Below are 57,671 nucleotides of genomic sequence, written 5' to 3' on the forward strand. Positions count from 1 at the left end.
TCCGGGCGCCGCGCCACCGGCGAGCGCGCCACCGGTGTCGCCCGCGCCGCCTCCGCCCGTGGCCTCGGCGCCCGGGCCGCTTCCCGCGCCTCCAGCCAACCCCACGGCCACCGTCACCGGCGGCCTCCCCTCGACGCAGCCGGCCGAATTGAACCGCTGGTCGCAAGACCTGATGGGCTGGCTGGGCATCCAAGGCCGCACCGACCTGGCCCAACGCGCCCAGTAGCGGAAGTAGGCGAGCGTGCCTTTGCCGGGACGCGCGCCTCTAGCGTCGCGAATCGCCGGCTTCGGCCGCATAGAGCTGCGGCAGAAACGCCTCGAAGTTTCCGACTTCTTCGATGTTGTGCTTGATCCACGCGTGGCCGCGCGCCTCGTCGAAGCCGTAGCGGCGGATCAAGGGATTGATCAGCCGGCCGAGCACGCCGCATACGCCGATCGTCAAGCTATTGCAGTAACGTGTGCCGTCCGGCTGCGGGGCGAACTGGTAGTCCATTTGCGCGAGCGGCAACCCATGAAACCGCGGTCGATGGGCGAACCCTGCTTCGTCGAGCTTGGTGATCAAGGTCTGCGTATCGACGAGATAGTCGGGGTTCGCGCCCAGCATCTCGGTGAGATGAATCACGCAGCCCACGCCGATCGAGCCATCCGGATTGCGGCGGGAATACTCGATGGCCAGGTGATCGCAAGGATGCCAAACGCGATAGCGCGGCAGCGAGCGCCCGTCGAAGATCATCTCGCCTTCCAGGTGCTTGAACCACCACACGAGCATCGCCGGTGTGACGCCGCGCAAAACTTCGTGCTCGATCCAGCAATGCAATCGGCCGTCCGCCAGCACCGCCAGGCCGCTGCGAGCGCTGGACACGGGTTTGCACGTCCAGCGAATGTCGAGCGGCTCCGGGGCTTGGCGCCTCATTGCGAGCCCCTTGTCATTGCTCGTTCAAACGCACGAACGAAAGCGGCTGCTCGGCCAGCGGGTCCTGAATGCGGATGGCCATCTTGCCGAACAGCAGTTCGTCCAATTGATGGCCCACGACCTCGGCGCGCCAGCCTTGAATGAGCGACGGCGTCGGCAGGCTGGGATCGCCTTCGAGCCGGTAAGTAATCAACTCACGGACGTCGTCGACGGTGCCCACCAGGCTCGGTGCAACCTCGGCCTGCCGGCAAATGCTCGTCAGGGCGGCGGTCAGGAATTGGCCCACCATGACCAGTTGCTGGCTCACCTCACGCCGCGGCAAACGCGGGATCTCGCCGTCGGGCAGGGCCAGGGCCAGCTCGATCGTGCGTGCCAGGTCGCCCAGCACCCTCTGCAGGTCGGGCCGCTCGAAGCCGCGTACGGCTCGGATCTGCTTCACGTCGGCCAGGCGGCGCTTGGCGAGTTCGACGATCAGGTCATCGCGCAGCACGGTGCGCGGCGGCCGATTGCGGCGCTGCGACTCGGCTTCGCGCCATTTCCACAGCTCGCGAACGATGGCCAGACTTCGTCCCGACAGGTTCGAGCTGCCGGCCACCTTGCGCCAGCGATCGTGATTGCGTGACGCCTCGACGTCGTTCTGCCAACGGATCATCTCGTCAGCCAGCCAGCTTGCGCGACTCAGCTTCTCCAAGCGCCGGCCGATCGTGTCGCGCAGTGCTGCCAGATAGCGCACGTCGTCGAGTGCGTACTCCAACTGCCGCTCGGTGAGGGGCCGCCGACGCCAGTCGGTCCGCGTCTCACCCTTCTGGGCCTGCTTGCCCAAGAGGCGATAGAGCAGATTGCCGTATCCGGCCGGGTACTCCAGCCCGATCAGCCCGGCGGCCAATTGCACGTCGAACAGATCGCGCGGCCGATGGCCCGACGACTCGAGACAGAACCACAGCTCCTCGCGGCCGGCGTGGACGACCGTCTCGTGCCCGGGCGCGGCGATGACCTGCCAGAACGGTCGCAGATCGTCGATGGCCAGCGGATCGATGACCGCCAGCATTTCGCCCGCGGCCACCTGCACCAGGCACAACTGCGGACGATAGGTGTGTTCCGAGACGAACTCGGTGTCGAAGCAGATCTGCGGCGCATGCGCCAAGCGGTCGCACAATTGCCGCAGGTGGGCATCGGTCGTAATCGTTTCGTAGCGCAAGCGTCGTTCGAGGGCACGAGTAACAGATCGGCTGGCCGGCTATCTTAGTGTTCGCCGCGAAGGCTTGCCAGGATTCGTCCGGCCGGCGCGACGGACGGCAATCGGGCCACAAGCGCGGTCACCACAAGAAGCGATCGGATATGAGCGACACCACGACCAGGACCGGCAACAGCACGACCAGGCTGTAGACGAGGTAGCCGAAAAACGTCGGCATCTTCACCCCGGCCGCTTCCGCGATGCTCTTGACCATGAAATTCGGCCCGTTGCCGATATAGGTCATCGCCCCCATGAATACCGATCCCAGACTGATGGCCGAGAGCAGCCCCATCTCCACGCCGGCCATCTTGGCGCCGTCGATCGTCAGCGACCGGGCCGTCTCGAAAAACACCAGATACGTCGGGGCGTTGTCCAGCACGCTCGACAACGTGCCCGAGGCCCAAAAGAACTTCTGCGGGCTGTCGACGCCCAATTGAGCGCCTCGCGCGTCAAGGATCTGCAGTGCCGGCTGCATACAGAGAAAGATCCCCAGGAACAGCACGGCGACCTCGACGATCGGTGCGAAGCTGAACTCGTTCCCGGCGCGCGCCTCTCGGGGCCCGAGAGCGAGGCTGGCCGCGATCAGCAGCAACATCACCACCTCGCGCAGGTACAGCCAGGGCTCCCAACTGGTGCCCGGCAGCGGCTTGCCGGGCGACAGCAACGCCGCCGCGAGCACGACGCCCACCAGGAGGCAAGCGTTCAACGCGAGCCCCTGCGCCCGGAAGGGAACCAGGACCCGCTCATCGCGGGCGATGTTCCCGAGTGTTTCGCGCGGATAGGCGAACCAGGTGTCCCACAGGTAATAGATGGCCAGCAGTGCCAGGTTCACCATCAACCATTGCGGCCAAAGGTGCCACAGCGTCCAGGTGAACTCGACCCCGCGCAGGTAGCCCAAAAACAGCGGCGGATCGCCGATCGGTAGCAGGCAGCCTCCGCAATTGCACACCACGAAAATAAAGAAGATCACGGTGTGGACGACGCGACTGCGCTCGGAGTTGGTCTGCAGCAACGGACGGATCAGCACCATGGCCGCGCCGGTGGTCCCGATAAAGCTGGCCAAGAAGCCACCCAGAGCCAGAAATCCGGTGTTGGTCAGCGGATGCGCCGGCACGTCGCCCACGACGCGGATGCCACCGGTGATGGTGAACAGCGCAAACAACACGACGATGAACGGCACGTACTCGACGAGCAGCGCGTTCTCAATCGTTGCCCAGGCCATACCCAGCGAGATGCCGCCGGCCGCCGGTTCGACCAGCCCGGTGCGCAGGAAATGCTGCCGCACCGGGTGTTCGTGCAACAGGGCGTAATACGCCAAGGTGACCAGCCCCAGCACGGCGGCGACGTAAAACCGGTGCAGATTGTGCTCCCACCAATGCGCCAATTTGCCGGTCAGCGGCAAGATGGCGATGGCGCCCAGCAGCAGCACAAACGGCACCACCGCGTAGAGCGCGGGGGGCTCGGGCAGGCCGTGGGCCGCTTCGACGCCCGGCTCTTCATGGGCAGGCGCGGTACCCGGGAACCAGCCCCGGCCGACCGCGACAAAATACAGCAGGGCCGTAAGTAGAATCAGCGCGGTAAGCGCGACATGCCGGTCGCCACGCTGCGCGGCGCCTGTGAGGTTGATCGTTGGTTCGTGCGACATCCAGAGCCGTACCCCACGCGTCAAATGCGGACAGTCGATTCGAGATTAGCGGTGATGCTCGAACCGCTCATTGAAGCAACTTGGCAGGACTTTGAGGAGGGCCGCCCACGGCGGAGCAATCCGCACGCGACGCTGACCTACCACTGGTCCCATCCGATCGTCTCTAGCCGAGCGAGCTCGCCATCGAGGTCGGTCCCCTCGTAGAACGAGAGCCAGCCGCGGACTTCTTGCGTGGCTCCGCTGGAGCAATCGGGAAACTTTGGATCGGCATGCAGGCAAGGGCAGGGGACGTTTCCCCACACGCGGTGGCTGGGCGTCCAAGCCGTGATCACCCAATGGTTTCCGGCCGCGTTGCGACAGACGCCGTAGGGCGCGCGAAACACTTTGTTGTCGTTGGTCTCCGCGGCAAACTCCGGCGCGCCCTTGAGCATCACGCAATTCTGCACTCGCAGGTCGTCGAGCGGAGCGTCGGTGCCGTTGGTCAACCGCAGGCGCATTTGTACGCCGTCGCGCCGCGGGCGGATCTCGGCGGCGAAGACGATTCCATTCGGCAAACGGCGCTCGATCGACAACCGCTCGGCGGTGACTTGCCACTCGAGCGGCGGCAGTTCGACGCCGGCCTTGCTCCAGATCGTCGGCACATGCGTGTGCGCGAGATACGTCAAACCCAGATTCGACCAGATGGCTTCGGGCACGTCGGCCACGACATAGGCCGAGTCGTCCCAGGGCAAAAACACGCTGACCTTGGTTTCACGCTGCGGATCGATCGCGCCGTCGCGAAAACCAATCCGCGGATGACGCCCGCCAGGGTAGGGCAGCACGGTCAGCGGCTCGGCGGGCGTGCGCCGCGGGTGCCGGCCCGGTTGCAAATCGAAACGCGCCAGCGCGTCGGTGACTTGTGCGGGGGACAGGCCGGTCGCCTGCGCCGCCTCGGCCGGAGTAAACCGATGCCAGGCGACCATGTTCTCAAGCCACCGGCGCAATTCCGCGTCGTTCGCCGCGGGCCGAGGCGTAACGCGATCGATATCCGGCTCGTCGGCGCCCGCGAGCGAAGCGCCGAAACACGCCAAGACCAACACGCACAGCCGAGTCAATCGTCTCACGCGCCGTACCCTGCGGACCAGTTTGGATTTGCCGGACAATCGTCAGGGCCAGTGTAAGCCGTGCGGCGTTTGGCCCGCCAGTGACCCTTTGGTAGACTCCGCACGGCTATTGCTCCCCGAACCCGCCGCGAATCCCGCCCGAGATGTCTCCGCGATCCTTGCGCATGGCCTACGCCCATCCGAGCCGCCTGCTGGTCAGCGTGCGCGACGAGCACGAAGCACGCCTCACGATCGAGGCCGGTGTCGGCTGGATTGACGTCAAGGAACCGCGGAACGGCTCGCTCGGTGCCGCGCCGGCAAAGATCGTCGCTCAGGTACTCGAGCTGGTGGGCAATCGAGCCGTCGTCAGCGCCGCGCGCGGAGAATTGCTCGACGGGGCTCGCTGCGCCCCGTGCGATGGCCGCCTGGCGCTGGCCAAGTTCGGGCTGGCCGGCTGCGCTCGCGTCGTCGATTGGCCGTCGCGGTTGATGCAATGCGTGTCGACCTTTTCTGCGACGACGGCCGCCGTCGCGGTGATCTATGCCGACTGGCGTTCTTGCCACGCCCCCGAGCCGGAGGCAGTGCTCGAACTTGCGCAACGCGATCGCTTTGCAGCCGTGCTGGTCGACACCTTCGACAAATCGGCCGGCGGGTTGTTTGAGCACCAGGCCGAACGGCAACTCGAGGCCTGGATCGGCGCGGCGCAACAATCGGGCCACCTCTGCGTGCTGGCCGGTTCGCTCGATCGGCAGAGCCTGCGGCGCGCCCTCGAACTCGGGCCCGACCTGGTGGCGGTCCGGGGTGCGGTGTGCGGCGAAGATCGAGCGGCAGGGATCGATCCGTGCAAGCTGGCCGCCGTCGTCGAGCAAGTGCGCAACAGCGAACGCTGTTCGCGACCCGTCGGCGAGCGGCTACTTTCCGGCCGCGCCTGAGGCCGCGTTCCCGCGCGGCTGCGCCTCGTCGAGGGGGTGCAACTCGAGCCGCCGGAAAAAGATCTCCGCCCCCTCGCTTTGCAACAGAATGTGTCCCGCTTGCGGGCTTGCCGCGCGACCTTCGCAGACCTTGCGGCCGTTCACGTAATGCTCGACGCGATCGCCGCGCGCGATGAGTTCGCAGTGCGTCCACTCACCGAAAGGGCTCTCCAGGTCTCGGTCCCCGCGAAAACCGAGCCGGTCTTCCCAATCGGGGTCCCGCCCGAACCAGTTGATCCTCCCCGATTCGAAGCGTTGGACTTCACCGCCCGGCTGCCACACGGCTTCGCCATCGCGATCGCGTGCGATCTCACAAGTGACCGAGACCGGGTAGGTCTGGCCCTCGAAAGTTGCCGGCACCGCCAGCAGGTCGCCCGTACCGCCTTCGATGATCTGGTATTCGAGCGAAGCCATCCACACGCCCGTGGCGCCGTCGGGCCCGAGAGCGTGATACATGATGCCCGAGTCGCGTGACGCCTTTTCGCGCGGCGCCCAGGTTCGCGGGCCCCAGCGATACTCGGCGACGAGACGATAGTCGCGATAGGTCGCCGCGGTGCGCACGTAGCCGTAGGCCTCGCCGGAGATGTGCAACAGGCCGTCCTGGACCGTAAACACGCCGCGCGGGTCGTCGTGGCCGCTGTCGCGCAGCCAGACCACCAGGCCGGACAGATCGCGGCCGTTGAACAGCACCAGCGGCTGATCGACCGGAGCGATCGCGTCGGCGCCCCGGCAGGGTTCGACGGCGGCCAGGCCAACGAGCAGGACCGCCGACCAGGTGCAGCGCCGCGAGAAAGCGGTGGAGTTCAACGGTCACCGCCCACGCCGATGCGATTCGACATATTCTGAACCAATTGGTACTGGGCCGCGGCGAGAAACTCACGAATTTGCACTTGCTGTTCCGGCGTGGACTGTTTCAACCAGTCGTTGGCGCGGGCAAACAGCGCCAGTAACAGCTCGCCGCGCCGGCCGCCTTCGGTTTGCGATCCCTCGACGGCGCTGCGAATGGCGGGCCAGCGCAACAGCGATTGCGTTTCGCGCGCAACGAACCGCTCGCGATGGCGTTCGTGCCGGATTTCGTGGTAGGCCGTCACTTTGTCGAGAAACCAGACGCGCATCAGCTCGAATAGGCTGTCGAGACAGCGTTGGCGCTGGCCGGTAGGCAGTTCGGCGATTCGAGCCGTCCAATCGAAATCGGTCGACATGCTCTCGTCGATCCGCGCGATCAGCCGCCGTTGCATTTCCGGCGAGGCTTTCGCCGCGTCGTTCGTGGCGAGCCAGGCGACGATCGCGCTATAGTCGCGCAAGCCCCGTTCGGGCAGGCCTTGCCGCGCGGCCAGCACGCCTGCCGCCACGCTCACGCCTGTCGAGGCAATCAGGACCAGGTAGGTCAAGGCAACTCGTACGTTGCGGATCACGCGATTTCTTGCCTGTGAGTATTCGAGATCGCCCCCGACCATTGCCGCCAAGCGCGGCCCTCGCAGAGAACACTTTCTTGCTCGGCGAATCGATTCTCTCTGCCCGTATTGTAAGTCCGCCGCGGCGACGGTCGAGCACGCACGATAGCATGCTCGGATAGCGCACAACTGCGGTTTCCTCTTGACGGACCCGGAATACGGGGCCACGCTGTTAGCTAGGCATTTGCCGCACCCTGGACGTGCGCGCACGCGCGAGTGCCTGCTTGGCGAATCGATTCTCATGCGGGAGTGCCACGGATGGGCACCTATACCTGGCTCGTGGGCCTGGGCCTGTTGGCTCAAGTCGGCAGTGCCCCCCTTGGCAGTGCCCCCCTCGGCAGTGCCCCCCTCGGCAGTGCCCCCCTCGGTAGTCCGCCCGCGCAGCCGGCTGCATCGGCGCAGCCGCCGCACGCGTCGAAGACGCCGCCTGCACTGCTCGGCGAAGCCCTGACACCTCCGGCACGCAGCCCTCTGGCCGGGCAGCCATTGCGGCTGGTTGACCTATTGGCTCGATCAAACGATCGGACACGCCAACTCCAGGCCGTGCGGATCTATTGGACGCTCTCGGCGGCGGTCGCCTCTTACTACTCGCGGCGCAGCGAGTTCGACTTCCTCGCCCGACTTGAAGGCTTCGAATCGGCCGCGGCCGAAACAGCGCAACCCGCTGGTGAAACGGTGCGGCTCGACGGCGCGTTGGCGCTGGTCGAAGCGCAAGCCCGCGAGGCCGAGCTGGCCGCCATTGATCGGCAATATGAGTTGGCGCCCTGGTTGGGCGCCGCAGTGGTGACGGCGCTGCCCTTGCCGGCCGATATGCCGCAAATCGGTCAATACCGCACAAATTTCGAGCAGATTTTTGCCGGTCGTGCCGCTCCCGAGCCGGCCCGGCGGGCCCACGACACGTTGCCGTTGCGGTTTCGAGAAATCGAATTGCGCGCCGCAGCGGTACAGACGTTGAACGACCTGTTGTCGGCCAGCGAAGAGGCCTACGTCTCGGGTCGCGCCCCGCGCGAGCAAGTCGTCGAGCGGCTCCAGGAACTGAGCCGCGAACGACAAGAGTTCATTCAGGCGGTGCTGGCCTACAATTTCGACATCACCGATTATGCCCTGGCCGTGGCCCGGCGCGGGGCGCCCGCCAACGAGCTGGCGGCCATGCTCGTGCCCGGCGGCTCAAACACCCCGCAAGCGCAGCCTGCCGCGACGGCTCCCCCGCCCGCACAGCCGGCGGCGGCAATGGCACCGCCCCCGGCCGCACCGCGATCCGGTCGCCGAGCGTTACCGGGCCGGCAAATGACCTACGAGGAGCCGCTGCTTGGTGCGCCGGGCATGGCGACTCAGCCGGGTCCGCTGACCGCGGGGCAGCCTACGCCGGGCGATCCAGCCTCGGGTTGGCAGCCGCGCGAGGAAGGCACACCACCCGCCGAAGAGCCCCCGGCGGAATTGCCGATCGATCCCGACGCCGATCCGATCGAGATTCCCGACGCCGCCGAACCGCCCGAGGCAGCAACCCCGGAAACCATGGAGGAAGCCCGCGCTGGCCGCAATTCGCAGGCCGCGCGGATCGTCCTCGTAGCCCAGCGCGCGGCCAGCGATCCGACACCGCCGGCCGGCGCCCCCTTGTATCAATCGCTGGTCGAGATCAATCCGATGCAGCGTGCGCAAGAATTGGCCACGCAGCTCGCACTGTCGGCCCCCTTGCCACCGGCCGCAGGCTCGCCCATTACGCTCGATGCCTGTGTGCAGGCCGTCAGCGCGCGTGACAGGTCGGCCGTCACCAGCACCTATTGGCAAGCTCGATCGACGATTACCGAGTACGGCATTCTTCAGCGCCAGCTCGAGCAATTCGCAGCCTTGGAATCCTCGGTGCTGGCCCTCCACGATCGCGTCGGAGGCGCTGAAGCGATGCTCGAGTTTCGTGCCATGCGCCTGGTCGCCGAGGCCGAGTTGACCCGGGCCCATGCCAGTTCGATCGTCGCCCAAGCCGCGCTGCCGCGAACTGCGGCCTTGGCCGGGGCCCGGCTGCTGCCCGTCACGGCCCCGCACGGTGGACGTTACGCCATGCGCCTCGAGCTGTTTCCGGCCAATATTCAATCTTCCGGACCCGTTGTGCGCCTGGCTGCAGCGATGCCGCGCTGGTTTGCCGCCGTCGCCGCCCGGGCCGAGGAAGTCGTCGCTGCCGATCTGGCCCGCGCGCGGTTGACCGATCAGTTGCTGCGCGAGCCGGCTTTGCCCGGACCGGCCATGCGAGCGATCCGTCAACAGGCTCGCGCTACGCTCGGCTTCAACGACACGGTCACTCGGTACAACATGGCCATCGGCGAATACGCCGCGGTTGTGTTGCCGCCGAATCTTCCGGCCGCTCAATACGTCGCGGCCCTCGTGCTGTCGCCGGCCGGCACCGTGGGCAGAATGTAGTCTCTGCCCAAGCGGGGTTTCCTGAGAGCGGACCGCCGAAGAGCGGCTCGACTGCGATGGGCTCCAAACGCGGAGGAGCCCAGGGGATGGGACCCCCTGGGCTCGCGATGCCTCCGCCGGAATACGTGTGTCGATCCGCGTGGATCAGCGGTTGACTTCGACGCCGATGTTGAAGCCGTGGAAGAAGACATCCTGGGTATTGCGGTCGTCGCGAATCCCCATGAATGGCACCTTGTACAGCACCATGTTTGACGGCCGCGCCAGGGCGTCCTGCCAGTTGGCCGTCCAACCACCGCGAATTGCGATCGCCTTGGTCAATTGATAGCTGGTCTGCAGCCGCACTTCGGCACCCGGCGAGAACTCCACCGCGGTGAAGTCGTGCTCGAACGTATTGGGCGAGAACTGCTGTGAGGTGTTCACCGGACGGAACAACGACGGGTTCGGCGGAATCGGCCGCGTCAGGCCATCCAAGGTGTTGGTATTCGAGAAGATCTCGAAGCCACCGGTCTGGTGCACGCTCTGAAAGTTCCAGCCGACGAAGCCACGCCCTTCGGCCGACAGCGTCCAGTGACCGTGGGTCTGCGACCACCGGGCCGACACTTGCGGTCCGACGATGCGGTTCCGGGCCCGGGTGTACCAATCGCTTTCCCCGAGAATGCCGCCCCAGCCCTGGACGTCGAAGTTCTCCTCCCAGTCGCTGTACCGCATACCGGTACCGACTTCCAACAGGCTCCCGTTGTGGAACGGATCGAGCCGGTAGAAGGGCATGACTTCGAGATTGTTGTACTTCGTTTGGTTGCGCACACGGAGCTCGTTGTAGACGACCGGCAGCCGGTACAGGTCGTCCAGGTCGTAGAGGACAGGATCGCTGAGGTTGTCTTCGATGTTGGTCGGATCGATCACCCCGTCGCCGTTGCCGTCGTAGTAGCGGCCCGCGGCAAAGTTGGCGACTGGGACGAAGCCTTCGATCGGCAACAAGATGTCAAGCGACGAGTCGTCCACGACATCCAGTTCGCTGCGGTTGACGAAGCCGTCGAGATAACCCACCTGGCGCGTCTTGAGTAGCCCGGTTTCCAGGTCCCAGAAGGTCATGGGCACATAGGTGTCCAGGAACACCACATCGACGTCGCCGCGCGTCACGCGCTCGGTCCAGGGATGAATGAACTGGCCGCCGAACATGATGCCCCAATGTCCGTCGCAATCGACGCACCCGAATTCGACGCGTTCACCCATGGCGCTGCCGGTGGTGAAGGCCGTCGTATTCAAGCCGTTGGTTGACAGGCGTCCCCATTCATCGAGCGGCAGCACCGGCTTGGCCACCGGGTCGGCCTCGCCGAAAAAGGTCTCAGGAATGCGGCCGCCGATTCCACCGTCGGCCACGATCACCTGGCCGCCGTCGACGCCGATGTCGGATTGCTTGGGAGTGCTCAACCACCAGTTCACTTCGTCCAGCGTGGCGAACCAGCCCGTCTTCGGATCAGGACCACCGCTATATGCGCTCACGTCCGGAGGAGCGAAGAACTGTAAGTCCTCCACGCCGACCCAGGAGCCGGGCACCAATTGCGCAGCGGCAGTACCCGAGCCGGCCAGCGCAATGACCGCGAACAGCAACCATGACTTGGTGCGGAAGATGTCCATGATTCCGAGCTACCCTGGTTCGAGGGCGAACAATGGCCGGCGCAGCAGCTCCCCCAATGGAGCCGCCGCGCATGGTCTCGTGCGGGTAGTATCGGACGCACCGGTCGTAACAATTGAACAAGAAAGGCAAAGAGTACGGAGAAGACCGGTTGTTCCGATCTTGCAGGCGCACCAGCGGCGTCGGCGTTGCTGGCAGCGAAATCAGCCTGCACCCCCCGAAACGCAATCGTTCGATCGCCAGCGGGGACAACACTCGCACCAGCATCCGCAGCAGTCGCTAACTGGCAGAATTGCCGCCCGTCCTGAGAAACCAGCCGGTTTCTTGCGAAAAGGCGCTCTTCGATGCTAATCAAACGCTCATCGAGCGCAAAAAAAAGTCCCCGCAGGCGGGGCAGGAACCTGCGGGGAACATTGGATTGAGGTACCCCCCAATCACGCCCGCATTATGTACAGGTGCATTTTTTATTGCAAGCATCGATTGCCAAAAAATAATCTGCTCAGTCGCCAAGGTTCCCCCGAGCGAAGGGGGCACATCGGCAAAGGGCCATCGCTTGCCGGCCCGGCCAACGTTGATAATGACGCTCCCCGGGGGCCAGCCCCCAAAAGCGAGGCGATTATGGGTCTCTACGCAAACTACGTGTTTCCGCATCTGCTCGACTGGGTCATGCAAAGCCCGGCCATGGCCGAGCAGCGGCCGCGCGTCGCCGGCGCTGCCGCCGGGCATGTGCTGGAAATCGGCTTCGGCACCGGTCTCAACCTGCCGCATTACACCGACGCCGTGAAGCGACTCGACGCGATCGATCCGGCCAGCGTCTTGCGCAAACGCGTGGCTCGACGCATCGAACAGTCCGTTGTGCCGGTCCACACGCATCAGCTCGACGCCGCGCGTTTGCCGTTTGACGACGCGATGTTCGATTGTGTCGTCAGCACCTGGACGCTCTGCTCGATCGACAACGTGCAAAAAGCTCTCGGCGAAATCCGCCGCGTCCTGCGGCCCGGCGGCCGGTTCCTGTTCGTCGAACATGGCCGCAGCGACGATCCGCGCGTGGCCCGTTGGCAAGACCGGCTGAACCCGTTGCAGCGCCGCGTGGGAGTCGGCTGTAATTTGAATCGCGCCATCGACCGGCTCGTTTGCGACGCGGGGTTCGAACTGAACCGCATGGAACGGTTTTGCCTCCGCGGCACCCCGCCGGTGTTCGGCGAACACTACCTGGGTGAAGCATCGCGCTAAACCCGCTCGAACCAAGTTCCCCTGGCCTAGACCACCGATGCCTAAAGTATTGATGCCGATCGGCGACGCTTCGGAAGTGCTGGATACGTTCTATCCCTACTTCCGCTTGCCCGAAGACGATTTCGAGGTCGTGGTCTGCGGGCCCGAAGCCCGGCTCTATCACCTCGTGCTGCACGAGGTCCCGCCGGGGGCGCTCGTGCCCTGGGACATTACCGAAGAACGGCCGGGCTATCATCTCCGTGCCAGTCTGGCCTTCCGCGACGTGGTGGCCAGGGACTATGCGGGGTTGTTCGTCTCGGGCGGACGAGCCCCGGAGTATTTGCGCTACGATCCTCACCTGCTGGAAATCACCCGGCATTTTTTCGCCGCCGGCAAACCCGTGGCCTCGGTGTGCCACGGCATCGAGATCCTGACCGCGGCCGGATGCCTGCAAGGCCGCACGGTGACGACCGTGGCCAAGTGCCGCCTCGACGCGGAGCAGGGGGGCGCCCAATATGTCGACCAACCCTGCGTCGTCGACGGACAGCTCGTCACTGCCCGCACCTGGCACGACAACACGCCGTTTCTCAAGGCCTTCGTGCGGCTGCTGCGCCAAGGCGTGCAAAGAGCCTGACCGCAGTCGTGCGCCGGCCCGCTCCCGGGCGGCGGCCCGGGCGTATACTTTGCAAAGCGTCCGACAGTGATCCTTGGCGATCGCCTCCTGCGGGAAAAGGAAATTGCAGATGCAAGTGCAGCTACGGTCCGGCACACAAGGGAGTTGGATTCAGTTAGGACGCCATGTGGCGCTGCTGCTGGCGGCGCTCTCGCTGAGTTCATCGCGAGCCCAGGAGGTGTCCGGCGCCGTCGACGCCCCGGAGAAGCTCGAATACCTGCGCGTGGCCCGCGACGAAGCGGGCAACCCCACGGCCCTGCAAACGGCGATCGTCAGCTTTCACACCCCCGCTGACGCCCAGCGCCCGGTCCAGGTCGACTTGATCGGGGCCATCCATATCGCCGAGACGGAGTATTTCCAGGCGCTCAACAAGCGGTTCGCGGACTACGACGTCGTCCTGTACGAATTGGTCGCGCCGAAGGACGACAATCGCCCGCAACCGGGCCGGCGGAGCGGCCACCCGATTGCGGCAATGCAATCCAACATGCAGCAGATGCTCGGTCTCGCGCATCAACTCGACGTGATCGACTATCAGGCCAAGAACCTGGTGCACGCGGACATGTCGCCCGAACAGTTCGAAACATCGATGAGCAACCGCAACGAGAGCTTTGTGAAGATGTTCATGAAGCTTTACTTTCGGGAAGTGGGTCGGATGCTGGCCGAACAGAGCAAACCGGCCGACCCTGAGAACCCCGGTCGCCGGACGAGCGATGCCGACTTGATCTCTGCATTCTTGAGTCCCAACCGCTCCGCGGCGCTCAAGCGCGTCCTGGCCGATCAATTCGGCGATATGGAAACGGCGCTCAACGCGCTCGACGGGCCCGAAGGTTCGACGATCATCACCGAGCGCAACAAGGTGGCCCTCGAAGGACTGCGCGAACAGCTCGACAAGGGGCACAAGAAAGTGGCCATCTTCTACGGGGCAGGGCACATGGCCGATCTGCACGAGCGCCTGCTCGAAGATTTTCACTTGCAGCCGGGCGAGCCGCAGTGGCTCGATGCCTGGAACCTCGGCGACGAAGGCAGCGAACGCTAGCGTCGCGCAGGGCATGACTGCGATCAGCGTATCTTCACGGCCGGGGCTTTCGCGCTCTGGGGTGTGCTAGCAACGTCAAGCGACCTTGACGCCTCCGCGGTCACGCGCGAGACTTCGGCCCCGCGATGCTCCGCCTTGGCGCCCTGATTACGCGCTCGCCGCGCCGGCGGGGCACCCGGCCGAATCGCGATCGGCATCACGGCCAAGGACGGCCCTCAGCATGCGCGCCCCAGCGGCAATCTCGAACAGTCGAAGCGATCGTGCTTGGCGCGATCCTGTGCTGTTGCTGCTCGTCGCGCTGGCTGCACTGGTGCACGGGGCTCGCCTGGGCACGCTGAGCATCCGCGGCGAAGAGCCGCGTCGCGCCCTCGTGGCCGGCGAGATGCTCGCCAGCGGCGATTTCGTCGTGCCGCGGCAGCAAGGACTGCTGTATCTCAGCCGCCCACCGCTGCAGAACTGGACCATTGCCCTCGCGGCCTGGCTCACCGGACGCTGCGACGCGGCCGTCGTCCGGCTGCCGGCATTGCTCGCCACCGTCGCGACGACCGGGCTGATCTATCTCTGCGCCCGCGCTTGCACGAGCCGCGCCGCAGCCTTCGTCGCCGGTGCGGCGTATGCGACCATGTTCCAGGTGCTCGAACTCGGACGGATGGCCGAAACCGAAGCGACGCTGACCTTGTTGATCGCGTCGTCGCTGCTGGTGTGGCAGGCCGGATACGTCGCCCGGTGGCGACCGGTGTTCACCTGGTCGACCGGCTATACCTTGGCCGCCTTGGCTGGGCTGGCCAAGGGGCCTCAAGGCCCGGTCTATTTCGTGGCCGTGACCACGGTGTACTTGCTGGCCGTGCGGCGCGATTGGCGCATGTGGCTGAGCGTCGCGCACCTCGCCGGGCTCGTGGCTTTCGCCGCAGTCATCGGTGCGTGGCAGATCCCATACTGGCGCGCCGCCGGTCCCGAGGCCGCGTGGGAAATCTGGGTCCACAACGCGAGCATCCGATTCCTGGGCTCGCAAACCAGCGCGCTCTCGATCCATGCCGCTTCGTTTCCGCTGCATGTGTTCGCATGCACGATGCCGTGGTCGGCGCTGCTGGTCGCCTATGCGTGGCCCAGCCTGCGGCGCAATCTCGGCGACTCTCGATCGCTGGTTGTGTTCGCGGCCGTCGCGCTGCTGGTGACGCTGCCCAGTTGCCTGCTGGCCATCGAGGCCCGGCCGCGCTATTTCATGCCACTTTATCCGTGCCTGGCGGTGCTGACCGCCCCGGTCGTCGAAGCGGCCCTGGGCCAGGGCGTCCGACGCGCAGCAAGCGTCTGGTTCCATTGGCAAGGTCTGCTCGCGCTCGGCTTTGCCGGGGTCGCGATCGTCATGCTGGGCGCGAGCCTCAGCGGCGGCGGCCGTTCGGTGTTGGTGCAGCCGCCGCTGTTCGCCTGCGGCTTTGCCGCCTATGTCGCCGTCACGGCCGTGGCCCTCTTCGTGATCCGCAGCCGCACCGAGCCGGCCCGCGTCGTTCTGGGCACGTCGCTGATCATGGGTCTGCTGGGATTGTCGTACGCCGGCGCGCGGATTAACGAACTCGCACGCAATAGCGAGGACCACCTGGCCGCGATGAACCAGTTGCGAACGCAGCTCCCCCGGGGCGCCGAGTTGGTCAGCTTTGGACTGGCTCACCACCTGTTCACCTATCACTACGGCAAACCGATTAGCACCGTGGCCTGGCCCACCGTGCCCGAGGCCGTTCCGCCCCAAGTCGAGTACTTCTGTTACGAAGATTTCGACGGGTACGAGGAACCGCCGCTGCCCTTTGCCTGGGAACCGCTCGCCGTGATTTCCTGCGAGCGCTACAAGACACCACACCCTGCCCAACGAATGATCGTTGGGCGGCGCATCACATCGGACACGGCCGCTGTGCATCGTTCAGAAACCTCGAACTCGCGATCGCATGTCTCCGCCAACTGATCCTTCGCACGACGATTTAAGCCCCTCGTTTCAACTCGCGGGCCCGAGCTGGGGGTTCGTGCTGCGTATCGCCGTCACCGGGGCGCTGGTGCTCTACCTGGCCGACCAGATCGATTGGGCCGAAATGGTCCATTCGCTCGGTCAGGTCGGCTGGAGCTACTGGTTCGCGGCGCTGGGCGTGTATCTCGTGGCCCAAACGATCAGCAGCGTGCGCTGGGGGGGCCTGGCCCGCGCGGTCGCGCTCGGCGCCAGTCACGGCCAGTTCCTGCAGCTCTACTTCGAGGGCATGTTCTTCAGCCTATGCTTGCCGACCTCGGTCGGGGGCGACGTCGTCAAGGCCTATCGCCTGGCGCCTACGCTGGCCACTCGGGTCTTGGCAGGCTGCACGGTGCTTGCGGATCGCCTGACCGGCCTGACGGCGCTCCTGTCGATCGCGACCGTGGCGATCATCGGGCAAAGCCTCGCCGCGGGCCTCGTGTCGTGGATCGCCGTCATCGTGCTCGTCGGCGCGGCGGTCGCGTTTCTGACCCGGGCCGGCCTGGTCTTGGCACAACAACATGCGGCGCGGCTCACGCTGTTACCGCGCGTCGGCCGGCTGATCGGCGCCTTGCAACCCTACTTCGATCGACCGCCAGTCATCGCCGCGGCACTCGCCTGGAGCCTGGCGATCCAGGCACTGAACATTGTCTGCGTGTGGACCCTGGGACAGGCCTTGGGGCTCGAGATTCCCGCCAGCGCGTACTGCGTGGCCGTGCCAATCGTCAGCCTGCTGACGGTGCTGCCGTTGTCGATCAACGGCGTCGGCATTCGCGAAGGCGGGCTCGCTTTGCTGCTGGCCGGATATGGCATGACGCACGAAGCGGGCATTGCGCTCGGTTTGCTCTGGTTCCTGGTCGTCATGGCGTCGGGCCTGATCGGCGGGGCGGTCTACCTGCTGGGTCCCGTCCGGCCGCGAATCCCAGGGCCGCCTGCGGCCGAGTCGCCGCCGGAACCGGTTGCCGCGACGCCCGCGCCCACGACGGTCGAACCGGCCCGCGCCGTCGCCGCGCAAGAACTTCTCCGTCTGCAAGTCCACGCGGCGCACCGTCGCGCGGAGCGTTTTGCCACCCACACACTTTTTCCCGGACGTGCCACCGCGCGCACTCCCCAATCAAGGAATGGCGTCATGGACCTGTCGGTCGTCGTGCCGATCTATAACGAACGCGAGAACATCCGCCGCCTCTACGACGCGCTGCAAGCCGTGCTCGTGCCGATGGGCTGCAATTATGAAATGGTCCTGGTCGACGACGGCTCGACCGACGGCTCGAGCGAGCAGCTCCAGGCGCTGGCCGAACACGATCCGACGGTGAAGATCGTGCTCTTCCGCCGGAACTACGGGCAAACGGCCGCCATGCACGCCGGCATCCAGATGGCCACCGGCGACGTGATCGTGACGATGGATGCCGACCTGCAAAACGATCCGTCCGACATCCCGATGCTGCTCGCACGGCTCAACGAAGGCTACGATCTGATTCACGGTTGGCGCCGCCATCGGCAAGACGGCCTGGTGCTGCGCAAGATCCCCTCGAAGATCGCCAATTGGCTGATCTCGAGAGTCACCCGGTTCCCGGTGCACGACCTGGGCTGCACCCTGAAGGCCATGCGCCGCGAAATTGCCCAGGAGCTGCAGCTCTACGGCGAGATGCACCGGTTCATTCCGATTCTCGCCGCCTGGCGCGGCGCGCGCTGCCTGGAGGTCGAGACCAAGCATCATCCTCGCCGCTACGGTCAATCGAAATACGGCATTTCGCGCACGCTGCGCGTCGTGCTCGACTTGATCACCGTCAAGTATCTGATTTCCTACTTGAGCAGCCCGATGCGCCTCTTCGGCGGGATCGGCATGGCGAGTACGGGCCTGGCCATCGCCTCGGGAGCCGCCACGATCGGCATGAAGATCGGCATGGGGCAAGACATGACCGATAACCCGTTGCTGCTGCTGTCGACGCTGTTGATCATGGTCAGCCTGCAATTCTTTGTGCTGGGCATGCTCGGCGAAGTCGGCGTGCGCACCTACTACGAAAGCCAGGGCGCGCAGCCTTATGCCATTCGCGAATTGATCAACTTCGAGCCCGAGGCCGGCCTCGGCGCCGACGCGCCGCCGGCCCGCGGCGGCCGCTATGCCCCGCCGCGCAGGACGCTGCGTTACGCCCGCCGTGCCGCTTAAGTTGTACCAGCCGCGCTCGCCAGAAAGCGATCGAGCACGTTGGCGGTGATCCGCGCTACGTGCCGATCGCAGAGCAGGGCAGTGGGGTAGGTGATCGACCCTGCTGAGAACACGGCGCCGCCGCACGGAGTGTCGAAATAGACCATGTGTGCCCCGCCGTCGTCGGGGTTCAATCCCCGCGCCAACAGCACGGCGTCGCGCGGCGAACTGGCGCTCAGCTTGTCGGTTTCGTGACCGCTGGCGCCGTCGCCATACCGCTCGTGCAGCGTCCGCTCGCCGAACCGATCGCCGCGGCGCAGGCCCGTGCCGGCGAACACCCAATGGTTCGAGGCGACCGATTCATAGGGCGCCACGGTCATCGCCCCCGGATCGGTGTACACGACCCCCAACAGGCGCGCCTCGGATTCGTGCTGGCACGCCATGCGGCTTTCGGTGCCTGGGTCCCAGCGGTTCAGGCAAGTCATCGCCGCACCGGCGTCCAGCTCCACCGCGCAATTCAACCCGTTGCCGGCCAGGTACAGGAGCCTGCCGCCGCGCTCGAACACCCACCGCTTGACGGCTTCGTACATCCGAATCGTCCAATACTCGGGATGCACGTTGAGCAGCAGCGCCCGATAGTCGTCGAGCCGCAAGGTGCCGTCGTCCAATTGGGCGTCGGCGTACAGGTCGTAGGAGTAGCCGGCCTGTTCGAGCCAGGCCAGCGTGCGCCACTCGGCGGGGGCCAGCGCACATTCCATCCGGCCTTCGATCGGATCCGTGGCCTGCTCGCCCTCGCGGATCTGGTTGTCCGGCTCCGGCCGATCGAACGAGAGCGGCGCATAGGTGTCGCCTTGCCATTCGCCGTAATCGGCCAGCTTGTACCGGGGCAAGTCGCTCTTGGCGTTCACGATCGGCCGGTCGAGCATCCGCGCGGCCAAAATATAGTTGCTGCGACCGCCGAAACGGTTGTACGCGTTCCAGGTGTTGGTCGACGCCAGCACGGCCAAGGGCGCCGTCGGCCGCGCGGGCGCCACCACCAACGGAAACGAGCAATATTCGCCCCGGCGATTTCGCGCTTCGAAGTAGTGCAGCCCGCCTCGCTGGGGTGCGACGATCGACTGGTGATGCACGGCGCCGAAACCAGCGTCCCACCGCACGCCGGTTTCGACAAAATGGCCGTCGGGCAAGGTCTGCATCGCGGCGCGCGGCCCGTGGTTGTCGTACCAGCCGATGTTCCGCACGTGCTCGCGCGCAAGCCCCAGACGCACGAGGCCCAACTTGTACGGGGCCACCGAATGGACGCGAAACTCGACCGCATCGCCGGCACGGCACCATTTGGGCCAGGCGTAGCCCGACAGGCGATCGGCCAAGAGACGAAAGTGCCAGGGGCGCCCCTCGACCAGCTCGACCTCGACGCGTTTCGAGCCGAAGCCGTCCTTGGCGAGCGTGACTTCGTAGCGGCCCGGCGGCAACTCGGCCCACAGCGCACCGCTGGGCGTCGATCGCACGACGGCCCTCGCGCCCCAGCTGCCGGTGAATTCCGCCGTCACGTCGGCCAGCGCGGCGTAATACTCGTCGCTCACATATCCGGCCAGCATGTTCAGGCGCCCTCTTGCTCGGGGAACTGTCGATCGAAGTACCGGCTCAACGAGCGCACGCGGTGCACCTGGTAAGCGATCACTCCTCCCAGCAGGAAAAACGTCGCGACATAGACGACGTGCTGCGCCATGCTGACCGGTACCACAGCGTGCAGCTCGCTGCGCAACAACTCGTAGTCGAGGACCAGGGCCAGGTACGACGCCACGACCAGGGCCGTTTCGTACCACACCAGCCGCACGCGAAACCACAGGCCGGATCCGGCAATCAACAGCGGAAACAACATGACCAAAGGGCTAGCGACGGAGTTCGCCATCCAGACCACGAGAACCAACAGCGCGCAGTCGACCGTCCCCCACACGAAACCGGCGCCCAGCTCCAGGCGGCGCCGCTTGATCAGCCGGCCGGCCGCGAGCGAAACCAGTACCCAGATTCCCAGGATGACGCAGACCTGGAAATGGAATTGGGCATCCGAGGCGTGGAAAACGCGGTAGTTGAGCTGCTGCACCAGGTAAAAGGCCGCCAACACGATCAGCCGGCCGGCCAGCGCCGGTTCGCGGCGCATCCACCGCCAGATGCGCTGCCAGATGTCGGTCGCCTCGACGGCCAGCGGCTCGCCGCGCTGATATTTTTGCAATTCGCCCGCCACGGCCGCGGCGCCGGGGTAACGGTCCTGCGGGCGTTTTTCCAGGCATCGCAGGCAGATCTGCTCGAGTGCCGGATCGATGCGGCGCTCGATTTGCCTCGGCGGAATCACTTCGCCGCTCAGCACCTGCAGCACCGTATCGAGCGGCGTCTCGGCGCGAAACGGCGGGCGTCCCGTGAGCAGCTCGTAGAGGATCGCGCCCAAGCTGTACACGTCGGCAGCGGGTCCCACTTCGTCTGGTCTCCCCGCGGCTTGTTCCGGCGCCATGTAGCTCGGCGTGCCGGCGATCACACCACTGGCGGTGCGCGCGCTGTCGGCCGCGAGCAATTTGGCCAGGCCAAAATCCGTTATCAACGGTTCGCCGTCGGCCGCGAGCAAGATGTTCGCCGGCTTCAGATCGCGGTGCACGATACCGTGGGCATGTAGATACTCGACGGCACCCGCAACGCGCACCAGCAGCTCGATCGCCTCGTCCAAGGGCAACGGGCCCGCGGCCAGGCGCTGGGCGAGGCTCTGGCCGGCCACGTATTCCATCGCGAAGTAATGCTGTCCGTTGACCTCACCGGCGTCGAACACGCGGACGATGTTCGGATGGCTCAGGGCGGCGGCCGACTTGGCCTCGAGCCGAAACCGGCGCAACTGCTCGGGCGAGGCCAGGTGACAACCGAGCACCATCTTGATCGCCACAGGCCGGTCGAGGCTTTTCTGGCGTGCGCGAAAGACCACGCCCATGCCGCCGCGGCCGATCTCCTCGATGATCTCGTAGTCACCTGCCAGCGCCGGCGCGGCAGGACCGGCCGCCGTGTCAGTTGGCGGCCCGCTCGCCGGATCGGCCAACGTCGGATCGAGTGCTTCGGCTTGCGACAGTTCGACCTCGCTGGGCGCGAACCGCTCGAGCCGGTCAAGACATTCCAGGATCGAGGCCAGGTCCGGGCGGCGCACCAGCAGCTCGCCGCGCGCCGCGGCGTCGCCGCGCTGCAACCGCTCGAGATAGGCGTCGAGCAGCGCCCCCGTATCGGCATCGTCGTGGTCGCTCAAGCGTCGGCCCCCGGAGCGTCGGCCGGGCGCAGCTTGCGTTCGAGCTGTTTCATCGCCCGCATCCACAGCATTTGCGCGGCGGGCCGGCTGCGATTCATCCGCCGCGCGACTTCGTCGAAGGGTAATCGCTGCAAGTTGCGGAGCATGATCACCTCGGCATGGTCCGGGGCCAGGCTCGCCACGGCCGCAGCCAGCTCCAACTCCTCGTCCTGCGCCAACACCTGCTGGCTGGGCGACGGATCGTCGGCGGCGGGCTCCCAGGCCGGTTGCGATTCGGCCGCGTCGCCCCGCGCGCCCAGGGCCACTTCGCGGCGCGCCTGGCGTTTCTCGGTGCCGCGGTAATGCCGCACGAAATCGGCCGCGTTGTGCGTCAGCATGCGGCGCAGCCAGGCCAGCCACTCGCCGCCCGTGCGACCGGTGAAGCGATCGAAATCGCGATGCGCTTCGAGCAGGGTTTGCTGCACCAGATCCGAGGCGTCGACCTTGGCCTGCAGCCAGCTTTCCACTTGTGCGCGCGCCAAAACGCCCAGATAGCTGCGGCAAGCCTCGAACAGGGCATCGCGCTGCTGTCCTTCGCCGGCCTGTGCGCGGGCCAACAAGTCGTTGACGCGATCGAGCGATTCGTCGGTCATGGTCGTCAGGCAAGCGGCCCGCGGAGTGGATGCGCGGCGTCAGTCTACGGTGGCCGCCGGAAGAGTACCAGCAAAGAGATTGTCAAGTTGAAAAACGACCCTGCGAGACAAGTTGCTGGCGCGACGCGCCACGGGGCCGGATTTTGCCTTTACCCGCGCGGATCGGTTCGGCTATCCTCGCGCCTCATGCGGATCACCGCACGCCGCGAACATCACGGAGGAATTCGGTCATGGAGACCCCCAACGCACGATCGAATCGCCGCGCCGCAACCTTGGCCGGTGTGTTTGTCGAACTCTTCGACGCCCACGATCACTGCCTGGGCCAGGCACTCTATTTCGATTGGCCCGTGGCCACGTTGCCAGCGCCGGGGGAGACCATCAGTCTCGCTGCGACGCAAGCCTGGACCAAGCGGCGGCAACTCGCGGGCCGCGTGCGGAAACGACAGTTCGACGTACAACAAGACGACGCCGGTCGTCCCTGCGTCTGGGTGCGCATCGAGCTGGAGCACATCCCCTACGAAACGCCGTCGCGCCCCCGCCCCCAAGACAAGCGCCGCGCGACGGGCCTGCTACCCGAAGACGTTTTTTCGTCGAACTAGCCGACTGCTCGGCAATCGATCGGGCACCGCGCAATCGATCAGGCGCCGCAGTGGCGCTGCGTTGGGGGCCCTGCGCTGTAGCTACCGATCAGTGGCAACCGCAGCCGCCGCTACGGCAAGCGCCTGCGGGCGCCGGGGCCGGCTGAGCGGCCGTGGCAGTGGGCGCGTTTGACGCTTCGTCGTCCGGTAGCACGTTCGCCCGGACGATCTCGAAGCCCAGGTCTTCGAGCATCCGCAGGTCTTCCAAGGGCGCTTGCCCCTTGGTGGTCAGATAGTCGCCGATAAAGATCGAATTGGCAGGGTACAACCCGAGCGGTTGCAGGCTGCGGAGATGAATCTCCCGGCCCCCGGCGATGCGCAGTTCGCGCGCTGGATTGACCAGCCGAAACATCGCCAGCACCTTCAGGCAATAGCGCGGCGTCAGCTTGCTCAGCCCGGCCAGCGGCGTGCCGTCGATCGGGTTGAGAAAATTGACCGGAATCGACAGGACCCCCAGTTCGGCCAGGCTGAGGGCGAGCCGGACCACGTCGCGGTCCTCTTCGCCCATCCCGATGATGCCGCCGGAGCACATTTCCAGGCCGGCCGCCTTGACCGCCTGCAACGTACGCACGCGATCGTCGTAGCCGTGCGTCGTGCAGATTTCGCTGTAGTAGCGGTCGCTCGTGTTGAGGTTGTGATTAACGCGATCGACGCCCGCGGCCTTCAGACGCAGCGCTTGTTCGTCGTTCAGCAGCCCCAGGCATGCGCAGATGTTGAGGTTGTACCGAGCCTTGATCTGCGGCACGATCTCGCACACCGCCTGCATTTCGCGCTCGTTCGGGCCACGGGCCGAGATCACGATGCAGTAGGTCTTGGCTTGTTGCTCGGCTGCCAGGCGGGCGCCTTCGAGAATCTTGTCAGCCTGCAGCAGGTTGTAGCGCGGGATCTCGGCGTCCGACACCTTGGATTGCGAACAATACGAGCAATCCTCGGGGCACAGGCCGCTCTTGGCGTTCATCAAGAAATAGAGCTGCACCCGGTTGCCGAAATGGCGATAGCGCACGCGGTAAGCCGCCGCAAGCAGGTCGAGCAGCTCCTCGTCCGGCGCACGGACCACGGCGAGGGCCTCGTCCTCGGTCAAGGCGTGGCCGTCGAGCACCGCTTGGGCCAATTCGTGCCAGCGTCCGGTTCCTGGTTGAACGCCGCTTAGCGGGAAAGTCGTGCTCATGACGGTCCTCAGCGAGATCATTGCCTGCGGGGAAGCTCCTTAGTATGGCCCGCGGCGCCGCCTTGCCAAGGGCATCACTACCTGCCGGTCGACGCCCTTGGCAAGCCGCGGGAAATCGCGTCACAATGCATGGCGTGGGGGAAAATCGAGCCGATCCGCGCTCTGTTCCGTGTTCCATGCGGTGGCCTGCCATGAGCTTGTATCACCTGGTCCGCGTCGGCACCTGGGCTGAAGTCGGCCGCTTTCAGGCGGTCGATGCCACCCACTATCCGCGCGGCAGCCGGGTCGTGCTGCGAACGGCGCGCGGGCTCGAACTCGGCGAGGTGCTGGCCCCGCCGGAGCGGGCCGCCGATAACGAGGCTCCAGGCGACGGCGTCATTTTGCGCGGCGTGACCCCGGCGGACGACCTGTTGGCCTTGCGGCTGCAGCGCAATCGCGCCGCGGCGATCGAGGCCTGCGAAGCGGCCATTCGCGAACGCCAGTTGCCGGTCTCGCTGGTCGACGCCGAGCCGCTGTTCGATGGCCGGACCCTGGTGTTCTATTTTCTCGGCGAGCCATCCGCCGAACTCGATCAGTTGACCGAGCGCCTGGCCGAGGTCTATGAGGGCCAGGTGCAGTTCCGCCGCTTTGCCGAGGCGGTGAACACCGGCTGCGGACCCGGCTGCGGAACGACGGCCGCCACCGGCGGCTGCGGCAATTGTGCCGAACAAGGTTGCACCATCGCCAGCGCCTGCGCCGCCTCGAACGGTGCGGGCAAGCGTGCTTAGGCCGACGGTTTTGCCGCGGCCGCAAACGCCTTGGCGTTCTCGACGTAGTGCTGCGCGCCCAGGTGATTCATGGCGATCTGCTCGGGCGACAGCTCGCGCTTCACCTTGGCCGGCACCCCGACGGCGAGCGAATTGGGCGGAATCTCGGTGCCCTCGGTCACGACGGCTCCGACGCCGACGATCGAGTTCGCCCCGATGCGGGCGCCGTTCATGACCACGGCCTTCATGCCGATGGTGACGTTGTCTTCGACCGTCGCTCCATGCACGACCGCTCCGTGCCCCACCGTAACGCCGTCGCCCACTGTGCAAGGAAAACCAGGATCGGCATGCAGCACGCAGCAGTCCTGGATGTTCGACTGGCTGCCGACGACGATTTTCTCACAGTCGCCCCGCAGGACCGCGTTGAACCAAACGCTCGATTCGGCCCCGATCGTCACGTCACCGACGACCACCGCGCCGGGGGCCAGGTACACGGTCTCATGCAACAGTTCCGGCCGATGGCGAACGCTTTCGGTCATGCACATCTCGAGACATCAAATGAGCGGCGCGGGCTGCCGCGCCGATGGAAAACAACAGGTCGCCGCCGCGCCGCGAATCTTTCGCGGCCCCAGCGACAGTTCCGCCGCGGCTTACCTCGCTAGTGCAACACGACCCGCTGCGGGGCGTGCCGATGCGATGCGGCAGCAGGCTGCGGCGGCGCCAGGTGCACCAGCGTATAAGAGCGGTCGGCCTTCGTGAAGACCGTCACCATATCGCCCAGCGGCGTCTCGTAGGTCGATACCAGATGCAACCGCTGCTGCAGCGACATCTCGTTGAGCCGTCGCTGCTCGGGGCTGACCGACCCCCAATCGCCGGCCTGGTGACGCGCCAACAACACGCTGGCCTCGACGCCTGCCCGATCCAGCACCTCTTGTGCTCGTGGCGTCACGACAATCTCGCCAACGGAGAACCTCATCGAAGTTGCTCCTCTCTTCTCTTTGCAGTCTCGCTGCCCCCACCGCAAGTGCCTGCGTCGCGGGCAAACTCTGACCCGATCCTTCGCAACCGCTGGCCACGTGTCCAATTCTCCACAGGTCCAATGCGAGTTGCAACCAGGTGCAGAAAACTTATCTGCGCAAACGCCAGCAAATCGCTAACATTCGATCATCGCATTCCCTGCGATGCTGGCCCCGCCATCGCTTCGACCCCCGAACTGTCGAGCAGCCCGATGCCCTCGGCAACCGCGATCCGCCAACTCGCCGAGCGTGTGCGCCACGGTTCGGCGCGCGCTGCAGACCTGCTGGCAGCCTGCTTGGAAAGTATCGATCGGCACGAGGCCCGGATCGGTGCCTGGGTCGTCGTCGATCGTGCAGGCGCCCAGCGCGCGGCCGAAGCGAGCGATCGTCGACGCGCCGCGGGACGTTCGTTGGGGCCGATGGACGGCATGCCGATCGGCGTCAAAGACCTGTTCGACGTCGCAGGTCTGCCCACGCGGTCCGGCTCGTCGCTCACCTCCGACGCGCCCGCCCAGCGCGACGCGAACCTCGTCGAGCGGCTCCGCGCCGCCGGTGCGGTCATCCTCGGCAAGACCGTGACGACCGAGTGGGCGTGTTTCGACCCCTCGGCGACCGCCAACCCCTGGCATCCCCAGGCCACGCCGGGAGGTTCGAGCAGCGGGTCCGCAGCGGCCGTCGCAGCGGGCATGTGCTGGGCCGCGCTCGGCTCGCAAACCGGAGGCTCCATCACTCGCCCGGCAACCTTTTGCGGCACCAGTGGGCTCAAGCCGGCCTGGAACGAGTTGAGCCTCGCCGGCGTCTGTCCGGTGAGTTATCACCTCGATCACCCTGGTCCGATCGCCGTTAGAGTCGGCGAGTTGCGCGACGTCTTTGCCGCGCTCACAGGCGATGCGCCGGCGGATGGATCGGCCGCTTCGACGCCAGGCCAGGCGTCTTCTCCACCCCGAATTCGCTGGCTCAAGGGCTTCTTCTGGACAGCCGCCGATGCAACCGTGCAAGCGCACACCGCTCAGGCCGTCGAACGCCTGCGCAGCGCCGGTGCCCAAGTGCACGAGCATCCGTTGCCGACCATGTTCGACGAGGTTATTCCCGCACACCGCACGATCATGGCCGTCGAAGCGGCGGGCGTGCATCGCGAGCATTTTCCAGCGCAGCGCGAATGGTTTGGTCGCGAGGTCGCGCGGCTGTTGGACGAGGGCCGCGCCGCGGCGGCAGTGGATTTTGCCGTGGCGTTGGAATTCCAACGGGACTGGCGAACCGCGGTCGACGCCCTGACGGCTGCCGAATCCTGCGACGCGCTGCTGACGCCTGCGACCCTATCGCCGGCCCCGTTGCGGCGGGACACGACCGGCGATCCACGGTTCAATTCCCCCTGGAGCCTGGCCGGCGCCCCGACCGTGTCGCTGCCGTGCGGGCTGTCGTCCGAGGGTCTCCCGGTGGGGTTGCAGTTGATCGGGAGCCGCAGATCGACGCGTGCTTTGCTCGATATCGCCGCCTGGTGCGAGACGGTGCTGGGATTCGCCGCCGAACCCCCGACTTGACACCCGGCCGGAAGGAGTCAGGCTAGGCCTGTTCTTCACCACCCCTGCGCGATCGGATCGGGGCCGATTGACCGCGCTGTTGCTGTCCCCACCTGGAGCCCCTGGCATGTCTTTCCGCACGTTCGGCCGACTGGCCCTGGCCTGTTTCGTTGGTGTGTGTTGCCTGACCGGCATGGCCGGACCTGCCCGGGGACTCGACGTCGGCTTTGCCGAAGTCGAGATCACGCCCACGGTCGGCGGCAAGCGGCCCGTCTATATCGCCGGATATGGCATGAACCGTCGGGCCAAAGACGTGCACGACCCGTTGTTTGCCCGGGCCGTGGTGCTGCGCGACGGCGAGACGAAGTTTGCCCTGGTTTCGATCGACGTCGTCGGTTTGCAGTACCCCACGGTACTGAGCATCCGCTCCAAGCTCACCGACTACGGCTACGTGATGGTTTCGAGCACGCACAACCACGAGGGGCCCGATACAGTCGGCATCTGGGGCCCGTCGCCGATCGCCTCGGGCGTCGACGCCAAGTGGCTGGCCAGTCTGGAAGAAAAGGCCGTCGCGGCCGTCAAGCAGGCCGAAAGCCAGGCGGCGCCGTGCAAGGCGACCTACGGCACGGCCTCGGACGAAGCACTGCTGCGCGACTCGCGCGAGCCCTATGTGTTCGACCCCGTCCTGAGGGCCATCAAGTTCACCCGCGAAGACAACCAGCAACTTCAGGGCGTGCTGATCCAATGGAACTGCCATCCCGAATCGATGGGCAGCGAAAACCAAAGCATCACGGCTGACTTCATCTGGGCCACCGTGGCACAGGTCAAGGAAAAGCTGGCCTGCCCCGTGGCCTATTTCACTGGCGCAGTGGGCGGCCTGATGGCTCCGCCGCGCGGCAAGATCCCCAATGCCCAAGGCGAGTTTCCGCCTGAAGGCGATTTCGAGTTTTGCGAGTTGTACGGCAAGGCGGTTGGTCAGTTGGCGCTCAAAGCGCTCGAAGCGACCGAGCCGGTCAACCTGTCGCCGCTGCAGGTGGCCGCGAAGCCGATTTCGATTCCGTTGGAGAACAAGCTGTACCAGGTGGCGCGGATGCTGGGCATCATGAAGCGCAACGGCGTCCGCTGGACCGGCAATTCGGAGGATGTTGGCGAAGAGCTGCCGCGCGGCGTCAAAGACGTTCAAGGCGCCGCCGTCACCGAGGTGGCCGTCATCCGGCTGGGCGACGTCCACGTGGCGTGCATCCCGGGCGAGCTCTACCCGGAATTGATCTACGGCAAGTACCAGGATCCGGTTGACCCGGCGGCCGATTTTCCCGAGGCCCCGCTGGAGCAGACGATCGTCGGCATCCTGCCCAGCGACAAATGGCTGCTGTTCGGCCTGGCAAACGATGAGATCGGCTACATCGTTCCCAAGCGTCAATGGGACGTCGTCGCGCCGTTTTGCTACGGTCGCACCGAGGCCCAATACGGCGAGGAGAACAGCATCGGCGCCGAAGCCGCGCCGCTGGTGATGGATGCGCTGGCGCGGCGGATGGCCGAGCTTCGCGCCAAGCCATGAGGCCGCGGTTCACCGTCACGATCGCGGCGATAGCCCAGTGCGCGGCGCTGATCGCCTGCGCAGCGCACGGCGTCGCCAGGGGCGAAGAACCCGAGGATCCGCGCCGGCCCGCCGCCGTGCAGACCGAGGGCGTGCCGGTTGTTCCGGTCGAGGTGTTCGAACGCCTGCGGCAGTACCAGAACGTGCGCACCGCGACGTTCGCCGGCTGGGCACCCGACGGGCGCGGCGTCCTCGTCGCCACGCGGTTCGGCAACGCGACGCAGTTGCATCGCGTCTACGATCCCGGCGGCCGGCGCGAGCAGATCACGTTTTTCGACGAGCCCACCGGCGGACAGTTCGTTCCCCAGGCGACCGACGGCGCCATGCTGGCGGTTCACAGCCAAGGTGGCGACGAAAACGACCAGGTCTACCTGATCGAGCCGGCCGCCGGGCGTTCGACGTTGTTGACCGACGGCCATTCGCGCAACCTGTTGGGCCCCGTGCGCGACGACGGCACGCAGATGATCGTGCACAGCAATCGCCGCAACGGCCGCGATACGGATCTGTACGTCTGCGCATCCCGCCAGCCCGGTCCCGGCGAATTGCTCCTGCAGGTCGACGGACAGTTTTGGCAGGCGGCCGATTGGTCGCGCGACGGCGGCCGAGTCCTGCTCAAACGGTACGTTTCGATCAACGAGGCCTATCCGGCGGAAATCGCCGTCGACACGCGCAAACTCCGCAATCTGCCGCTGCCCGACATTGCCCGCGCGGCCGTTGGCGATCTGCGGTACGCCCACGACGACGCGGCGGCCTTCATCACAACCGACGCCCGGGGCGAATTCCTCGAGCTGGCCCGGCTCGATCTGGCCACGGGACGCTACACCTGGCTGGCCGACGACCTGGGCCAGGACGTCGACAGCCTGGAAGTCGATCGCGCCACGGGCCGGCTGGCCTTCACCACCAACGATGACGGCGCGAGCCGGTTGTTTCTCTGGCAGGCCGGCGAGCGCCGCGAGCTGAAGCTGCCGCTGGGCATCGTCGGCAACCTCGAGTTCTCGCCCGACGGCAGCCACTTGGGCTTCACGCTGGCGCGACCCGCTGCACCGGCCGATGCCTATTCGGTCCGCGTCGACAGCGGCGAGCTCACCCGCTGGACGTATAGCGAGGTCGGCGGGCTCAACCCCGAGCGCTTTGTGACGCCCGAGCGGATCAAGTGCCCGAGCTTTGACCAGCGCGACGTGCCGGCCTATCTGTACCTGCCCCAACCGCCCGGCGCCGGGCCCGCGCCCGTGCTGATCCTGATCCATGGCGGTCCCGAATCGCAATACCGGCCGTTGTTCAGCGGGTTGATTCAATACTGGGTCAACGAGCAGCAACTGGCGGTGATTTGCCCCAACGTGCGCGGTTCGGCCGGTTACGGCAAGACCTACCTGCAACTCGACAACGGCCCCAACCGCGAGACCAGCGTGCGGGATATCGGCGCGGTGCTCGACTACATCGCTAAGCGACCGGAGCTGGATGCCGGGCGCGTCGGCGTGATGGGCGGTTCGTACGGCGGCTACATGGTCTTGGCCTCGCTGGCCATGTTCGGCGAGCGGTTGCGTGCCGGCATTGATCAGGTGGGCATCGCCAATTTCATTTCATTCCTCGAACAGACCAGTCCCTATCGCCAGGACTTGCGCCGGGCCGAATACGGCGACGAGCGCGACCCGGCGATGCGCCAGGTATTCGAACGGATCAATCCGACCAACAACGCCGAGCGGATCCGCGCGGCGCTGTTGGTCTCGCACGGAGTGAACGATCCGCGCGTGCCCTTTGGCGAAGCGCAGCAGATCGCCGCCAAGGTCCGCGCCGCCGGGCAGCCGGTGTGGACCGTGTATGCTGACAACGAAGGACACGGTTTTGCCAAGAAGGACAACCGCGACTATCTCACGGCCGTCGAGGCGATGTTCCTCGAGCGCTACTTGATCGCGCCCTGACCGCTTAGAGACTCGCCAGCAGGCCGCTCATCTCGCCGGCCGCATGGTGATTGCCCTCGCGTTGGGCCGCTTCGATCCCTTGCTGGAGTGCGGCGCGGGCCTCTGCGGCGCGCGCCAGCGCAATCAACCGCTGGCCAGCCATCAAGAACGCGGGCACATACGGAGGCGAGTCCGCCATCAGGCCCGACAAGATCTCCAGGCTCCGCTCGTGGTTGCCCTCTTTGTCGAGTTCGAGGGCCAGGCTGTAGCGCAAGAAGGCATCGTGCGGATCGTCGGCGAGCATGGCCTCGATCCGCTGCCGGCGAGAAATGGGCGCGTTCATCGTGCTGCAAACTTCCAGGCAGGCCCGGTGCTCGAGGCCCCGGGTCGAGAAACGATCGACACCGCGCCAGGGTGCTTGGCGGCCGGCTCGACCTGTCGCCAACATACCGCGGCGGCGACTAGGCTGCTTTGCGCCCGTTAGCTTTGGCCGCCAGCCGTTCGACTTCGGCGCGGTCGAGCTCGTCGAAATCGACCCGGAGTTCCTCGTCGATCTCCTCGCGCATCACCAGCGAGTGCTTTTCCAGTAGCCGGGGCAGGTAGAACCAGGCCTTGGCGAGCGACTGCTTGTCGACCGTGGACGAGATCACCACCAGTTCGGCCTTGGGCAGGTCGTTCGCCTTGCGCGAGAGGGCCGAGAACGGGTCGCCGGGGATCAAGCGGAACTTGGCGCCCGTCGGCGACAGCAGGCGGTGCATTTCCTTGATGGCAACCCCCTCGCCATCGTTGCGCGCCTCGAATAGATCGATGCCCGAGTAGCGAATCGTTTCTTCGGGGTGCAGCCGCCGGGCGAGGTCGATCATCCGCAACGCGCGTTGGCCTTCGCCGACGCCGATCTCGAGGATCGAGGTCACCTGCTCGCGCTTGATGGTGCGGTAGAGCTTGCGTTCGCTTGCTGGCTTGGATAGATACGCCAGGTAGAGATACTTAAGTCCCATCGTCGCTCGACCTTCCTGGGATGCGACTGTTCGAGCCCGTGCGGGCGAGCAGTCGGGGCCGGCCCTGACCCTGCTGGATGGATGCCCGCTGCTGGCGCGCCCAGGGGTGGCGCGAGGCGGCGTGCCTAATCGTTATTCGGATGCTCCAGGAAACAAAATCGAGCCGTTTTTTCCGACTTTTCGGCCAGCGTACGGCCGCTCCGACCGCCCATTCGTAGCGATAGGCTATATTCCTGAAGACCATTCCCGGGGGAGCGGCCGGCCGCATTCCCCCTCGGGATTCCTCGATTTGCCCGGAGCGAAGGACCTTCATGCGCACGATTCTCGTCACCGGCGGCGCCGGCTTTATCGGTAGCTGCTTCGTTCGCCTGGCCATTGCCCGGCAAGACGTGCAAGTGGTCAACCTCGACAAGCTGACCTACGCCGGCAACCTCGATTCGCTGGCCGGCGCGCTCGACGATCCGTTGCACGTGTTCGTCCACGGCGACATTTGCGATCGCGCGCTGGTCGACCGGCTGCTCGACGAGCATCAGCCGCAAGCGATCGTCAACTTCGCCGCCGAATCGCACGTCGATCGGTCGATCGACGGACCCGAGGCGTTCGTCAAGACCAACGTCGGCGGCACCTTCACCCTGCTCGAGGCCGCCCGCGGCTATTGGAAGGCGCTGGCCGACGGCCCGCGCGACGAGTTCCGCTTCTTGCACGTCTCGACCGACGAGGTCTACGGTTCGCTGGGGGCCACGGGGGCGTTCGTGGAAACGACTCCCTATGCCCCAAATTCGCCGTATTCGGCCTCGAAGGCGGCCGCCGACCACTTCGTCCGTGCTTATCACCACACCTACGGCATGCCCACGCTCACGACGAATTGTTCGAACAACTACGGCCCCTATCAGTTCCCTGAAAAACTGATCCCGTTGATGATCCTCAACGCGCTCGACGGCAAACCGTTGCCGGTCTACGGCGACGGGCTCAACATCCGCGATTGGCTGTACGTCGAGGATCACTGCCGGGCCATCCAGACCGTGCTCGACCGCGGGCAGCCCGGCGAGGTCTACAACATCGGCGGCAACTCGGAACGTACCAATCTCGACGTCGTCCATACCATCTGCGACATCGTCGATCGCTTGCGCCCGGGACTGAAACACGCGCCTTGCCGTTCGTTGATCACGCGTGTCAAGGATCGCCCCGGCCACGACCGGCGCTATGCCATCGACGCCTCGAAGATCAAGACGCAGTTGGGCTGGGAGCCGCAGGAAACCTTCGCCACGGGCATCGAACACACGGTCCGCTGGTATCTCGAAAACCCCACCTGGGTCGAGCGCGTCACCTCGGGCAAGTACCAGCGCGAGCGTCTCGGCCTGGCCGTGTCTTGAACTCTTCCTTCGTCGAAAGAACTCGCCGCATGTCGCCCGAATCGACCGCACCGACGCCGCGTTGCAAGAAGGGGATCGTGCTCGCCGGCGGGTCGGGCACGCGCCTGCACCCGATCACGCGCAGCGTGAGCAAGCAATTGCTGCCCATTTACGACAAGCCGATGGTGTACTATCCGCTGTCGACCCTGATGCTGGCTGGCATTCGCGACGTGCTTCTGATCTCCACGCCAGAAGACATCGGCAGCTTCGAACGCCTGCTCGGCGACGGCCATCAGCTGGGCATCTCGATTCGGTATTGCGTGCAGGCGCGCCCCGAGGGGCTCGCCCAGGCATTCATCCTGGGCCGCGATTTCGTGGGCCGCGACCACTCGGCGCTGGTCCTGGGCGACAACATCTTCTACGGCCAGGGCTTTCAGAAGATGCTCGCCAATGCCGCGTCGCAGGACGTCGGCGCCACGGTCTTCGCCTATGCCGTGAAGGACCCGCAGCGCTATGGCGTCGTCGAGATGGGCCCCGACGGCAAGGCTTTGTCGCTGGCCGAAAAACCCAAAGAGCCGAAGTCGAACCTGGCCGTGACGGGCCTGTACTTCTACGACAACCAGGTGCTCGACATCGCGGCGAATCTCCAGCCGTCGGCCCGCGGCGAGTTGGAGATTACCGACGTCAACAAGGAATACCTCCGCCGCGGACAGTTGCGCGTCGAGCGCTTCACCCGGGGTTTCGCCTGGCTCGATACCGGCACGCCCGAATCGCTGCTCCAGGCCGCGAACTTCATCGAGGCGATCGAGGCCCGGCAAGGGCTCAAGGTCGCGTGCCTCGAGGAGATCGCGCTGCACAAGGGCTTCATCACGGCCGACCAACTCGAAAAGCTCGCGACGACGATGAAGAACACCTACGGCCAGTACCTGCTGGAAATCCTGGCCCGTCCCGAGTTGGGCGGCTGAGCGTCGTGCCCTTCCAGCCGCAGAGCTTGCCCGGTTTGCCCGACCGGCGGCCGGCCGCAAGGCCGTGGCCCGGATCGTTCAAGCCGATGCGAATCTGCACTCGATAACCCGTGCTGGTGGTGCCGTTTTCTCGCGCCAGGCTGCGCGACTTTGCCCCTGGCCGGCGCCGTCACGTTTTCACGGGTTGGCCCATGTGCAGACGCCTGTTCGGCTCGGCGGCGCTGACCGTGGCACTGGCGCTGTCGCCCGCTATGGCGCGGGCCCAGGTCATTGGCACAGGCCCATCGATCCGGCCTTCGCGAATCACGTTCCCCGAGTTGCATTTCGAACAGATCCGCTCGCAGCGACTCCAGATTCAGCCGCTGCAGTTCTCGCAGCTGGACGTGCCACCGATCCAACTGCCTTCGCTGCAACAGCCCGATTTGACGTTCGCGCCACTGGTGGTGCCGCGGCTGACGCGGGACCCGGTCCCTACGATTGGGGCCCCCGCCGGCTCGTTGTTCCTCGGACGGCTGACGACTCCCACTCGGCGCCCCGCTGCGCCGCCGCCTGCTCCGGCAGCGACTTTCGAAGGCTTTCGCCCCCGCACGAGCAGCCGCGCAATGGATACCGATCGGACGATGGCGGCCCCTTCAATGTCGCGCCCAAGCGATGAGCCGAGCACCAAGCTATCACGGCGTAAGCCTTTAGGCTGGTAGCCGCAACGCATGTCGCGATGGGCACTGCGCCATCCCGGTGCGAGCCACGTCACATGACGAGGGCTTTTCGCGCTGTCTAGAGGGAGGACGGCACCGCCAGCAGCGCCCGAATTGACCCTTTGTGCGCGGCTGTGGTAGCCTGCCCGACTTGGTTTTTCGATGATCTGGCCTGCCTGGGCAGCTCGCCCGGGCAACCGCCTTGGCCATCGGATGGCAAGGCCCCGCCGCACCGCATCCCCCACCTCCCGCAGCCGCGATGAAGTACGCCGCTATTGGCCCGATCGCCCGGCACCTGCCCGAACGGGTCGAGACGAACTCTGAACTGGCCGATCTGTTCCCCGGCTGGGACATGGCCGAAATCGAGGCCAAGACGGGCGTGCGTCAGCGTCATATTGCTGCCCCCGGCGAATGCGCCTCGGACCTGGCGGTGCGGGCGGCCCAACGGCTGTTTCGAGATCACAATATCGACCCCGCGTCGATCGATTTCGTGCTCCTCTGCACGCAAACGCCCGACTACCCGCTGCCCACGACGGCCTGCTTGATTCAAGACCGGTTGGGCCTCCCCAAGCGGTGCGGGGCGCTCGATTTCAATCTCGGCTGTTCGGGGTTCGTGTACGGCGTCTCGCTGGCCGACGGGCTGATTCGCTGCGGTGCCGCGCGGCGCGTGCTGCTGCTCACGGCCGAGACCTACTCGAAGTACATTCATCCGGAAGATCGTTCGCTGCGCACCATCTTCGGCGACGCCGCTTGTGCCACGCTGATCGACGCGGCCGACGAGCCCTGCCTGTCGGGCTTTGTGTTCGGTACCGACGGCAGCGGCGGCGACATGTTGCTGGTCGGTTGCGGAGGGGCAAGGCCCGCGCCCGACGCGATCAAGCCGCGGCACCGCAAGCGCTGGGCCAGCGACCTCTACATGGACGGGCCCGAACTGCTGAATTTTACGCTCGATTCGATTCCCGGAACTATCGACGAAGTACTACAGCGCGCCGGCTGGCGCCACGAGGAGATCGACTTCTACCTGATGCACCAGGCCACGCGGTTGCTGCTCGAAGGGCTGCAAGGACTGCTGAAGGTCGACCAGACGCGGTTGCCCATTTTGCTCAGCGAGTACGGCAACACGGTCTCTTCCACCGTCCCCTTGCTGATCTACGACTTGCGCTGCGCCGGAAAATTGCGGCGGAACATGAAAAACCTCCTCGTGGGGTTCGGCGTGGGGCTTTCCTGGGGTGGCTGTGCATGGCGCGAGACGTGGGGCGGCTAGTTGCACGTCGTCCCCTGGTTTTGGTTGTGTGCCGGCTCGCGGCGGCGGTAGCATAGTTTCGACGTCTCGCCCCCCGCGAAATCGCCCCAGGCCCGGCACGTTCATGATCGGCCCCGGTCGCCTCGTTCGCCGCTTTGTTCTGGCTGCCGCGTTGGTACGGCCGCTTGCGGCCATGGGCGACGAACTCGACTATGCCCGCGAGATCCAACCGATCCTGCTCCAGCATTGCGTTGCGTGCCACGGGGCGGACGAGCAGAACGGTAGCTTGAGGCTCGACACGGCGACCGGACTGGCGGCAGGCGGCAGCAGCGGTCCGGCGATTGTCGCCCAACGACCCGAGGCCAGCCGCCTGTACCTGGCCATCACGCATCAGGGCGACGCGACTCCGATGCCGCCCGAGGACCAGCCGCCGCTTGCGCCCGAAGAGATCGAGCGCATTCGCCAGTGGATCGCCGCCGGCGCCGTCCTGCCCGAGGGAGCCGACGCCGAGAGCACCGCAGCCAATTCGCGTGCGCTGCACTGGGCATTTCAGCCGATTCGTCCGCGGCCGCTGCCCGCCGTCGCCGACGCGGCCTGGCCGCGAACGGGCATCGACGCGTTTGTCTTGGCCAGGCTCGAGCAAGCGCAAATCGCTCCCTCGCCACCGGCCGACGCGGCGACCTTGCTGCGGCGCGTGTACCTCGATCTCGTGGGCTTGCCGCCGACTGCCGACCAACTGGAAGAGTTCCTGACCGACACGCGGCCAGATGCCTACGAACGACTGGTCGAGCGGCTCCTGGCATCGCCGCACTACGGCGAGCGTTGGGGCCGGCATTGGCTCGACGCAGCGCGCTATGCCGACAGCGACGGCTACAATATCGATGCCCCGCGGTCGATCTGGAAGTACCGCGATTGGGTCATCGACGCGCTGAACCGCGATCTGCCGTTCGACCAATTCATCGTCGAGCAGTATGCCGGTGACCTGCTGCCCGGGGCGAATCCCGAGCAATGCACGGCCACCGGCTTTCATCGGAACACGCTGTTCAACGGCGAAGGCGGTACCGACCGCGAGCAGTTCCGCGTCGAGGCCGTGGTCGATCGCGTGGCGACGACCGGTACCGTGCTGCTGGGCCTCACGCTCGGCTGCGCGCGTTGCCACGATCACAAGTACGACCCCATCACACAGCGCGAGTTCTACGAACTGTTTGCCTACTTGAACCAGGACGACGAGCCGTTGCTCGAACTGCCCACGGCCGAGCAGGCCGGACAGCTGGCCGTGTTGCGTCCGCAAGTGGCCGACGTGCGCCGACAGCTCGACAAGCTCGACGCCGAGTTCGACGCCCGCCAAACGGCCTGGGAGGCGGCCCTGACGATGGAAGACAAAGGCCGCTTGCCGCAGAACGTCCGCGACATCATCTACAACCCGCCCGAAAAGCGCGATGAAGCCCAGCGCAAGGTCGTGGCCGATTACTACCGGCGTATGGACGACGCCTACCGCGGCCTGACCGACCAGTACGCGGCTTTGCTAGCCCAGCAGCCGGCCGTCCAGACGACGATGGTCCTGCGACAGCGTGCGGAGCCCCGCGTCACGCATGTTCACTTGCGCGGCGATTTCCTCCGCCCGGGGCGCGAAGTCGTCCCCGGCACGCCCGAGGTGCTCCCGCCGTCCCATCCGCTCGACCCGGCGCGTCCGACGCGGCTCGACTTGGCCCGCTGGCTGGTTGCGCCCGACAACCCGCTCACTCCTCGCGTGACCGTCAACCGCGTCTGGCAGCATTATTTCGGTACGGGTCTGGTCGAGACCGAGAACGATTTCGGCACCCAAGGCACGCCTCCCTCGCATCCCGAGCTGCTCGACTGGCTCGCGCACCAATGGATCGAGGCCGGCTGGAGCTTCAAGTGGCTGCATCGCACGATCGTTTGTTCGGCCACCTATCGCCAATCATCGCACACCCGCGCCGAGCTGGCCGAGACCGATCCGCAGAACCGTCTGTTGGCCCGGCAAGCGAGGATTCGCCTCGATGCTGAAACGATTCGGGACTGTGCCCTGGCTGCCAGTGGCCTGTTATCGCCGAAGCTGGGCGGGCCCAGCGTGTTTCCTCATCAGCCCGACGGCGTGATGCAACTCACACAGGTGAGCCGCGCCTGGGAAGTCAGCCCCGGCGAAGACCGCTATCGCCGTACTTTGTACACGTATCTCTGGCGGTCTACGCCACACCCGCTGCTCAAGACGTTCGACGCGCCCGACACCACGACGGCCTGCACGCGGCGCCCGCGATCGAATACGCCATTGCAGGCGCTGATGTTGCTGAACGATGCAGGCATGTTCGAGGCCGCTGCGGCGCTGGCAAATCGCCTGCAGGCGGCCCCGTCCGGCAGCGACGAGGAGCGGATTCAACTGGCCTTCCGCTGGGCACTCGCTCGAAGGCCTGCGTCGGCCGAATCCGCGCGCGTCGTCCGCCTGCTCGAGCAGGAGCGTCGCGCGGCGGCGGTCGACTCGGCCCTGGCCGCCGTCGAGGTGCCCGCAGCGTGGACGGCTACCGACTCTCAGCCGGCGGCGCTCGGCCTGAGCGACGCGCAGCAGCAGGCGATCGAGCGCGCGGCGTGGACTGCCGTGGCCCGCGTGCTGTTGAATCTCGAAGAGTTCATCACGCGTGAGTAGCTCGATGCCATCGCCACCCCCGAACTCGCTCCAGCAGGCGTGCGCCCAACTCACGCGGCGCCAGTTTTTCTGCAACAGCACGTTTGCGCTGGGCTCGCTGGCTCTGGCGCAGCTCCTGGCCGAGGAACAGCCTGCCGTCGCAGCGGGGCCCGCGCACCCGCTGGCCCCGAAGACCCCGCATTTCCCGCCGCGGGCCCGTAGCGTCATTCATCTGTTCATGGCTGGCGGTCCCAGCCAGTTGGAGCTCTTTGACTTAAAGCCCAAGCTCCAAGAGTTGCACGGCCAGAAAGTGCCGGCCGAGTTCATTGCCGGCAAGCGCTTTGCTTTCCTCAAGCGGGAGCCGGAGCTGCTGGGCACGCGGCGCAAGTTCGCCCGGCACGGGCAAAGCGGGGCGGAAATCTCCGAGTGCCTGCCGCACCTGGCGGAAATTGCCGACCAGGTGGCGATCGTCAAGACGCTGTCGACCGACGTTTTCAACCACGCGCCGGCCAAGATCTTGATGAACACCGGCTCGCCCTTGTTCGGCCGGCCGAGCATGGGAGCATGGATCACCTATGGCCTGGGCAGCGAGGCGGACGACCTGCCCGGTTTCGTAGTGCTGCAATCGGGCCCGCGCGGTCCGCGCGGCGGCGTACAGAACTACGGCAGCGGTTTCTTGTCGAGCCTGTACCAAGGCGTGCCGTTGCGCCCCTCGGGCGACCCGATTCTCAACCTGACCAACCCGGCCGGCATCGACCGGTCGGCGCAGCGTCGCGTGGTCGAGACCTTGACCGACCTGAACGGTCTGCATCGGCAGACGACGGGCGACGACGAGATCGCCGCGCGCATCGCCACCTACGAGATGGCGTTTCGCATGCAGACGGCCGCGCCCGAGTTGATCGACTTCGGCCAGGAGTCGGCCGCCACGCTGGCGCTGTATGGCGCCGAGCCGGGCAAGCCGTCGTTCGCCAACAACTGCCTGCTGGCGCGGCGGCTGGTCGAGCGCGGTGTCCGCTTCGTCGTCCTCTATCACACCGATTGGGACCATCACGGGGGCAAGGGCGCCGATCTGGAAACTTCGCTCGACGAACGTTGCCTGGAAACCGATCGCGCGGCCGCGGCCCTGGTGACCGACCTGACGAGCCGCGGGTTGATCGACACCACACTCGTGTTGTGGGGCGGCGAGTTCGGCCGCACGCCGATGGGCGAGAATCGCGAAACGATCGGTCGCGATCATCACGTCGACGCCTTTAGCGCGTGGCTCGCCGGCGGGGGCGTCAAGACCGGCCAGACGATCGGGCGCACCGACGACCTGGGCTATTACCCGGTGGAAGACAAGCTGCACGTGCACGACTTGCAGGCCACGATCCTGCACTTGCTGGGGCTCGACCATCTAAGGCTGACTTATCGTTTCCAGGGGCGCGATTTCCGCCTGACCGACGTCGGCGGCCAGGTCATCGAGAAACTCATCGCCTGAACGAGCACGCCGCCGCAGGCGTGTCGGAGGATCAAACCATGGCCAGCCCGCGTCGCGAGTTTCTCCGCAACAGCGCCACGGCCAGCCTGCTCGTGGCCGCCGGACATTGGCCCGCCGTGGGGCGCCTGGCCTGGAGTGCATCGGGCGACGATCGCCCGGCAGACGGCCCGCCGCTGAGCCCGTTCTTGCAGGGCGACTTCGCGCCGGTGCACGAGGAGATCACGGTCGAACGGCTCGAGGTGATCGGCGAGTTGCCCCCGGATCTCGACGGGATGTTCGTCCGCAACGGACCCAATCCGCAGTTTCCTCCCAAAGGCAACTATCACTGGTTCGACGGCGACGGCATGTTGCACGGCGTCCGCATCCAGGCCGGCCAGGCCAGCTACCGCAACCGCTATGTGCGCACCGCCGGATGGCAAGCCGAACACGAGGCCGGCCGGGCGCTGTGGACCGGCATGAACGATCTGCCCGATCTGCAACGCATTGCCGCGGGCGAAGCACCGTTCAAAAACGCAGCCAACACGGCACTCGCGTGGCACGATGGCCGGCTGTTGGCGCTCTGGGAGGCCGGCCCACCGCACGAAATCGCAGTGCCACGGCTCGATACGGTCGGTCCCTACGACTACGGCGGCAAGCTGCGACACCCGTTCACCGCGCATCCCAAGGTCGATCCGGAGACCGGCGAAATGCTGTTCTTCGGCTACTCGGCGATGTCGCGCAACATTCGGCACAGCACCGTCGACGCCCAAGGGCAGCTCCAGCGGACGGTGAGCGTGCCGATGCGGCGCCCGATCATGATGCACGACTTTGCGATCACCGCCTCGCAGGCGATCTTCTGCGATTTGCCGGCCGTCTTCGACTTTGCCGCCGCCCAGCGCACCGGCTCCATGCTCCGTTTCGACAAGGACCTGGGGGCCCGATTTACCTGCGTGCCGCGGCGCGGCGATCCCACCCCGCGGTCGGTCGACACGGCGGGCTGCTTCATGTTCCACACGCTGAACGCCTACGACGACGGCGACGAGGTGGTGCTGCTGGGCTGCCGCATGGACGACTATCCCGCGGCCGTGGCGATCGGACCGCAGGCGGCCAAGGAAGCCCGCGGTCTGGCCGATGGCCCAAAGGCCGTGATGTATCGCTGGCGGATGAACTTTGCCACGGGTCAAGTCAAGGAAGAGCAGCTCGACGACCAGAGTTGCGAGTTTCCGCGCATCAACGAGCATTTCCTGGGGCGCAGCGCGCGCTATGGCTATGCCATGGCGTTCGATATGAATGCCCTGTTGAAGTTCGACTTTGCCTCGGGCGCTGTCGAGCGTCACGAACTGGGCCCCGGGCGCTTTGGCGGCGAGGGCGTCTTCATCCCCCGGCCCGGCGGAAAGGACGAAGACGATGGTTTCGTGGCGACTTATGTGGTCGATTCAGCCGAGCAGCACAGCGAACTCGTGCTGCTCGATGCCCGCAACTTCACCCGATCGCCACGGGCGCGACTGGTGATTCCAGCGCGGATTCCGTTTGGATTCCACGGCATCTGGCTCGACGGCGGCATGTTCAGCGGCTAGCGCGCGGGCGTTTGGGCCGCTGCTGCGCGATCGCGGTTTCCGGCCGAAAAATCGATCGACCGGTGGCGCAACTATTTCGCACGCGTGCTGTTGCCGCCGGCGTCTGGTTGCTGGTTTGCCAGTTCGACCTTGAGCCGTTCGTAGTGCACGCGCGCGACTTCCCACATGAATTGGGCCGGCGCCTTGATGTTATCGACATATGCGGCGAGGAAATTGCGCGCGAGCTCCTTGCGCCCGTTCAAGTCGTGGAACAGCGCCACATAGAGGTGGGCGTACAGCAGTCGCTCGTTCAACTCAGGGACCGGCGGGGCGTCGGCCTGAACCGCCATGAGAATCGCCTGCTGCTGCACGTCGCCCTTGTAGAAGGCATAGATCTCCTTCATCGGAATCCGGTGATCCTTGCCCAGGGGCAACATTCGCTTGCGCGCCTCTTCAATGCCGAACACTTTCGCCGTACAAAGAAAATGCCACAGCGCGTTTTCGACGTCGTTGGGCGAGGCCTTGCCCGTCTCTTCGAACTGCAGCATCGCCTCCGGGAAGTTGCCGAGATAGTACAACGTGATCCCGCGCTGCCAGGCGTCTTTGCTCTGCGATTCGTCGATGGCGATGATCCGATCGAAATCTTGCTGGGCTTCTTCGAACATCGAGAGGTAGAAGTACATTTCGCCGCGCTTCCGGTACAGCTCGACAGCCCGCGGCCGGATCTTGAGCAACTGTGAGTATTCCGAAGCCGCCTGGCGAAACGCCTGCTTCTGCTCGAGCACCGCGGCCCGGAGCAGATGCGCATCGGGCAGGTTGGTATTGGCCACCAGTTCGAGCGAGATCGTCTCGGCCTCGGCAATCTTGCCTTCGCGCAGCGCCTTGAAGCCTTGCTGCAACTTGGCCGTCAATGCAGCGTCCTGCGCCGGGGCCCAGGCGCCCGACGCCGCCACGAGCCCGACCACCGCTGTGAATACGCCGCGCAGCACCACGCGTTTCATGTCGTCCTCGCCAGGGAATTCGCTTGAAGCCGAGAAGTCCGCGTATTGTAATCCTCCTGCGGCGCGTTGCACGCCCGCCGGGCCCGAGAGCCGCTGCCCCGTTTCAACACTATGAGGAATGTCATGACTTCGTCGGCGTCCGGACTGCTAGCGCTGGTCTCGTTGTTGCTCGTCGTCGTGCTGGGCGCCTCCGGCACGGTGCTGGCCGCGCCGCTCCGAGCGGGCATTATCGGCTGCGACACGTCGCACGTGGTCGCGTTCGCCTCGTTACTGAACCGCCCCGACGCCACGGGAGATTTGGCGGACCTGAAGATCGTGGCGGCCTTTCCCGGCGGGAGCCCCGATATTCCCGAAAGCAGCGGGCGCGTGGCCGGTTTTGTCGAAAAATTGCGCGAGCTGAATGTGGAAATCGTCGATTCGATTCCCGCGATGCTCGAGCGAGTCGACTGCGTCCTGTTGGAAAGCGTCGACGGACGGCCGCATCTCGAACAGCTCAAGCCTGTTCTGGCGGCACGCAAGCCGGTCTTCATCGACAAACCGGTGGCCGGCACCTTGGCCGACGCCGTGACGATCTATCGACTGGCCAAGGAGGCCGGCGTACCCTGTTTCTCCAGTTCCTCGCTGCGATTCAGCCCGGGAATTCTGGGCATGCGCAACGATCCACGCGTCGGCAAGGTCCTGGGCTGCGAGGCCTACGGCCCCTGCGCCCTCGAATCGCACCATCCCGACCTGTTCTGGTATGGAATTCACGCCACTGAGGTGCTGTTCACGATCATGGGCACCGGCTGCCAATCGGTGACCCGTATCCATACCCCCGACGTCGACGTGGTCACGGGACTGTGGCAGGACGGCCGGGTGGGGATCTTTCGGGGCATCCGCGGCGGCAAGGCCGACTACGGCGCCCTGGTCTTCGGCAGCGACGGCATCGTCCCCAGCGGCGGCTACGCCGGCTATGAACCGCTCGTGGTCGAAATCGTGAAGTTCTTCAAGACGGGGCAAGCCCCGGTCAGTGCCGAGGAGACGATCGAGATCTTCGCCTTCATGGAGGCCGCCGACGAAAGCAAGCGACAAGGCGGCGCCCCGGTCACCCTCGAAAGCGTCTTGCAGAAGGCCGGCTACCAAGCACCCTGATCGGCCGGCGATAGCAAGGCCGCAGCGTCCTAAAATGAGAATCCGGTCTCAGAAGGGGACGGCTACCGGGCCTGCGCAGCAATCAGTCCGGCCGACCCGGAGACGATTCCCACGGAACCAAAAAACCGCAATCCATTATCCAATAAAGACTTAAACAAATCCAAGCAGCCTCGAGGGAATTGTTCAAGCGGTTCTGGCATCCCCCTTGCGATTAGGTCTTCTCGTTCGACCCACGGCCGTCCGGAGGTAACCGGCGGCACAGTCACAAGGAGGCCCACGCCATGCTCGTTCTTAGCCGCAAAGTCAATGAGGCAATCCACATCGGCCAAGGGATCACGGTGACCGTGACCCGCATCTCGGGCAACCGAGTCACGCTGGGAATCACGGCCCCTGCGAACATGAAGATCATCCGCAGCGAACTGAAGCCCTTTCCCGAAACTCCCTGCAACGCCCCGGTCGTGACGACCGAGTTGCCGGCGACGCTCGTCGGTTCGATGCCGCCACGGTAACGCGAGGCTGTTCGCCTGCAGCACCAGGGATCGAGCAGGCGGTCCCCGCGCCGACGTGCTGACAGAGTCCGGGGGCAGAAGACCACGGGACTCAGGCGCGCAAGTGGAGGGTTAGTGACGTGACGGTGATGTGACCGCCGAAACACAACGCCACGTCGTGCCCGTCCGTTCGCTGCCGTTCTTGATAGCGAGCACGAAAATGAAAAACGTCGTCTTGAACCTCGAAGCGTACGGGCAACGGGTTGGGATCCAAAGGACAGTGGACGATGGGCGGAACCCAGTCGATACCGAACCGCTCGATACAAGCCTCGACCTCGGGGCCGTCGGGCAAGTTCACGTTCCAATAGGTGGCCGCCGGCAACGGCTCGGCGAGCAGCCGGGCAAGGACTGTACGGCTCCAGCGGGCAGCGCGATCCCAGTCGACCGGGTGTCGGCTGGCGAGGTACTGCGAGATGGCAACGCCCGGGGTGCCAAGCAGCACGGCTTCGCGGACCGCGGCCACCGTGCCCGATCGATAGACGTCTGCGCCCAGATTGCCGCCTTCATTGATGCCGGACAATACCCAATCGGTCTGCGGTGCGAGGTGGCCCAAGCCGATGCGGGCACAGTCGACTGGAGTGCCATCGAGCGCAAATTGTCGATCGGCGCGGCGCAACAGCGCCAGCGGACGATGGGTCGTCGCTTGATGGCTGCAGCCCGAGAGCGGCTCGCTCGGCGCTAAGACGACAGGCTCGCCGAGCATCTCGACGGCCCTGCGCAGGGCCTGAATTCCCGGCGCGTCGATGCCGTCGTCGTTGGTCAGCAAGAGCTGCATGCGCGCCAGGCTCACGGCGTAATGATCGGGCGAAACGAGCCCCTTTAGCGTCGGGCAATCGACGCTGCTCGTCAACTCACGGCTGCGTCGCCCGACACGATGGAATAACAGACTGCGTCGTGCCAACGCCCGCCCAGGCAAATGCGCCGGCGAGCGATCCCCTCGCGTTGGGCGCCGCTACGTTCGGCCACGCGCTGGCTCGGCAAATTGTCGACTGCCGCCACGATTTCCAAACGCTCGAATCCGAGCGACTCGATGCCGAACCGCGCCACGGCCCGGGTCGCCTCGACCGCCAGGCCCCGGCCGCGTGCATCGTCGCGCAGCCAGTAGCCCAGGTTCGCCCGAGCGTGGGCACGGTCGATAAAGTTCAAGCCACAGCCGCCCAACAGGTCGCCGCTTGCCGGATCGAACAGCGAAAACGCGTACTGTTCGTCCTTGTGCCAGGCCGGCGCGCAGTCTTCGATCCAGCGAACGGCATCGTTGGGACCATAGGCCGAGTGCGCCCACGGCAGCCAGGCACCCAGGCCGGGGAGCGACGCGCGCACCGCGCCGACGAGGCGATCGACGTCGTCCGGCTCGGGGAGCCGCAGCAACAATCGGGCGGTGGTCAAAGAGGAGATCGCGTGAGTCATGCGTCGTTCGACACGTCCGGCGCGGCCGCGGTTCGCCCACCTTGTGGAACCGGCGCAGCACGCCGACGGACGACCGCCGGCATGCTCAGGCGATGAATCGAGCGACGGCCTCGGCGACACAGGCCGGTTTTTCGACGCCCTCGACTTCAATCGTATTCTTGAAGGTGCCCTGCACGCCGCCGGGAATGTCCTTGATATCGTGCAACGTGACCACCAGCCGGATGCGCGAACCCTCTTTCACGGCGGCTGGGAATCGCACTCGATTCAAACCGTAGTTGAGCCCCATGCGAATGCCTTCGATCGTGAAGGCCATGTCGCTCAACAAGGTGCACAGCGAAAGCGTCAGGAAGCCGTGGGCAATCGTTCGGCCATAGGGCGACTGCGTCGTGGCGCGCTCGGGATCGCAATGGATCCACTGATGATCGCCCGTGGCGTCGGCGAACAATTGAATGCGGGCCTGATCGATCGCCAGCCAATCGCTGACGCCGATTGTTTGTCCGACGAGCGTCTTGAGCTCCTCGATCCCCTGAATCACGCGTTTAGGCATCTCGACAGTCTCTCGTGGTAGCGCGGGCATACCCGCCGTCGCGCGCTATTTGATCGCCAAATCGTCCTTGGCGTTAATCGTCGATTGCGCGCGATAGGACCAAATATCGACGGTGTCCGCCGTAAACCCGACGTGTCCGTCGGCAAAGAGAAAATTGGCGCCGCCGGAATGATCGCTGCGAAAATTCGGCACGCGATGCGGATGGTTCGGGTTATAGATTTTGCTGTTTTGCGGGTTATTCGGCATGCTCAGCGAGCCGCGGCAGTCTTCGGTCTGCTGGTACTGATCGTCGTGCAGGAAATGCGTGACAGGGTTTTTGTTCAGCCGATCCCGGGTGCAGGCCAGGATGCCCGCCGAATAGTACTGTCCGGCGTCGGCCAGCGACTTGATATTGCCCACATTGATCCAGTGCTGGCGGGCAAAGTAGCCCGTGCCAGGTGGCAGCGCCGCATCGTACGGGGTTGTGCACTCTGGATCGAAGCACAGCTGCCAGTGCGGTCCACCGGCCGCTTCTCCCATCGCAAACGTGGTCGAGCTCCCGTCGAGTAAGTGCGAGGGCAGCACGGTCAGATGAATGTCGAACATCCCGCGCGTGGCAAAATCGACCTTCGGTACGCCGTTGCCATAGGCCCCGGTGCCGCCGACCTCGCAAAAGCCGTCGTTGATCCCCTTACAGAACACGTAATCGGTCAGGCCTAGCGTCGAGCCCATGCGGAACTCGGTCAGCTCCGGCATCACCTGCTTGGCCACCGACAGAAACGGCTCTTCAAACAGCTTTTCATGAATCGGGTTCTGTTTCCCGGTGTTCGAGGGGCAGGTGTACACCGGCACCACAAAGCTTGCCACTTCGGGCGACTGGGACCACAGCGGCAGCTTGTGGTTGTACATCCGCTCGACGTTCTGTTGTTCTAGATAGGGCAACATCAACACCAGCCCGTTGGCATAGATCCCGTGGTTGCCCGGTTCGCCGTTTTTCTTGCCGGGCAAGAGAAACTTCAAACCGCCCATCGGATAGCAACCCAAGTGGGTCTGATACTGCAGCATGGCCAGGCCGAGCTGCTTGAGATTGCTGCTGCATTGATTGCGTCGCGACGCCTCGCGGGCAAACTGCACGGCCGGCAGCAACAGCGCCGCCAGGATGGCGATGATCGCCACCACGACCAACAGCTCGACAATCGTGAACCCGCGCCGGGAGGGTACGCATCGCATCAGGCAACTCCTTGCTCGCCGCTCCGAGTACGGCCGCCGCCGTCTCGAAATACTGTCTGGCCCCCAGCCTAGCCGCCTCATTCTTCGCTGTCGCGACAAGCCAATCAAGCGAACTTCCTCGATTCATGCCAGCCGCAATCGCCCAGATAGGCCAGGGCGTCGCGGAGCCGACGTCTGGTTGCCGGCAAGGTCGCTGCGCCGCGGCGACGTCCAAAGTCGATCACGCATGGTCCGCGAAAGGCCATCGACTGAAAGATCTCGGCCAGTCGCGCGAACTCGCCGGCGCCTTCGCCGGGCGCCAACCAGTCGTCGTCGCCGTGGCTGCCGGAGACATCGCGCATCCGCACGGCTCCCACCAGATCGATCACCCTCAGCAGCGCGATCTCGACGTTGGCCCCCGGGTTGAAGCGAGCATAGGCCCCCAAGTCGAATTCGAGCGCGACACCGGGCGTTGGCAGGCTTCGCCATAGATCGCTGGCCGTTCGCGCATCGGGAAAAACGTCGGCGGCCGTTTCCACAAGCATCTCGCGGCGCAACTCGGCGGCCTGCGCGACCAGACATCGCAGCGAGTCGGCCGGGGTCGCGCCCACCGTGCCGTCGCGCGGCACTAGCAGCGGCATGGCGGCATCGAGCTGCATGCAGGCCGACGGCCAGCGGACAGGAGCGGCGCGGGTCCAGGCGATTCGCAACCGAGTATCGGCCACTGCCTGGGCCCAGCTTTCCAACCAGGCGCCGGCCGCATCGGCCGGCACGTCCGGGGCCTCAAGGTCGATCGCTACCTCGGTGAGCCCCAGATCGGCCAGGTCGGCCGCAATGGCCGCCGGTGGTCGTGGCGCGACCGGGTCGTCGAGCACGGAGTGCAAGCAGGCGATGCGCATCCACCCGACCTTTCCGTCTTGCCCCATGCTGGCGGTCGGCGCAGCGCACCAACATGCCAGCAGCGCTCGCACCGCGATCTCCGCAGATTCCACATTGACCCGCGGCAAGCGGTCAACGTACTTTTCCCGTCGCGTCGTTGCCGCCAGCGCCCCGCTTCAGGTCGCCCCCGGCGGTCTCGTCACGACGCGCGAAGTTGGCGCTTCTTGCCTGACAGCATTTCGTAACACCGCCTCGCGGTCGACTCATGCTTCCGGCACCGTCCCCCCGACACCGGCAACCGTCATTGCGCGCCCGCCCGGGCAGCGTTGGCGCCCGCTTTGTGCTAGTTGCCTGGCTGGTCGCGCTGGGCACCTTGGCAAGCAGCGGCTGCGCGCAGCTCCAGTATGTCAAAGTCCGCGAAGTTCCCAAGAGCCCGCTCTCGGACGTGCTCAAACTCGATTCGGAGTCGGGGCCCGAGGCCAGCGAGCGCACCCGGCAGTTGCTCCGCCAATACGCCCTGGCCGAGCGTTGGGAAAGCGATCCGGACGGCACGCTCGAGTCGCTGCAGAACTGCCTGCAAAGCGAACCTTCGCCCGAGCTGAGCTACGCCTTTGCCGAGTTGAGCTTTCTCCAAGGCAAGCGGCACGAAGCCGGAAATGCCCGCGAGGCGTTGAACTATTACGCGATCTCCGTCACGAACTCGTACATCTACCTGTTCGACGACCGCTTCGGTGCGATGCGCAACCCGTATGACCCCCATTTCCGCGGCGCCTGCGACCTGTACAACGGCGCGCTGGAGTGCTGCATGCGGATCCTGGCACGGCAGGGCGGGCTCGAGCCAGGCGAGGCCCTCTCGGTCGAGACCGCCAACAGCGCCTGCGAGATCGAAATCGCCACGCGCGAGGCGACCTGGCGGCCGGAAGATTTCGAGCGGTTTGAATTCGTCTCCGACTACGAGATTGAAGGCCTGACCAACCAATACCGCACCTTCGGGCTGGGCGTACCGTTGATCGCGGTGCGCCGCGCCAGCGAGCGGCCCAGCCCCGCCGAAAAGTTCTACCCTCCGGGACTGTCATTCCCGGTTTCGGCGTTCCTCCGCATCTTGCCCGGCTGCCAAGTCGACTCGTCGGGCTGCTCGCATCGCAAAGCGGTGCTCGAGCTGTACGACCCGTTGGCCGCCACCGACGTGATGGTTGGGCCGACACGCGTGCCGATCGAAAGCGATCTCAGCACACCGTTGGCCTACTTTCTACAACAGCCGGGACTCGGCCAATTGGCCACGCTCGGGCTGGTCCGCGTCGACAAGACCCAGAACGTGCGCGGGCTCTACATGGTGGCGCCCTACGAATCGGGCAAGATTCCGGTCGTAATGGTCCACGGGCTCTGGTCGAGCCCGATCACCTGGATGGAGATGTTCAACGATCTGCGTAGCCAGCCGGCAATCCGGAACAAGTACCAGTTCTGGTTCTATCTCTACCCGACAGGGCAGCCGTTCTGGATCTCGGCGGCCCAGCTGCGCGAGGACCTGGCCAAGATGCGCGAGACGCTCGATCCTGCGCATCGCGAAGTGGCGCTCGACCAGATGGTGCTTGTCGGCCACAGCATGGGAGGTCTGCTGGCGAAGATGCAGGTGGTCAACAGCGGCGATGAGTTCTGGAAGACGGCCAGCAATACGCCGTTTCAACTGGTCAAGGCCTCGACCGATCTGCGCAAGACGCTCGAGGCGACGTATTTCTTCCAGGCGAATCCCGGGATTCGCCGGATCATCACCATCGGCACTCCGCATCGCGGCAGCGATTTTGCGAATCCGCTGACCCAATGGTTGAGCCGCAAGCTGATCATCTTCCCGCAAATGTTTGAGGAAAACCGCCGCCAGATCCTGGCCGATAATCCCGGCCTATTGCGCGATGGATCGACCGCCGATATCGCGACGAGTATCGACTCGCTGTCGCCCAAGTCGCCGATCCTGCCCGTGCTGTTGCGTTCTCCACTGCGTCCCGGCGTGCTCCATCACAACGTCGTCGGGGTGCTCGAAAAGGACGGCAAGCCGGTGCCGCTCGCCGAAGGGGGCGACGGCGTGGTCAGTTATCCGAGCGCCCACTTGGAGAACATCGCGAGCGAGATCGTCGTGAACTCGGATCACATTTCGATCCACCGGCACCCGCTGAGCGTGCTGGAAGTGCGGCGCGTGCTGCTCGAGCATGCTGCGGCACTGCCCCGGCCGCCGGTGACCAACCCGTTCCAGTTTGCACAGCTACCGCAGCCGGCGATGCAGCCGCCACCGCCGTTGGCTCACCCGCCCATCGTGCCGTTGCCGCCGACGGGGGAGGGGTTTGCCGCGCCGCCGCTCAGTGCTGCGGCGGCTGGCTCGCCAGTTGCACGAGCGCCTCGCGGACCTGTGCCACTTGCGCCGCGTCAACCGTGAGGTAGCGGTGCCGCCCCTGAGGCGCAGGCACAAACTGCGTCACCTTTTGCTCGTCGACGCTGATGGTGCCCGGCTCAGAAACGCCGAAATAACCGCGGTCGGGACGCACCGCGTAGAGCACGCTGGTCAAATCCCAGGTCTCACGGTCGTACGGCATCTGCATGTAGAGCTCGTAAGCCTCGCGCAGCGGGTGATGCGCAACGTAGCCATAATCGCGCTCGATGCTCACCGCCGGATACTTGATCGCCCGACCGATCTCGAAACCGCTGGCGACGATCGGGCTCGGCCAGCGAGCGTAAACCGTGCGTGCAGCCTCGAGGTCGATGAAGACGTTGTATTCCGGATGCCGATCGGTCGCCGAATACATGCCGGCCATGATCGACAACAGACGCACCTTGCGGGCCACGAGCTCTTCGCCCGTGACCGGCGCGAAGCGATCGGCCGGCGAATCGAGCAATCGCGCGAGGTTGGTGGAAAACCCGACCACGACCATGACCACCGATTGATCCGGCTGCGCGGCAAGTGTTTGACGCAACAGGCTCACCGCCTCGGGGGCTGCAGCGCCGTCGGGCAAATCTCGCGGATAACGCGGCCGACCGTTGTCGACCGCCTGGACGGGGCCGTCGATATAGCGGCTCGGCTCGGGGGTCTTGCCGCCGCGCACGGCGCCGATCGGTACGTCGCCCCGACCATAGAACGAATTCACCAGGTCGACGAACGCCGCACACGGGGCATAGTCTTTCGACAGAGTAACGGCCAGCAGCTCGCATTCGCCGCGACTGGCCAGAGCGTGAATCACCCCCAATGCCAGGGCGTCGTCGATGTCGTTCCCCATATCGGTATCGAAAATCAGCCGCACAGGCTCGGCGGCGCAGCAGCGATTGTCGGGACAAACAACGGCCGCCAACACCACCACGGCAACGACACGGAGCGGTCGCATACGCAAGAAACCTCGCAGACTTGATGACCAGGGCGTGTTGGTCGGCGGCCTGCACGCGTCAGGCCGCCGACCTCCTCCTGGGACACAAGTATGACAGCGCGAGCAATCGCGCACCACGAGGGTCATTACGACCGATAATGGATTCGCTGCCTGCGTGGGAGTTGTCCACGACTGCGGACCACGACAGGCACTACCGAAATGGCTGGCCGCGAACGCGGCAAACGGACAGGCTCAGGGAAAAGTACCGGCTCCGTCTCGAACGGACCTGGTCTGCAGTTCAGCGACGATTACAACTGCGCGCCCAACCGCGACGACAACGTGACCGAAACGTGCGAGGCCAGCGGAGTGGATCCCGGCCGGCGGTTCGTGCTCGACCACCGGGGCGACGTCGCGGGGGCAAACTCGCTGACCTTTCGTTCGCGGCGCGGCAACGACAGCCGTCCTGTACCGCGAGCGCTGCCCGCTTTGCCCGCGGGGGCGTCGGCCTGCTCCTGCGCGCCGGCCACCACGAACATCTCGGCCAACTCGCTCATCTCGATCAGTTCAGACTCGACCTCTTCGGCAACGTCTGCGTCGGTTACCATCATCTCGCGGGGCGGCAGTTCGCTACGGATCACCCGGACATCGCGCGGCGCCTCGATGCCGAGCTTGATCTGGTTTCCTTTGATTCGCAGCACGGTCACCGTGATCCCGTCGCCGATCTGAATCTTCTCGTTCGCCTTCCGCGATAGCACCAACATGGCTGGTTCCTTTTTGCCTTGGTTTCACTGTTCCACAGCGTTGAACTCATAGAGCACAGCGCGTGCCAAGGCGCGAGGGGGCCTGCATGTCGTGACGTAACCGGCAATCTGATTTGCGCTTCGGAAGAACAGCCCGGCGCAGGCTAGCGTGCAAGTTTGTACACCAAGTTACAAACCGCTTACAAACGGCAGAGTTTGCCAGGCCAGCGGCGCCACGCGGTACAAACCTGACAGTGCCAACGCGGGGCACCGTCAAGGTTCTCGCAAGCCACCCAGCTTCGCACGCTCGAACCGTAGCGGGTTGCCAGGAATGCCGTGACGAAGGCTGCCTGGAGTATGGCTGGGGAATGCTGCCTAGAGGATCACCAGCGGATACTGGCTAGGACGAAGAACGGCGCCGGCGGCGGCGCGGCCCTTTGCGACCGGCAATTTCATCGCGGAGGGCGGCCGCGCGTTCGTAGTTTTCCGCCGCCACGGCTGCGGCGAGTTGTTCTTCCAGGGTCTGCTCGACGCCAAAACGATCGCGAATGGTGCCCTGCATCTCGCGCAGCCGCTGGACCAGCTCGCTCGTGTCGAATTGCTCGGCGTCCGCGTAACGTTCGAACCACTCGCGCATCCGCTGAATGCCGGAAGTGACCGCTTCGATCGCCTCTTCCGCCAGGCCCTGCTCAACCAGCCCCATCGCTGCAGCTTGCGTGCGATGGTAGAGGATGAACGGCCGGTACTGCTCGTGCGACATCACCCATTTCTCGTCCTCCGAGCACTCACGGACAAAGTCCATGAACGACAGATTGTGATCGGCGTCGCGCACCGCCCGGTCGTACTCACGCAGGGCCAGCCAGCAGATGCGGCGGTGATAATACTGGACAAATTCGCGATCGACTTCGGCGCATTGCTCCTCGTTCAGGCGGAACGCGTCCCCCTCGTGGACGGCCAGTGCCACGAGGTAGTCGTAATACGACTCGGCCCCACCCGGCCGCTGACCGTCGGGCCGATGATCGGTTTCCAGCTGCAAAACGCCCATTTCGACGCGCATCTGCAGCACTTCGCGGCCATCCTTCGCGCGCACCCGGCGCGCGCTGACCGAACCCGGCTGGTAAGGCCAGGAACGCAAGATGTGGTCGATATGGTGTTGCCGTGCCATGACGGGGTGACTGAACTTCGCTCGCCCGTGGTTTCTCCCAAGTCGCAGGCAATTATATCAGCCGTCTTTGGCGATGCGCGAAGTCCGCCTCGCAGAGGGGGGGCGACTCGAGTACTTCGCGTGCAAACCAATTCGCGATGGGCCTGTCAGCCGCAATAAAACGCCGCGCGTGGGAATGGCGGTGAGCGCACCCCAATTTCCGGTCAGGTCGATCAACGACGCGCACGCCCCGCGGCTAGCGCCGACGACCACGAGTGCGAGAACCCGCAACCGGCAACAAGAGCGTCGTAGATCAACGCGCCGGCGGCAACGGACAGGCACGTGCGCAGATTTGACGCAGGCGGACGCGAAGGACAATTCATTGTCTCGATAACACAGAAACGTTGGTGTAAATCGCGGACCATTCGACATTCGATCGCCTGTCTACAGTACATCGACTCGTCGCAATGGTGACCGCGGCACCGCGGTAATCCGAGGCGAGATTCCTGGATTTGCTACTCGCATTCGTCACATCCGCACATGGATAAAATTAAGTCACCTCAAGGGGGGGTGGCATGAATTTCCGTTATCGACTTAACTAGCACTCGGTAAAGTTGGGCGAACTACTTTCGATTCTTGAGGAGGACGGAACACATGCCACGAGGCAAGCAGAAGAGAGGGGCCAAGGCCGAAGCCATTCGCGCGGCTTTCGATGAGTTAGGCGTGAACACGGCCCCGAAGGACGTGATTGCCAAACTCGCAGAAGGTGGAATCAAGGTCGCGCCGGCGCAGGTCAGCAACATTCGGACCAAGCTGCTCGGCAAGGCGGGGCGTCCCGGTCCGCGCGGTCGCCGCGCCGGTCGGGTCATGACGAATGGACTGACGGTCAGCCAGTTGTTCGAGATCAAGAAGCTGGTCGACTCCGTGGGCGGTGCGGATCACATGCGCCAGGCACTCGATGCCCTGGCTCAGCTCGGCCATTCCTGAGCCGAAGCACTCGCGGCCCACGCGAACCGGGGTCTAGGCGCGTTCGCTCGGTCATCGAATTTGCGAGGTCGTTCCCTGCACCGCTGGGGAACGACCTCGTGTGCTTTTCAAGGCTGGCATTTCGGGCCCTCCGCGGCCCGGGGGGACTTCTGCCCGGGCTGCATCCCGTTGTGTTTTCGCGGAGCAGACTGATAATGAGTCCCTTTCATGCATCCGTACCTCGCGGGGTGCGGTCGCCGCCCTTGCCTCGTTCTGGGAAATTGTCGTCATGAACGTTGCCGATCGGGAAAAACAGATCGCCGAAGCCGAGGAAATGCTCGGCGAATCGCTCGACAGCATGGGGTTTGCCAAGGGCCTTTACTTCGGCCAGTATCTCAACGGCAAGTTGCCCCCTTATCCCGATTTGTATGCCCAGGCCGAGGTCAACGAGGCGGTCAAGGAGTTGAGCGAGTTTGCCTGCCGCCAGATTGACCCGGTCAAGATCGACCGCGATGCCCGGATTCCCGATGCCGTGATCGAGGGGCTGGGCCGGCTCGGCGTGCTCGGCGCCTGCCTGCCGAAGGACTGCGGCGGTCGCGGATTCAGCCAAACGGCCTATTGCCGCCTGGTGGAAGTGCTGGGGGGCCACTGCGGCGGCACGGCCCTCTTCGTCAACGCGCACCATTCCATCGGACCGCGCGCGTTCGTGCTCTTCGGCTCCAGGGAGCAACAGGAGAAGTATCTGCCCAAGCTCGCCACCGGCGAACACTTGAGCGCCTTCGCCTTGACCGAGCCCGAGGCCGGGTCGGACGCCGCCAATGTGCAGACCCAGGCTGTGCCCAAGGCCGACGGCAGCGGCTATGTCATCAACGGCCAAAAGCGCTGGATCACCAACGGCGGCATCGCGAAGGTGCTCACCGTGATGGCGCGGACCCCCGTGCCTGGCAGCCGGGACACGAAGATTACGGCCTTCATCGTCACACCCGACATGCCCGGTTTCCAGGTCATCGAGCAGCGCATGGACAAGGTCGGCGTGCGCGGCAGCGCGACGGGCCGGCTGGAGTTCAAGGACATGTTTGTCCCGCGCGAAAACATTCTCGGCGAATTGGGCAAAGGTCTGCGAGTCGCGCTCACGGTGCTCGACTATGGCCGGACCACGTTCGGCGCCAGTTGCACGGGTGCGGCCAAGTTCTGCGTGGCCAAGGCCAGCGAGCATGCCAACCGTCGCGTGCAGTTCAACGAGACGTTGGGCTCTTTCGAACTGGTCAAAGACAAGATTGCCTACATGGCGGCCGGCGCCTTCGCCATGGAATCGTGCACTTATGCGACGGCTGCCCTGATCGACGGCGGTGCCGACGAATACATGCTCGAGACCGCCATGCTCAAGGTCTTCGCCACGGAGACGCTGTGGCGGATCATCAACGACACGATTCAGATTTACGGCGGCAAGGCCTATTTCACCGACGAGCCGTTCGAACGCATGATGCGCGACGCGCGCATCAACACGATCGGCGAAGGGGCCAACGACGTGCTGCGGATCTTCATCGCTCTGGTCGGCATGCGCGACGTCGGCCTGGAGCTCAAAGGCGTGCTCGATTCGCTCAAGAGCTTCAGCAACATGAGTCGCATCAGCGGCTTCGCCGGCCGCAAGCTGGGCGCCATCCTCGGCGCGCCGGTTGTGGAGGTCCGCAACCCGGAACTCCAGGAAGACGGTCAGCGGCTGGGTCGCATGGTGCGCGACTTTGGCCAAGCGACCGAAAAATTGCTGCGGACCTATCAGGAAGCGGTGCTCGACAAGCAATATCTGCTGGCACGCGTTGCCGACACGGCCACGGAGCTCTATGTTTCGAGCTGCGTGCTAGCGCGGCTTGACCGCCTGGTCCGCGATGCCGCGGTCAGCGATCCCGAACGACAGCGCCAACTGGCCATCGGCCGCTACTACCTGGCGACGGCGCGACGGCGGATGCGGCGCAACCTGGCCGACCTGTGGGACAACGACGACGAATCGACCACGGCCGTCGCCGACCTCGCGCTCAATCGGACAGCGCCGGCGGCGGGCCACGGCGGGCACAATGGCCATTGAATCCAGCGGGGCCATTGAATCCGGCGTGCGAATTGAGTTCGGCGGCGGTCAGTCCAGCTCGCGCCCGGAGCGGCCGGCGCGGCGCGACTGCTTCTTGGCCGATTCGTGACGCTTCTCCTCCAGGCGCCGCCGCTTGACCGCCTTCGACGGCTTCGTCGCCTTGCGCACCACCGGTGCCGTCGCGACGGCTGCCAGCATCTCGGCGAGCTTACTGCGGCAGTCGGCCAGATTCTGCAGCTGCGTCCGGTACCGCTGGCTCGTAAGCACCAGGCTGCCTTCGGCCGTGATCCGCCGAGAGTATCGCGCCAGAAAGCGGCTGCGAACGTCGTCCGGCAGGCCCGTGCTGCGCGTCACGTCCCAGTGCAGCACCGCCTTGGTGTTGACCTTGTTGACATTTTGCCCGCCCGGACCGCCGCTGCGCGCAAAGGTGAATTGCAACTCTTCGTCCGGGATCCGGATGCGGCGGTTGACGATCAGCATGGCTTGCGCTGCGCGCCCGGAGGATGTCGATGCTGAAGGTGCGGCGAAAGGCTCGGACACGGTCAGTCGCTCAACGAGCCAGCAGCCGCGAAAACTCGGTGCACGAAAGCTTCAGCAGTTCATGATAGTCACTGGCCTCGATGTCTTCGCCGAAAAGCTCGACATCGTAGTAGCCGCGATAACCACCTGCTTCCAGGGCCTGAACGATCTCGCGTAAGCCCAAGTTGCCTTTTCCGAGACAACAGCGATTCTGCTCTTGGCCGGGTGGCAGTTGACCGTCGCCCAAGTGCACGACCGCGATGCGATCGGCGCACCGCGCGGCGGCCTCGCAAGCGGCCGGACCGTGCCCCAGATGATACGTGTCGAACGCCAAGCGAACCTGCGGGCTTTCGACCTGGTTGAGCAACT

50 protein-coding genes (1 of these 50 running past the window's edge) are annotated in these 57,671 nt (G+C 65.4%); 24 read left to right on the forward strand and 26 right to left on the reverse strand.

Annotated elements, in window-relative coordinates; translation table 11 throughout:
* A partial coding sequence (locus K1X74_16130) for a hypothetical protein (GenBank protein MBX7167862.1) occupies positions 1-226 on the forward strand: 226 nt, incomplete at its 5' end.
* 39 nt (positions 227-265) lie between these two features.
* Here K1X74_16130 and K1X74_16135 read toward each other — a convergent pair.
* From K1X74_16135 to K1X74_16150, 4 genes are all read right to left on the reverse strand, one after another.
* Entirely contained in the window at positions 266-913 is a 648-nt protein-coding gene (locus K1X74_16135; protein ID MBX7167863.1) for a hypothetical protein, read from the reverse strand.
* Positions 914-926: 13 nt separating this feature from the next.
* Positions 927-2,111 carry an HRDC domain-containing protein gene (locus K1X74_16140; GenBank protein ID MBX7167864.1) on the reverse strand — a complete coding sequence of 395 codons (1,185 nt, stop codon included), beginning with the start codon at positions 2,109-2,111 and terminating at the stop codon, positions 927-929.
* A 118-nt stretch (positions 2,112-2,229) separates the two neighbouring features.
* Positions 2,230-3,792, reverse strand: a complete 1,563-nt coding sequence (locus K1X74_16145) for a sodium:proton antiporter (protein MBX7167865.1) — start codon at positions 3,790-3,792, stop codon at positions 2,230-2,232.
* Positions 3,793-3,929: 137 nt separating this feature from the next.
* Entirely contained in the window at positions 3,930-4,895 is a 966-nt protein-coding gene (locus K1X74_16150) for a hypothetical protein (protein MBX7167866.1), read from the reverse strand.
* A 164-nt stretch (positions 4,896-5,059) separates the two neighbouring features.
* Between K1X74_16150 and K1X74_16155 the strand changes: the two genes are divergently transcribed.
* Complete coding sequence (locus K1X74_16155; protein ID MBX7167867.1) at positions 5,060-5,806, forward strand: (5-formylfuran-3-yl)methyl phosphate synthase; 747 nt, start codon at positions 5,060-5,062, stop codon at positions 5,804-5,806.
* On the opposite strand, the gene K1X74_16160 is transcribed toward K1X74_16155, so the two are convergent.
* Positions 5,786-6,652 carry a DUF1080 domain-containing protein gene (locus K1X74_16160; protein MBX7167868.1) on the reverse strand — a complete coding sequence of 289 codons (867 nt, stop codon included), beginning with the start codon at positions 6,650-6,652 and terminating at the stop codon, positions 5,786-5,788. The two genes, K1X74_16155 and K1X74_16160, sit on opposite strands and share 21 nt — an antisense overlap.
* A complete protein-coding gene (locus K1X74_16165; protein MBX7167869.1) occupies positions 6,649-7,260 on the reverse strand; it encodes a hypothetical protein in 612 nt (203 codons plus the stop codon). The genes K1X74_16160 and K1X74_16165 overlap by 4 nt, the downstream gene beginning before the upstream one ends.
* Positions 7,261-7,557: 297 nt before the next feature.
* On the opposite strand from K1X74_16165, the gene K1X74_16170 reads away from it, so the two are divergent.
* Complete coding sequence (locus tag K1X74_16170) at positions 7,558-9,711, forward strand: hypothetical protein (GenBank protein ID MBX7167870.1); 2,154 nt, start codon at positions 7,558-7,560, stop codon at positions 9,709-9,711.
* A 144-nt stretch (positions 9,712-9,855) separates the two neighbouring features.
* Here the strand turns inward: K1X74_16170 and K1X74_16175 are convergent, their stop codons facing one another.
* Positions 9,856-11,349: a hypothetical protein gene (locus tag K1X74_16175; GenBank protein ID MBX7167871.1), complete on the reverse strand. Its 1,494-nt coding sequence runs from the start codon at positions 11,347-11,349 to the stop codon at positions 9,856-9,858.
* 616 nt (positions 11,350-11,965) lie between these two features.
* On the opposite strand from K1X74_16175, the gene K1X74_16180 reads away from it, so the two are divergent.
* The 5 genes from K1X74_16180 (at position 11,966) to K1X74_16200 (ending at position 18,425) form a co-directional block, all read left to right on the forward strand.
* Positions 11,966-12,580 carry a class I SAM-dependent methyltransferase gene (locus tag K1X74_16180; GenBank protein ID MBX7167872.1) on the forward strand — a complete coding sequence of 205 codons (615 nt, stop codon included), beginning with the start codon at positions 11,966-11,968 and terminating at the stop codon, positions 12,578-12,580.
* 37 nt (positions 12,581-12,617) lie between these two features.
* Positions 12,618-13,193, forward strand: coding sequence for a DJ-1/PfpI family protein (locus tag K1X74_16185; GenBank protein ID MBX7167873.1), 576 nt, complete (start codon positions 12,618-12,620; stop codon positions 13,191-13,193).
* Positions 13,194-13,302: 109 nt separating this feature from the next.
* Positions 13,303-14,268, forward strand: coding sequence for a hypothetical protein (locus K1X74_16190; protein MBX7167874.1), 966 nt, complete (start codon positions 13,303-13,305; stop codon positions 14,266-14,268).
* A 277-nt stretch (positions 14,269-14,545) separates the two neighbouring features.
* Positions 14,546-16,222, forward strand: a complete 1,677-nt coding sequence (locus K1X74_16195) for a glycosyltransferase family 39 protein (GenBank protein ID MBX7167875.1) — start codon at positions 14,546-14,548, stop codon at positions 16,220-16,222.
* Positions 16,206-18,425, forward strand: coding sequence for a glycosyltransferase (locus K1X74_16200; GenBank protein ID MBX7167876.1), 2,220 nt, complete (start codon positions 16,206-16,208; stop codon positions 18,423-18,425). The genes K1X74_16195 and K1X74_16200 overlap by 17 nt, the downstream gene beginning before the upstream one ends.
* Here the strand turns inward: K1X74_16200 and K1X74_16205 are convergent.
* Genes K1X74_16205 through K1X74_16215 form a run of 3 tightly spaced genes read right to left on the reverse strand, consistent with a single transcriptional unit; the run spans position 18,422 to position 22,316 of the window.
* Positions 18,422-20,002 carry a carboxypeptidase-like regulatory domain-containing protein gene (locus K1X74_16205; GenBank protein ID MBX7167877.1) on the reverse strand — a complete coding sequence of 527 codons (1,581 nt, stop codon included), beginning with the start codon at positions 20,000-20,002 and terminating at the stop codon, positions 18,422-18,424. The two genes, K1X74_16200 and K1X74_16205, sit on opposite strands and share 4 nt — an antisense overlap.
* A 2-nt stretch (positions 20,003-20,004) precedes the next feature.
* Positions 20,005-21,684, reverse strand: coding sequence for a serine/threonine protein kinase (locus K1X74_16210; GenBank protein MBX7167878.1), 1,680 nt, complete (start codon positions 21,682-21,684; stop codon positions 20,005-20,007).
* Positions 21,681-22,316, reverse strand: coding sequence for a sigma-70 family RNA polymerase sigma factor (locus K1X74_16215; protein MBX7167879.1), 636 nt, complete (start codon positions 22,314-22,316; stop codon positions 21,681-21,683). The genes K1X74_16210 and K1X74_16215 overlap by 4 nt, the downstream gene beginning before the upstream one ends.
* A gap of 230 nt (positions 22,317-22,546) precedes the next feature.
* Between K1X74_16215 and K1X74_16220 the strand changes: the two genes are divergently transcribed.
* Positions 22,547-22,915 carry a hypothetical protein gene (locus tag K1X74_16220; GenBank protein ID MBX7167880.1) on the forward strand — a complete coding sequence of 123 codons (369 nt, stop codon included), beginning with the start codon at positions 22,547-22,549 and terminating at the stop codon, positions 22,913-22,915.
* An 88-nt stretch (positions 22,916-23,003) separates the two neighbouring features.
* On the opposite strand, the gene bioB is transcribed toward K1X74_16220, so the two are convergent.
* Entirely contained in the window at positions 23,004-24,143 is a 1,140-nt protein-coding gene (gene bioB / locus K1X74_16225) for a biotin synthase BioB (protein MBX7167881.1), read from the reverse strand.
* 170 nt (positions 24,144-24,313) lie between these two features.
* On the opposite strand from bioB, the gene K1X74_16230 reads away from it, so the two are divergent.
* Positions 24,314-24,889: a hypothetical protein gene (locus tag K1X74_16230; protein ID MBX7167882.1), complete on the forward strand. Its 576-nt coding sequence runs from the start codon at positions 24,314-24,316 to the stop codon at positions 24,887-24,889.
* On the opposite strand, the gene K1X74_16235 is transcribed toward K1X74_16230, so the two are convergent.
* Both K1X74_16235 and K1X74_16240 read right to left on the reverse strand, forming a co-directional pair.
* The gene (locus K1X74_16235) at positions 24,886-25,413 is read right to left on the reverse strand and encodes a gamma carbonic anhydrase family protein (protein ID MBX7167883.1); all 528 of its coding nucleotides are present in this window, start codon (positions 25,411-25,413) and stop codon (positions 24,886-24,888) included. The two genes, K1X74_16230 and K1X74_16235, sit on opposite strands and share 4 nt — an antisense overlap.
* 113 nt (positions 25,414-25,526) lie before the next feature.
* Positions 25,527-25,844 carry a hypothetical protein gene (locus K1X74_16240; GenBank protein ID MBX7167884.1) on the reverse strand — a complete coding sequence of 106 codons (318 nt, stop codon included), beginning with the start codon at positions 25,842-25,844 and terminating at the stop codon, positions 25,527-25,529.
* Positions 25,845-26,096: 252 nt separating this feature from the next.
* On the opposite strand from K1X74_16240, the gene K1X74_16245 reads away from it, so the two are divergent.
* The 3 genes from K1X74_16245 to K1X74_16255 all read left to right on the forward strand — a co-directional run bounded on the left by K1X74_16245 (position 26,097) and on the right by K1X74_16255 (position 30,920).
* Entirely contained in the window at positions 26,097-27,425 is a 1,329-nt protein-coding gene (locus tag K1X74_16245) for an amidase (GenBank protein MBX7167885.1), read from the forward strand.
* 106 nt (positions 27,426-27,531) lie between these two features.
* A complete protein-coding gene (locus K1X74_16250) occupies positions 27,532-28,962 on the forward strand; it encodes a neutral/alkaline non-lysosomal ceramidase N-terminal domain-containing protein (protein ID MBX7167886.1) in 1,431 nt (476 codons plus the stop codon).
* Positions 28,959-30,920 carry an alpha/beta fold hydrolase gene (locus K1X74_16255; GenBank protein ID MBX7167887.1) on the forward strand — a complete coding sequence of 654 codons (1,962 nt, stop codon included), beginning with the start codon at positions 28,959-28,961 and terminating at the stop codon, positions 30,918-30,920. Before K1X74_16250 ends, K1X74_16255 begins: the two co-directional genes overlap by 4 nt.
* 4 nt (positions 30,921-30,924) lie before the next feature.
* Here the strand turns inward: K1X74_16255 and K1X74_16260 are convergent, their stop codons facing one another.
* Both K1X74_16260 and K1X74_16265 read right to left on the reverse strand, forming a co-directional pair.
* The gene (locus K1X74_16260) at positions 30,925-31,230 is read right to left on the reverse strand and encodes a hypothetical protein (protein ID MBX7167888.1); all 306 of its coding nucleotides are present in this window, start codon (positions 31,228-31,230) and stop codon (positions 30,925-30,927) included.
* 130 nt (positions 31,231-31,360) lie between these two features.
* A complete protein-coding gene (locus K1X74_16265) occupies positions 31,361-31,897 on the reverse strand; it encodes a hypothetical protein (GenBank protein ID MBX7167889.1) in 537 nt (178 codons plus the stop codon).
* Positions 31,898-32,208: 311 nt separating this feature from the next.
* Here K1X74_16265 and rfbB point away from each other — a divergent pair, with 311 nt between their 5' ends.
* The 6 genes from rfbB (at position 32,209) to K1X74_16295 (ending at position 41,826) form a co-directional block, all read left to right on the forward strand.
* The gene (gene rfbB / locus K1X74_16270; GenBank protein ID MBX7167890.1) at positions 32,209-33,270 is read left to right on the forward strand and encodes a dTDP-glucose 4,6-dehydratase; all 1,062 of its coding nucleotides are present in this window, start codon (positions 32,209-32,211) and stop codon (positions 33,268-33,270) included.
* Between the two features lie 29 nt (positions 33,271-33,299).
* Positions 33,300-34,214 carry a glucose-1-phosphate thymidylyltransferase RfbA gene (rfbA, locus tag K1X74_16275; GenBank protein MBX7167891.1) on the forward strand — a complete coding sequence of 305 codons (915 nt, stop codon included), beginning with the start codon at positions 33,300-33,302 and terminating at the stop codon, positions 34,212-34,214.
* 954 nt (positions 34,215-35,168) lie between these two features.
* Complete coding sequence (locus tag K1X74_16280) at positions 35,169-36,173, forward strand: ketoacyl-ACP synthase III (protein ID MBX7167892.1); 1,005 nt, start codon at positions 35,169-35,171, stop codon at positions 36,171-36,173.
* A 103-nt stretch (positions 36,174-36,276) separates the two neighbouring features.
* Entirely contained in the window at positions 36,277-38,814 is a 2,538-nt protein-coding gene (locus K1X74_16285; GenBank protein ID MBX7167893.1) for a PSD1 and planctomycete cytochrome C domain-containing protein, read from the forward strand.
* 4 nt (positions 38,815-38,818) lie between these two features.
* Complete coding sequence (locus K1X74_16290; GenBank protein ID MBX7167894.1) at positions 38,819-40,270, forward strand: DUF1501 domain-containing protein; 1,452 nt, start codon at positions 38,819-38,821, stop codon at positions 40,268-40,270.
* Positions 40,271-40,308: 38 nt separating this feature from the next.
* Positions 40,309-41,826, forward strand: a complete 1,518-nt coding sequence (locus tag K1X74_16295) for a carotenoid oxygenase family protein (GenBank protein ID MBX7167895.1) — start codon at positions 40,309-40,311, stop codon at positions 41,824-41,826.
* A gap of 71 nt (positions 41,827-41,897) precedes the next feature.
* On the opposite strand, the gene K1X74_16300 is transcribed toward K1X74_16295, so the two are convergent.
* On the reverse strand, positions 41,898-42,806 hold the full coding sequence (locus K1X74_16300; protein MBX7167896.1) for a hypothetical protein: 909 nt from the start codon (positions 42,804-42,806) through the stop codon (positions 41,898-41,900).
* A 123-nt stretch (positions 42,807-42,929) separates the two neighbouring features.
* Between K1X74_16300 and K1X74_16305 the strand changes: the two genes are divergently transcribed.
* Entirely contained in the window at positions 42,930-43,937 is a 1,008-nt protein-coding gene (locus K1X74_16305; GenBank protein MBX7167897.1) for a Gfo/Idh/MocA family oxidoreductase, read from the forward strand.
* Positions 43,938-44,218: 281 nt separating this feature from the next.
* Positions 44,219-44,446, forward strand: coding sequence for a carbon storage regulator (locus K1X74_16310; protein MBX7167898.1), 228 nt, complete (start codon positions 44,219-44,221; stop codon positions 44,444-44,446).
* A 91-nt stretch (positions 44,447-44,537) separates the two neighbouring features.
* Here K1X74_16310 and surE read toward each other — a convergent pair whose 3' ends face one another.
* From surE to K1X74_16335, 5 genes are all read right to left on the reverse strand, one after another.
* Positions 44,538-45,335, reverse strand: coding sequence for a 5'/3'-nucleotidase SurE (surE, locus tag K1X74_16315; GenBank protein MBX7167899.1), 798 nt, complete (start codon positions 45,333-45,335; stop codon positions 44,538-44,540).
* Positions 45,332-45,892: a GNAT family N-acetyltransferase gene (locus K1X74_16320; GenBank protein ID MBX7167900.1), complete on the reverse strand. Its 561-nt coding sequence runs from the start codon at positions 45,890-45,892 to the stop codon at positions 45,332-45,334. Before K1X74_16320 ends, surE begins: the two co-directional genes overlap by 4 nt.
* Positions 45,893-45,977: 85 nt before the next feature.
* Positions 45,978-46,439, reverse strand: coding sequence for a MaoC family dehydratase (locus K1X74_16325; GenBank protein ID MBX7167901.1), 462 nt, complete (start codon positions 46,437-46,439; stop codon positions 45,978-45,980).
* A gap of 45 nt (positions 46,440-46,484) precedes the next feature.
* On the reverse strand, positions 46,485-47,648 hold the full coding sequence (locus tag K1X74_16330) for a DUF1559 domain-containing protein (GenBank protein ID MBX7167902.1): 1,164 nt from the start codon (positions 47,646-47,648) through the stop codon (positions 46,485-46,487).
* 104 nt (positions 47,649-47,752) lie between these two features.
* Entirely contained in the window at positions 47,753-48,526 is a 774-nt protein-coding gene (locus K1X74_16335) for a hypothetical protein (GenBank protein MBX7167903.1), read from the reverse strand.
* 320 nt (positions 48,527-48,846) lie between these two features.
* On the opposite strand from K1X74_16335, the gene K1X74_16340 reads away from it, so the two are divergent.
* Positions 48,847-50,931 (forward strand): hypothetical protein, encoded by a 2,085-nt coding sequence (locus tag K1X74_16340; GenBank protein MBX7167904.1) that lies wholly within the window; start codon positions 48,847-48,849, stop codon positions 50,929-50,931.
* Here K1X74_16340 and K1X74_16345 read toward each other — a convergent pair.
* The 3 genes from K1X74_16345 to K1X74_16355 all read right to left on the reverse strand — a co-directional run bounded on the left by K1X74_16345 (position 50,855) and on the right by K1X74_16355 (position 53,755).
* Positions 50,855-51,871, reverse strand: a complete 1,017-nt coding sequence (locus tag K1X74_16345; GenBank protein ID MBX7167905.1) for a nucleoside hydrolase — start codon at positions 51,869-51,871, stop codon at positions 50,855-50,857. The genes K1X74_16340 and K1X74_16345 overlap by 77 nt on opposite strands.
* A gap of 287 nt (positions 51,872-52,158) precedes the next feature.
* The gene (csrA, locus tag K1X74_16350) at positions 52,159-52,611 is read right to left on the reverse strand and encodes a carbon storage regulator CsrA (protein MBX7167906.1); all 453 of its coding nucleotides are present in this window, start codon (positions 52,609-52,611) and stop codon (positions 52,159-52,161) included.
* Between the two features lie 379 nt (positions 52,612-52,990).
* Entirely contained in the window at positions 52,991-53,755 is a 765-nt protein-coding gene (locus tag K1X74_16355; protein ID MBX7167907.1) for a UvrB/UvrC motif-containing protein, read from the reverse strand.
* Between the two features lie 633 nt (positions 53,756-54,388).
* Here K1X74_16355 and K1X74_16360 point away from each other — a divergent pair.
* On the forward strand, positions 54,389-54,721 hold the full coding sequence (locus K1X74_16360; GenBank protein ID MBX7167908.1) for a hypothetical protein: 333 nt from the start codon (positions 54,389-54,391) through the stop codon (positions 54,719-54,721).
* A 268-nt stretch (positions 54,722-54,989) separates the two neighbouring features.
* Complete coding sequence (locus tag K1X74_16365) at positions 54,990-56,783, forward strand: acyl-CoA dehydrogenase family protein (GenBank protein ID MBX7167909.1); 1,794 nt, start codon at positions 54,990-54,992, stop codon at positions 56,781-56,783.
* Between the two features lie 48 nt (positions 56,784-56,831).
* Here K1X74_16365 and arfB read toward each other — a convergent pair whose 3' ends face one another.
* Positions 56,832-57,263: an aminoacyl-tRNA hydrolase gene (arfB, locus tag K1X74_16370; protein MBX7167910.1), complete on the reverse strand. Its 432-nt coding sequence runs from the start codon at positions 57,261-57,263 to the stop codon at positions 56,832-56,834.
* A 70-nt stretch (positions 57,264-57,333) separates the two neighbouring features.
* Positions 57,334-57,671 carry the final stretch of a sugar phosphate isomerase/epimerase gene (locus K1X74_16375; protein ID MBX7167911.1) on the reverse strand. Its footprint extends 469 nt past the window's final position, so the window shows 338 of its 807 coding nt (coding positions 470-807); its start codon lies off the right edge, out of view; the stop codon is at positions 57,334-57,336.

The sequence above is a fragment of the Pirellulales bacterium genome (genome assembly GCA_019694435.1).
GTDB lineage: Bacteria > Planctomycetota > Planctomycetia > Pirellulales > JAEUIK01 > JAIBBZ01.

Coding starts and splice junctions, on each gene's coding strand:
- K1X74_16135 (MBX7167863.1), bottom strand. CDS start 913: ATGAGGCGCCAAGCCCCGGAGCCGCTCGACATTCGCTGGACGTGCAAA.
- K1X74_16145 (MBX7167865.1), bottom strand. CDS start 3,792: ATGTCGCACGAACCAACGATCAACCTCACAGGCGCCGCGCAGCGTGGC.
- K1X74_16155 (MBX7167867.1), top strand. CDS start 5,060: ATGGCCTACGCCCATCCGAGCCGCCTGCTGGTCAGCGTGCGCGACGAG.
- K1X74_16170 (MBX7167870.1), top strand. CDS start 7,558: ATGGGCACCTATACCTGGCTCGTGGGCCTGGGCCTGTTGGCTCAAGTC.
- K1X74_16175 (MBX7167871.1), bottom strand. CDS start 11,349: ATGGACATCTTCCGCACCAAGTCATGGTTGCTGTTCGCGGTCATTGCG.
- K1X74_16180 (MBX7167872.1), top strand. CDS start 11,966: ATGGGTCTCTACGCAAACTACGTGTTTCCGCATCTGCTCGACTGGGTC.
- K1X74_16185 (MBX7167873.1), top strand. CDS start 12,618: ATGCCTAAAGTATTGATGCCGATCGGCGACGCTTCGGAAGTGCTGGAT.
- K1X74_16190 (MBX7167874.1), top strand. CDS start 13,303: ATGCAAGTGCAGCTACGGTCCGGCACACAAGGGAGTTGGATTCAGTTA.
- K1X74_16200 (MBX7167876.1), top strand. CDS start 16,206: ATGTCTCCGCCAACTGATCCTTCGCACGACGATTTAAGCCCCTCGTTT.
- K1X74_16205 (MBX7167877.1), bottom strand. CDS start 20,002: ATGCTGGCCGGATATGTGAGCGACGAGTATTACGCCGCGCTGGCCGAC.
- K1X74_16215 (MBX7167879.1), bottom strand. CDS start 22,316: ATGACCGACGAATCGCTCGATCGCGTCAACGACTTGTTGGCCCGCGCA.
- K1X74_16220 (MBX7167880.1), top strand. CDS start 22,547: ATGGAGACCCCCAACGCACGATCGAATCGCCGCGCCGCAACCTTGGCC.
- bioB (MBX7167881.1), bottom strand. CDS start 24,143: ATGATCTCGCTGAGGACCGTCATGAGCACGACTTTCCCGCTAAGCGGC.
- K1X74_16230 (MBX7167882.1), top strand. CDS start 24,314: ATGAGCTTGTATCACCTGGTCCGCGTCGGCACCTGGGCTGAAGTCGGC.
- K1X74_16235 (MBX7167883.1), bottom strand. CDS start 25,413: ATGTGCATGACCGAAAGCGTTCGCCATCGGCCGGAACTGTTGCATGAG.
- K1X74_16240 (MBX7167884.1), bottom strand. CDS start 25,844: ATGAGGTTCTCCGTTGGCGAGATTGTCGTGACGCCACGAGCACAAGAG.
- K1X74_16245 (MBX7167885.1), top strand. CDS start 26,097: ATGCCCTCGGCAACCGCGATCCGCCAACTCGCCGAGCGTGTGCGCCAC.
- K1X74_16250 (MBX7167886.1), top strand. CDS start 27,532: ATGTCTTTCCGCACGTTCGGCCGACTGGCCCTGGCCTGTTTCGTTGGT.
- K1X74_16255 (MBX7167887.1), top strand. CDS start 28,959: ATGAGGCCGCGGTTCACCGTCACGATCGCGGCGATAGCCCAGTGCGCG.
- K1X74_16265 (MBX7167889.1), bottom strand. CDS start 31,897: ATGGGACTTAAGTATCTCTACCTGGCGTATCTATCCAAGCCAGCAAGC.
- rfbB (MBX7167890.1), top strand. CDS start 32,209: ATGCGCACGATTCTCGTCACCGGCGGCGCCGGCTTTATCGGTAGCTGC.
- rfbA (MBX7167891.1), top strand. CDS start 33,300: ATGTCGCCCGAATCGACCGCACCGACGCCGCGTTGCAAGAAGGGGATC.
- K1X74_16280 (MBX7167892.1), top strand. CDS start 35,169: ATGAAGTACGCCGCTATTGGCCCGATCGCCCGGCACCTGCCCGAACGG.
- K1X74_16285 (MBX7167893.1), top strand. CDS start 36,277: ATGATCGGCCCCGGTCGCCTCGTTCGCCGCTTTGTTCTGGCTGCCGCG.
- K1X74_16290 (MBX7167894.1), top strand. CDS start 38,819: ATGCCATCGCCACCCCCGAACTCGCTCCAGCAGGCGTGCGCCCAACTC.
- K1X74_16295 (MBX7167895.1), top strand. CDS start 40,309: ATGGCCAGCCCGCGTCGCGAGTTTCTCCGCAACAGCGCCACGGCCAGC.
- K1X74_16300 (MBX7167896.1), bottom strand. CDS start 42,806: ATGAAACGCGTGGTGCTGCGCGGCGTATTCACAGCGGTGGTCGGGCTC.
- K1X74_16305 (MBX7167897.1), top strand. CDS start 42,930: ATGACTTCGTCGGCGTCCGGACTGCTAGCGCTGGTCTCGTTGTTGCTC.
- K1X74_16310 (MBX7167898.1), top strand. CDS start 44,219: ATGCTCGTTCTTAGCCGCAAAGTCAATGAGGCAATCCACATCGGCCAA.
- K1X74_16320 (MBX7167900.1), bottom strand. CDS start 45,892: ATGACTCACGCGATCTCCTCTTTGACCACCGCCCGATTGTTGCTGCGG.
- K1X74_16325 (MBX7167901.1), bottom strand. CDS start 46,439: ATGCCTAAACGCGTGATTCAGGGGATCGAGGAGCTCAAGACGCTCGTC.
- K1X74_16330 (MBX7167902.1), bottom strand. CDS start 47,648: ATGCGATGCGTACCCTCCCGGCGCGGGTTCACGATTGTCGAGCTGTTG.
- K1X74_16335 (MBX7167903.1), bottom strand. CDS start 48,526: ATGCGCATCGCCTGCTTGCACTCCGTGCTCGACGACCCGGTCGCGCCA.
- K1X74_16345 (MBX7167905.1), bottom strand. CDS start 51,871: ATGCGACCGCTCCGTGTCGTTGCCGTGGTGGTGTTGGCGGCCGTTGTT.
- csrA (MBX7167906.1), bottom strand. CDS start 52,611: ATGTTGGTGCTATCGCGGAAGGCGAACGAGAAGATTCAGATCGGCGAC.
- K1X74_16355 (MBX7167907.1), bottom strand. CDS start 53,755: ATGGCACGGCAACACCATATCGACCACATCTTGCGTTCCTGGCCTTAC.
- K1X74_16360 (MBX7167908.1), top strand. CDS start 54,389: ATGCCACGAGGCAAGCAGAAGAGAGGGGCCAAGGCCGAAGCCATTCGC.
- K1X74_16365 (MBX7167909.1), top strand. CDS start 54,990: ATGAACGTTGCCGATCGGGAAAAACAGATCGCCGAAGCCGAGGAAATG.
- arfB (MBX7167910.1), bottom strand. CDS start 57,263: ATGCTGATCGTCAACCGCCGCATCCGGATCCCGGACGAAGAGTTGCAA.